The following is a 50,431-nucleotide window of genomic DNA, read 5'->3' as shown; positions in this document are numbered from 1 at the left end:
GCCGTCTGAAATTTCAGACGGCCTTTTTCTACACTTATTTCTTCCAATATGCCGGAGTAAACAAAATTAAAACGGTAAAAATCTCCAAACGTCCCAACAACATCACCGCCGTACACAGCCACTTCTGCACATCGCTCAGCGCGGCATAATTATGCGACGGACCAACTGCGCCCAAACCCGGCCCTGCATTGGTAATACAGGCAATGACTGCCGTGAAGGCGGATAAAAAGTCCAAGCCTGCGGCCATCAGTAAAAAGCTGAATACGATGACCGTCATAAAGTAAATAAAAATGAACGACATAACGGTCAGCGCCATACGATCCGGAATGGAGCGATTGTTGACCTTTACCGTACGAACCGCACGCGGGTGCAGCAAAATCAACATCTCGCGCAAGCTGAATTTAAACAATACCAACGCACGCACGTTTTTAATACCGCCACCCATAGAGCCTGAGCTTGCCAACACGTTAGAGAGGAAAAACATCCACAGCGACACAATCAGCGGCCATTGAGCAAAGTCAGTATTGGAAAAACCGCTGGCCAATCCTATGGACACAAAGTTGAAGCTGACAAAACGCAAAGCTTCGCCAAGGCTTTGGTACACGTCCTGCTGCCACAGATACAATGCCGAAATCAAAATACTGCCCGACAAAACCAGCAGCATGGTGCGGCATTCTTCATCCTTCCAATACACCCGCCAAGAGCGGTTGCCCAGCGCAGTAAAATGGCTGGCAAAATTGATACCGCCCCAGACAGTAAAAAACATCAACGTCCATTCGACTGCCACAGAATCAAAATAGGCAACGCTGTCATCATGTGTCGAAAAACCGCCCAAGGCCACTGCCGACATCGCATGGCACAAGGCATCAAACCAACCCATACCGGCAATATGCAAGGATACAAAAGCCGCAGCAGTTGTCAGCGCATAGGCAAACCATAGCCGTTTGGCCACTTGCGAAATGCGGGGCGCCATCTTACTTTCTTTATCCATACCCGGAATTTCTGCTTTGAAGAGCTGCGTGCCCCCCACGCCCAACATCGGCAAAATCGCCACAGCCAGCACGATAATACCCATACCGCCAAGCCAGTTGAGCATGTGTCGCCAAAAGTTTACAGACGGCGCCAGCGTATCCAAGCCGGAAATCACTGTCGCACCTGTCGTCGTCAGCCCCGACATCGCTTCAAAAAATGCATCGGTAAAACTCATGGACGGCATATAGAAATAAATCGGCATCGCCGCCACGACAGCAAAGGCCAGCCACAGCATCAATACCAGGGTAAATCCATCACGCGGCCGCAATTCACGGTTGAAACGCAAAGTCAGCACCCAAGTTACACACGATACCAGCAATACAGTCAAAGCCGTATAGGCAAACACGAGAAACGCGCTGTCGTGATAAAAATACGACATCAGTGTCGGCACGGCCAACAGTAATGAAAACAACAGTCCCAGCTTGGACAATACATGGACAATCGGCATCACCTTGCTTACCGCACCGCCCAATCTGAAACCCTTATGCAGATACATCATATTCCTATCATCAGAAAACAAAATGTTTCAGACGGCCTCATAAAAAAGGCCGCCTGAAACCGCATATTTTATCAAAATGCCGCAATCCCGTGATAAAGAAAAACAAAAAACACTTGCCTGCTCTTTTTCTAGGAGTATAATGTTATACCATAACATTTACTGGAGAAAAAAATGAAATCCGATATCCACCCGGACAACTATCGTACCGTCCTGTTTTACGACAGCGGCGCAGACCAAGGATGGCTTATCCGTTCATGCGCCAATACCCACGGCAAAACCATGGTTTGGAAAGACGGCATAGAGTATCCCCTCTTTTCGCTTGATACTTCTTCCGCGTCCCACCCCGTATACACAGGCAAACAACGCAATGTCAATATCGAAGGCCGCGCCAGCAAGTTCAACCAACGTTACCAATCCATGATGTCTTCTTTCAGAAAGGATAAATGATGCAAGTCCTCTCATCCCTGAAAACTGCAAAAAAACGACACCGCGACTGCCAAATTGTCCGCCGAAAAGGCAAAGTGTACGTCATTTGCAAGAGCAATCCCCGTTTTAAAGCACGCCAGCGTTAAGCTGTCCCATCCTTCTTTCAATGTAACTCTCTGAATTTTCCGCACTTTCGTTTACCTCTAGCGCAAGTGCGGCTTTTTTTCAAACGGCATTAATCATTCATATCAAAACTACAAAGAATCCTGCCATACTCCCGGAAACAGGAAGGAAAAGTAAATAATGGTTATCCCTATTGTGAAGCCATAAAGATATTTATAACATGCCGCTACATTCTTCCTTCAACACTGACCATAGGAGTCAAAAATGAAAGTAAAAGCCCTGCTTGCAATTGCCGCCGCCATGAGCCTCGCTGCCTGTGCCGCACCCGAAGCCCATCAACATGACCATGGTCACCGTCACGAGCACAATCATGACCACGGCCGTGCACACGATCATGATGCCCGTGTTCAATCATTCAGCTGCGAAAACGGCCTGTCTGTACAAATCCGCAACCTGAGCACCAACCAAGTTGAACTGCGTCTGGATGACAAAGTTGCCACCCTATCTTCTGCCGTTGCAGGTTCAGGCGAACGCTATGTTGCCAACCAAGGCCTGTTCGGCAAAGGCGCTGAATGGCATCAAAAAGGCAACGAAGCATTCTTCGGCTTTACTGACCCATACGGCAACAAAGTAGAAACTTCTTGCTCTGCCCGCTAATTTTTACTTAGCAATAGAATAGCTGAAGGCCGTCTGAAAACTTGTTTTAGACGGCCTTTTATATTGGATAAAACGAAAGTCCGTTTAAAGATAAAATGTAAATATGAGGCTATTTGAAGGTTCAAAACACATCGAATAAGTAATACCCTTTGAAAGGTACCTTCTACGACAATACATTATTTCAAAATCATTAAATATGTATCCAACTTAATTTAAAACTTTTTCCAAGATTTCTTTAAGGTTTTCATCATCTTCATCCAAAATTAATTTTTCTGAAATATTATGAAGACAATGCTCCAAATCAATGGCTAAGGCTACTTGGTTTTGATAGGATAATTTTGGATAGAGTTCAAGTAAAACCCAATAAATGCATATACTATCATTTGAGTAAAAAATATTTGAAACGAATGGAAGTAATATATCTTGTCGTTCTACAAAGATTTCGACAATTTCACTAAAAACAGGAAAGTTCGCATCTCCCAACCATCCTGAGAGCCACTCCCCCATCTCAATTAATTCCTCATCGTTGCAGTCCTTAATTTTTTTGCAAGCCTTGATGTCAAACTTATCTTTAGGGCGCATATGATACCTCATTGTTTTATTAGAGACTTACGAATACAGAATTGTAATGATTGATCTCAATTCTAGACAAATGATTATTCGTAATTCCTGCATCCTCAACAAATTTTCTCTGAAGTAAGAGTTATTTTGTGCAATTAAACTCCTACCCTGCAATAACTTGAAACCCTATCCTGCATTTTACCTAAATCACAAATCCCAATTACCCTTCAGAATCTATTTGCTCCACGAAACAGATTCAATAAACAAAGGCCGTCTGAAAACCTATTACTAAAGTTTTCAGACGGCCTTTATCTTAGACCAAACCATTAAGCGTAATGTCTGTCTTCGCCTTTACCGTCAACGTTGTCGGCACAACGTTTACAGATGGTTTCATGGCCTGCAACTGTGCCCACATCGTGGGTATAGTGCCAGCAGCGTTCGCATTTTTCACCATCACTGGCTTTAGCGGTTACAGTAAGTTCATTACCTACTTTCACTTCAGCTTTAGACACCAGCAAAGCAAAACGCAATTCTTCGCCCAAAGTGTTCAGATAATCGGCAATTTCTTCCGGAGCCGTAATTTCGGTTTCGACTTGCAATGAAGAACCGACGGTTTTATCCGTACGCAAAGGCTCGATGGCGGCAGTTACTGCTTCGCGTGCTTCGCGGATTGCCGTCCATTTTTTCACCAATTCGGCTTCGGCTTTTTCATTGATGGATGGGAACTCATGCCAGGTGTGGAAGAGGACGCTGTCTTCTTCGCCGCCACCAATGATGTCCCATGCTTCCTCTCCGGTAAAGCACAAAATCGGCGCAATCAGCAGAACCAAACTGCGTGTGATGTGATACAGGGCTGTTTGCGCACTGCGGCGTGCATGGCTATCTGCTTTGGTGGTGTAGAGGCGGTCTTTCAGGATATCGAGGTAGAACGCGCCCAAGTCTTCCGAGCAGAAAGAAACAATGTCTTTTACGGCAAAGTGAAAGGCATAACGCGGATAGTAGTCGCCTGCCAGACGCTCTTGTAGCTGACGCGCCAATACCACGGCGTAGCGGTCGATTTCCACCATATCTGCCTGTTGCACGGCATCTTCAATAGGATTGAAGTCGCTGAGGTTGGCAAACAGGAAGCTCAAAGTGTTGCGGATACGACGGTAGCTTTCAGTAACGCGTTTGAGGATTTCTTTGGAAATCGCCAATTCACCGCTGTAATCGGTAGATGCCGCCCACAGACGCAGGATGTCCGCACCGAATTCATTGTAAACTTCTTGCGGTGCGACGACGTTGCCGATGGATTTCGACATTTTACGGCCATTTTGGTCAACCACGAAACCATGGGTCAGCAGCTGTTTGTATGGTGCACGACCCATGGATGAGGCGCAACCGGTCAACATAGAGGATTGGAACCAGCCGCGGTGTTGGTCGCTGCCTTCGAGGTAGAGGTCGGCAGGCCAGTCTAATTCTTCGCGCTGTTTCAAGACGGAATAATGGGTCGAGCCTGAGTCGAACCATACGTCCATGGTATCGGAAAGTTTGTCGTAATTTTCGCAATCTTCCGCGCTCAAGAGTTCGCTCTTATCAAGAGAGAACCATGCTTCGATGCCTTTTTCTTCGATGCGTTGTGCTACTTTCTCCAAAAGCTCAGCAGAGTTCGGATGCAGCTCACCGGTTTCTTTGTGAACAAAGAAGGTCATCGGCGTGCCCCAGTAGCGTTGGCGCGAAACCACCCAGTCAGGACGACCTTCAATCATGGCTTCCAAACGCGCACGACCCCATGACGGGAAGAATTCAGTGTCATCAACGGCTTTGATGGCTTTGTCGCGCAGGGTTTTACCGTCAGCACCTGCTTTGTCCATACCGACAAACCATTGGCCGGTCGCACGGTAAATCAACGGCGTTTTGTGGCGCCAGCAGTGGGCGTAGCTGTGTTCGATTTTACTGCTTGCCAAAAGGCTGCCGGTTTCTCCCAGCCATTGCAGGATGACGGGATTGGCTTCCCAAACGCTCATACCAGCGACACGAGGTGTTTCGCTGATGTATTTGCCTTCGGCGTTGACAGGGTTGTAAAGCTCGATACCGTATTTATTGCAGACAGCGTAGTCTTCCAGACCATGCGCAGGCGCAGTGTGCACCAAGCCGGTACCGGCGTCGGTGGTAACGTGTTCGCCGTTGAGCATGAGGATATCGCGTTCGAGGAACGGATGGTTCATGTGCAGGTTTTCCAGCTTGTCGCCGGTGGTTTCTGCCAATACTTTCAGGTCGTCTGAAGCGAAGCCGTAGCGTTTGAGCGCATCTTCTGCCAAATCTTTGGCCAACACCAATTTGCCTTTAGGCGTATCAATCAATTGATACACCACGTCTGCGCCAGCTGAAACAGCTTGGCTCGCAGGCAAAGTCCAAGGCGTGGTTGTCCAGATAACGGCAAACGCTTTGCCTTCGATGTCGGACAAACCGAATGCGGCGGCAAGCGCGGCATTGTCTTTAAACGGATAGGCAACGTCAATCGCAGGCGATACTTTGTCTTTGTATTCCACTTCTGCTTCCGCCAGTGAAGAGCCGCAGTCCAAGCAGAACTGAACCGGTTTCGCGCCGCGGTAGAGATAGCCGGATTTGTAGATTTCGCCGAGCATACGCACGGTATCGGCTTCGGTTTTGAAATCCATGGTCAGGTAAGGATTGTCCCAATCGCCCAACACACCCAAGCGGATAAAGTCTTTTTTCTGACGGGCAATCTGTTCGGCGGCGTATTCGCGGCACAATTCGCGGAAACGGGCTTTGGGCATGTCTTTGCCGTGCAGCTTCTCTACCATCACTTCGATGGGCAGGCCGTGGCAGTCCCAGCCCGGCACATAAGGCGCATCAAAACCGGCTTGGGTTTTGCTGCGGATAATAATGTCTTTGAGAATTTTATTGACGGCATGACCGATGTGGATGTCGCCGTTGGCATACGGAGGACCGTCGTGCAGAATAAATTTCGGACGGCCTTTGGCGATTTCACGCAGTTTTTGGTAGCGTTTTTGCTCGTACCAGCTTTTCAGCCATGCAGGCTCGCGCTTGGCAAGATTGCCGCGCATTGGAAACGGGCTCTCGAGCAGGTTTACGGTTTTACTGTAATCGGTCATTTTCTAATCTCTATTGTTGCGGTATTTCGGTTTCAGACGGCCTGATTGCTCATTTTAAAAAGAACAGGCCGTCTGAAAGAATTCAAAGGACTTATTGTAGCCCAATTGTCTTGATTTTATAAGCGTATAGAAGCGTTTCTATGGTTTCCAAACCTTTGCATCTTCCATATCTTGCAAAATTTGGGTTTTCAATGCTTCGATACTTTCAAATTTTTTCTCGTCACGCAGTTTGTGCAGGAAGCGGACGAAGATGCGCTGGCCGTACAAATCGCCGTTGAAATCGAACAGGTGGACTTCCAACTTTTGCGAACGGTTGTTGCTGACAGTGGGGTTAAAACCAAAGCTGGCCACGCCCCGGCGCGTACCGAATGCGCCGTCAGCTTCGACGACAAATACGCCGCTTAGCGCATAATGATACGGGGGAAGCTGGACGTTGGCGGTAGGCGAGTTGATGGTGCGGCCGAGTTTTTGCCCGTGCTTGACCTTGCCGCTTAACACGTAATCGTGCCCCAACAGTTTTTTGGCGTATTCCAACTTGCCGTCTGAAAGGGCTTGGCGGACGGCGGTACTGCTGGTGCGGATGTCTTCAACGATAACGGACGGTGTGCACTCGGTTTGCATATCAGGCTGTTGTGCCAAAAGTTCGAAACAGCCTTCCCGACCCGCACCGAAACGGAAATCATCGCCAATCAGCAGATAACGCGTATTGAGCGTTTTTCGCAAAAGCCGGTCGATAAACGTTTGTGCGCTCATCTCGGAGAAAGTTTGGTTAAAGCGCAAAACCCAAATGGCATCCACACAGCCGGTTTCACGCAAAAGGCGCAATTTAGTACGCAGCGGACTGATGCGGTAAGGCAGCTTTTTCCCGGCTTTACGCGCAAAAAACTCTTTGGGCTGAGGCTCAAAAATAACAACGACAACAGGCAGACCGCGCCGGTCTGCCTCTCGTTTGAGTTTTTGCAGGATATGTTTGTGCCCGAGGTGTACGCCGTCGAAGTTGCCAATGGTTACGGCGGCTCCTTGCGGAAATTGGGGCGGATGTCGCTGTCCAAGCCAGATGTTCATGGGTAGTTGGTAGTGTGTTTGAATAGGCGGCTATTGTAAACGTTATTGCCGTTTCAATAAACCTTAGGCCGCCTGAAACCAATAAATATATGCTTTCTGACGGCCCTAAGGTTTGTTAATACCTTACCACCACCAAGGATAACGGCCAAACGGATAACCCCAATCGTCGTAATAGCGATAGTAGCGGGCTTCGCGCAGCTGTTCTTGGGAAATATAGTTTTGCCATGCCATTTTGTAGCAGGCTTGGAACATCGGGTCGGAAACTTTGTCGATATATTTGAGGCGGAAGGCTTTTTGTTCCGCAGTTGCCACACCGGGTTTGCCTTCTTCGTCAAATTTGCGGCGGATCAGTGCGGCTGTTTCCTGATCGCATTGGGCGGCAAGATTGACTTGAAGATCCTGCTCATAGCGTTTCTGCGCTTGGGCGCGTGCGGCTTTTTGCTCGGGCGTGGTGGCGCAGGCGGCCAGCAATGCAACGGCGCCAAACAATAAGGTCAGACGGATAGGATTCATCGGATGTTTCCTTATGTTTATATCTTTCTATTAATGTACGCCCTCATTGTGTAATGGGCAAGTGTGGCAACTTGGGAACACTTTAGATTATTTGTTCTTATCGGCAGACAGTTGCATATAAAATACACCCTGTATGAATGTTTAACTCCAAACCCACTCGATGAACGCTGACAAACCGCCCCACTCCTACCGATTGCGCCACCACAGGCAACACACGCCGCCGTTTTGGCAGGCGGACCGCCCTTATCTGCACGAGCACAATATTTCCGATGCCCGTTTCAGACGGCTGGGCTATATCATGGCCTTTCTTGCCGGTGCGATTAATGCGGGGGGATTTTTTGCTTTTGCGCGCTATATTTCCCACGTAACCGGCTCCATGTCTCTTTTGGCTGATGTGCTGTATCTCCAAGACTGGTGGTCTGCCGCGGTGACTTTCATCAGCGTGTTGTGTTTTGTTGCCGGTGCCGCGCATTCGGGTTGGGTAATTTTATGGACGCAGCAGATGCGTTTCCGTGGCAGCTTTGGGTTTTCCATGTGGCTGGAAGCAGTTTATCTGTTGATATTCGGCTGGTTCGGTATTGCTGCGATGGAGTGGGATTTTGGCGGCTCTGATTTTATTATGCCGTCTTTAGCATTGTTTTTATTATGTTTTATTATGGGTATGCACAATACGGTTATCACGCTTCTTTCCGGCGGCGCCATCCGTTCCACCCACATGACCGGCACGGCGACCGACTTGGGCATTGAAATCTCACGCGCGCTTTATTACTCCAAACAGCATCATCCGCGCCTACCGCACGTCCGAGTTAACAAACCGAAAATGTGGCTTTTAAGCGGATTGATGCTGTCGTTTTTACTGGGCGGCGTGGTTGGCGCATGGGGTTATCATCTGGTCGGCCATCATTTCGCCCTGCCCGTTTCCGCCGTTTTGCTCATACTGGGTGCAGGTTCAGTGGGATACGATGTCAAGGTCAGATTGAAATGGGCATTCGTCAACTGGTATCGCCGCAAGCAGAAAAAACGGAAGAAACTGTAAAAAACTTTGCTTGTTATTTCGCGACAAAACGGCCAAACTGTCGGAGAAATGCAGAAATGCTTCAGAATTATGTTAACTGGCAAATATTTTCGTAATATCGGGTTAAACCCATTCTTTTGCGTTTCGGATATTGAGTATCATAAATCCGTAATGATCCACGCGGTTTTTATTCATTTTTTCAGACGGCCCGGGCCGTCATCTAATAAAGAGGATACGACATGAAATTCTTGAAACCCCTGACCGTTATTGCCACTGCAATTCCTTTGGCGCTCACCGGCTGTGTAACTGATCCTGTTACCGGCCAACAATCCGCCAGCAAAACCGCTATGTACGGTTTGGGCGGTGCGGCTGTTTGCGGCATCGTTGGTGCACTGACCCACGGCGGTAAAGGCGCGCGTAACTCCGCATTGGCTTGCGGTGCAGTAGGTGCGGGTATCGGCGGTTACATGGACTACCAAGAGAAAAAACTGCGTCAAAGCCTGGCCAACACCAACATCGAAGTTGAACGTCAAGGCAACCAAATCAAACTGGTTATGCCTGAAAACGTAACCTTCGCTACCGGCAGCGCCGCCCTGAGCGGCCATGCTCAAAGCGCCCTATCTGCCGCTGCGCAAACTTTGGTTCAATATCCTGACACCACTTTGACCATCAACGGCCACACCGACAACACCGGTAACGACGCCATCAACGAGCCATTGTCTCGCAACCGCGCCGAATCTGTTGCCACTTTCCTGCAATCCCGTGGCGTAAGCAGCACCCGTTTGAGCACTTTCGGTTACGGCTCCCGTCAACCAATCGCCTCCAACGCTACTGTTGAAGGCCGCGCACAAAACCGCCGCGTTGAAATCTTGATCAACCCTGACCAACGCGCCATTGATGCCGCTAAAAAACAAATGTAATCCGACATCTGTCCGATTCCCATACTTAAGGCCGTCTGAAATTTCAGACGGCCTTTTTCTTTGTAGATTTTGTTTGCAATTTCGCCTCCTCAATCCAACCCATCATAAAATTTATTCCTTTATTAACAAGACTTTTCAATTTTTTCTTTAAAAAAACTGTATTAATACTCTAATTTTTACACTAACTTAGAGTATAATTCCTAAAATTTTAAAAACACGCCTCATGCCGTCTGAAAAACGGCGGCGAAAAACACACTTATTTATATACACATCAGCCCGTTATCCAATCCATTTCATAGGATTTCAGACGGCACTATCCAGAATCTATGAAGGAGCATCCATGCAAAACAACTTTGACCCATTGATTATCCGTGGCAAATCACTGATCCCCGTCGTACAAGGCGGTATGGGTGTAGGCGTTTCCGCATCAAAACTCTCTAGCGCGGTTGCGCGCGAAAACGGCGTAGGTACCATCGCCAGCGTCGATTTGCGCCACTTGCACGAAGATTTGCTGGCTGAATCAAAAATCGATTCCAGCGAAGAAAAATACACCCGCCTCAACTGCATCGCGCTTGACCGTGAAATCAAAAAAGCCAAAGCCGATTCAGAAGGCAAAGGCATGATCGCCGTCAACGTCATGAAAGCCGTCAAAGACCATGCCGCCTACGTCCGTCAGGCCTGCGAATCCGGTGCAGACGCGATTGTAATGGGCGCAGGTTTACCTTTGGACTTGCCGGAAATGGCCGAGGGCTATCACAAAGATGTCGCCCTTTTCCCTATTTTGTCCGAATCACGCGGTATCAACATCGTTTTGAAACGTTGGATGAAAAAAGGCATCTTGCCCGATGCCATCGTTATCGAACACCCAGCCCACGCAGCCGGCCACTTGGGTGCGGCAACCGTTGACGGCGTGAACGATGCCAAATTCGAGTTCAAACGCGTTATTGAAGAAACGTTTGAAGTATTCAAAAACTTGGGCTTGGAAAGCGAAAAAATCCCGTTGGTACTCGCCGGCGGCATGGCAAACTTTGAAAAAGTCAAAACAGCCTTGAAAAACTGGGGCGCGTCCGCCGTTCAAATCGGTACCGCGTTTGCCGTGACCGAAGAAGGCGATGCCCACATCAACTTCAAGAAAACGCTGGCCGGTGCGGAAACCGAAAAAGTGGTTGAATTCATGTCTGTTGCCGGTTTGCCTGCACGCGGCGTGCGCACCAAATTCCTCGACAACTACATCAAACGCGAGGCCAAATTGCAAGCCAACGCCAAAAACGATCCGCGCCGTTGCACCCAAGGCCTGAACTGCCTGACCAGCTGCGGCTTGCGCGACGGTTTGGCCAAAGCCGGTCAATTCTGTATCGACATCCAACTTTCCGCCGCATTCCGCGGCGAGGTCGATAAAGGCCTGTTTTTCCGCGGCAAAGACCCATTGCCGTTTGGCAACGCCATCCGTACGGTTCAAGAAACCATTCATTATCTTTTGAACGGTTCCCTGCCCGTCGTCCCTGCCAAATAAACGCATCAATTTGTTTTGTGGATGTGCAGGCTGCTTTTCGTTTCTCAGGAACTCCGTTTTAACTTCGTTGAAGCTGCGCTTTCAGGTAGCCTTTTTAGGTTTCAGGCAGCCTGCATCACTCCGCCGCCGCAAACACCTCCTTCGCTATAAACACCGCATTCAGCACCTTCGGAAAACCCAAATACGGGATACATTGGATAAACGCCTCCACAATTTCATCGCGCGTCAGCCCCACGTTCAGCGAAGCGTGGATATGCACGCGCAACTGGTTTTCACAGCCGCCCTGCGCCGCCAGAGCCGCCAGCGTTACCAGCTCGCGCTGCCGCACATCAAGCTGCGGGCGCTGGTAAATCTCGCCAAACGCGAAACCAATGATGTATTTGCCCAAATCGGGCGAAATATCCGCCAACGCCTGCCTCACCTTGTCGCCCTGCTCGCCGTCGATTTCGTTCAGCTTCGCTAAGCCGCGTGCCATTAAATCCTGATGATTCAACATTTTTCGTCTCCATACTCAAATTTGCAAAATTGCACGGACAGGTTAAACTATCAAGCGCACTTTATAGCAAGGAGATTTGATGCAGACCAAGGAATTTGCCGCGCAAACGAGTTTGTCCGCCGCCACGCTGCGCTACTACGAGCAGGAAGGGCTGCTGCGCCCCGAACGAAACGCCAACGGCTACCGCGAATACGGTGCGCGCGATTTGGAATGGGTGGGTTTCATCCTTCGGCTGAAAGACATGGGCGTGCCGCTGGCGCAAATCAAGGAATACGCGCGGCTGCGGCATTTGGGCGATGAAACCGTCCCCGAACGTTACCGGATTTTGCAGGAACATCAGGCGGCTTTGAAACGCAAACGGCAGGAATTGGACGCTCATTGGGCGTTTTTGGAGCGGAAGCTGGCGTGGTATCGTGAGAAGATGGGCGGGCAGGGATAAGCAGCCTAAAAGCGTGAAAAGCAGCCTGCACATTTGGGAAAGCCCAAGTGCAGGCTGCTTTTGTGTTCCAACTTCGTTAAAGCTCGCGCTTTCAGACGGCCTTATCGGGGCGAGCGTCCCAAAACATAATTATTACAATTCACACGCCATGAATTGCTGAGCGCCCAGTGATAATCGATGATGATGTCTTCCGAATTGGTGAAAAAGGTGCGGTCGCTGTGCTGGCCGTAGCAGACGTTGCTGTAATAGTTGGTGATGACGGGACCGTTTTGACTGCATTCAAAAGGCCGTCTGAAAACATTTAAACCCTGTTTTCAGACGGCCTTTTTGTCCCAATCTATCTAAAAAATGCTAAGATTGTTGCCTTAATTTATCGGCAGAAACATCATGAACCCATTATTGAACCACCTCAAACCCTATCCTTTCGCCCGCCTGCGTGAAGCCATGCAAGGCATTGATGCACCCGAAGGTGTGACGCCCATTCATCTGCAAATCGGCGAGCCGAAACACCCGACGCCCAAAGTCATCACCGACGCGCTGACCACCTCCCTGCACGAACTGGAAAAATATCCGCTGACCGCTGGCCTGCCTGAACTGCGCCAAGCCTGCGCCGAATGGGTGGCCCGCCGTTATGATGGTTTGAGCCTCAATCCCGACAATGAAATCCTGCCCGTATTGGGCAGCCGGGAAGCTTTGTTCTCTTTTATCCAAACCGTTTTAAATCCGGCTTCAGACGGCCCCAAACCGGTCGTTATCAGCCCCAATCCTTTCTATCAAATTTACGAAGGCGCGACTATTTTGGGCGGCGGCGAAATCCATTTTGCCAACTGTCCTGCGCCCAGCTTCAACCCCGATTGGAGCAGCCTGCCTGAAGACGTATGGCAGCGCACCAAAGTCCTGATTGTCTGCTCGCCAAACAACCCGAGCGGCAGCGTCCTGCAATTAGAAGATTGGAAAGAAGTTTTTGATTTGCAAGACAAATACGGCTTCGTTATCGCCTCTGACGAATGCTATTCCGAAATCTATTTTGACGACAACAAACCGATTGGCGGCCTGCAGGCTGCGGCGCAATTAGGACGCGGTACACGCAACATTATTATGTTCACCAGCCTGTCCAAACGCTCCAACGTCCCCGGTTTGCGTTCCGGCTTTGTCGCAGGCGATGCCGAGTTGCTCAAAAACTTCCTGCTCTACCGCACCTACCACGGCAGCGCGATGAGCATTCCCGTCCAACGCGCCAGCATTGCCGCTTGGAACGATGAAGAACACGTCATCGACAACCGCCGCCTCTACCAAGAAAAATTCGACCGCGTCATCCCTATTTTGCAACAGGCATTCGATGTCAAACTGCCTGACGCGTCGTTCTACATTTGGCTGAAAGTTCCCGATGGCGACGACTTGGCATTTACGCGCAACCTGTGGCAGAAAGCCGCTATCCAAGTGTTGCCCGGCCGCTTCCTCGCCCGCGATACCGAACAAGGCAATCCGGGCGAAGGCTACGTCCGCATCGCTCTGGTTGCCGATGTGGAAAGCTGCGTCAAAGCGGCTGAAACCATGGTTGCTTTATACCGCCGATAAAACAAAGGCCGTCTGAAATTTCAGACGGCCTTTTTATTAAATAATCGGGTAATTTATATGGTGAAGTCCAGAAGGTAGAAATCTTCTTTGCCTACGCCGCACTCAGGGCATTTCCAGTCGTCGGGAATGTCTTCGAACTTGGTACCTGCCGGCAGGCCATGTTCGGGGTCGCCGACATCTTCATCGTAAATCCAGCCGCAAGGGCCGCACATATATTGAGCCATTTTGTATTCCTTCTATTTTAAAAAGGCCGTCTGAAACCGTATTTTCAGACGGCCTTTCGTGTGTTTTATTGTTGATATTTTGAATTTATTGAGCTGCTTCCAAAGCGGCGATTTCTTTACGCAGGTGTTTGATGGCCGGTGTTACGATGGCGACAAACATGGCCTCGCGGACGCGGCGTTGCGCCGGACTGCGCATCAGATAGCCTTTCGCGCCTGCATGCAATGCGGCAGATTGAGTGGCGTTCAGTGCCAACACAGCAGCCGCTTCACGCAGTTTCAAGGTTGCCAGCGTGTCAGGTTTATTGTTCCACGCATCATCGGCAAGGCGTTCGGTTTCCGCCCATGCGCCGTCCAACGCAGCTTTCAACTCATCGTAACTGTGGTCGAGGTATGAGTTCACTTCTGCGTTCACCACATTGGCCATGCGGATAATGCCGAGCGCACCGTCAATCACACCGGCGCCGATACCTATTTGCAGCAAGATGAAACCGGCTTTAATGGTCGGGATATAAGACTGGAACTGCTCAGGCGAAGCGATCACATCTTCATCGGGAATAAACACATCTTTAAAATTCAGGCTGTAAGTGCGCGTGCCTTCCAAACCGCAGAACTCAGGGCAATCTTGCAGGGTAACGCCTTCCCATTGACCGCCGGTGATAAACATCACATAGCTGTCGCCGATTTGGGCGGTATTTGCCCAAATGTGGTCTTCTCCGATATTGGATACCCAAGGCAAAGCACCGTTGATTTTGTAGCCGCCTTCGACGCGTTCGGCTTGCAGATTGTGTTTTTCGATACCGGCAAGGTGTTTGACGGTATTGGACATGCCCGTACCGGCCAAGACTTTGCCCTGCAGAATATCGGCCAAATATTTGGCTTTAACCGCTTGGTTGGGGGATTGATGCAGATACCACGCGCAAGCCGCCTGACACCATGCGCTGAACGAAGTGGCGCCGCATTCTTTACCGATTTCGCGCAATACGGCGATTTGCGTTGCCAAACCCAAACCGTTACCGCCCTCTTCAACCGTACCGGTTGCGGCAAAACCGCCGATTTTGCCCAATTCCAGCATAAATTCTTTCGGGTACAGGCCTTTGCGGTCGATGTCGTCCACCAATGGTTTCAGCTTGCTTTTAACGAGTTCGGCAACATTGTTCAGTAAAGCTTCGCGTGTCATGATTTTTTCCTCTGAATAAGGTTTGAAGCGTAGATGGTTCTACTCATGAATTATTCTTGGCAACAAGGATATCCTTGCTTTTTACTAAAAGGCCGTCTGAATTTTCAGACGGCCTTTGATGAGATTAGGCAAATGCCTGCAATTCAGGGTTGATTTCAGTTTTGGCAAGGTTGTTGACGTAGTTGCACAAGGTTGCCAAAGCAACGCCCATAACTACTTCAACGGCTTGCTGTTGGTTGTAACCGGCATCGAAGAATGCTTTCAGCTCGTCGTCGGATACTGCGCCTTTTTTCGCCATAACGGCTTGGGTGAATGTCGCCAAAGCACTCAGTTTGGCATCGTCAAACTCACCCGCAGCCAACGCGCGTGCGGCTTTGATGGATTGTTCGGACAACAGTTTTTTCAGGGTAGCCAGTTTGGTGTGGCCGGCAACGCAGAAACCGCATTCGTTGGTACGGGCGGCGATAATTTGGACAACTTCGACTTCGCCGTCAGTAAGGCTGTTGGCCGCATTCAGCTTGCCAACTTCTTGATAAAACGCCAAAGCTTCAGGCGCATTGGCCAAAACGCCGATCAGGTTAGGAATAAAGCCGTTGTTTTTCAATACGGCTTCAATGCGTGGTTTGGCGGCTTCAGGAGCGGTTTCGACTGTGTGTATGGTCAAGCGGGACATGTGTATAACCTTCTTATCTGGTGAAATGAAGTGCACATCATAAGCCATCCGTCTCCATCAGAAAAAGACTTATTGGTTATTTACCGCGAACCAAAAGTTATAAGGCCGTCTGAACGGATTCAGACGGCCTTATCAAATGATTCAACTCATTATTTCATAAAGTTTTTCAGTAGCATAGAAGCGATGTCGTCCAAGCCGAAGCCATCCGCATCTTGAGCCGTGCCGTTAGGCGTCGCTTTATCGACCAAGTCTGGCAACACTTTTGCCAACAAATCGCCTGCTTGGCCGGCATCCACGCCGAATTTTTGCGCGATTTGGTTCACGGTATCGCTGCCCAAAGCATTTTGCAGATCGCTGCCGGACACAGGCAGGTTGCTGGATTGGTTGGAAACCCAGCTGCTCAGAGCATCGCCCAAACCGCCTTGTTGCAGTTGGTTGATCAGGTTGCCCACGCCGCCTTGCTGTTTCACTAAATCCATCGCCATATCGGTCAGAGAACCTTGTGCGCCGTTTTCGTTGTTGCCACCCAACATTTGAGTAGCCGCATTCAAAAGATTGTCCATGAGTGCCATGACTTTTTCCTTGTATTTGTGTCTAAAAAAAGAAAACGGAGTGTAGCAAAATTTGTGCTGAAAAAATCAGGATTAACCAAACTAAACCTCTTTTATCTCAAAGCCGTAACAAAACAAAGGCCGTCTGAAACCCATTTTCAGACGGCCTTTATAATGAATAATACTATTCTTCGCGGCCATTGAAATACTCAGCCGCGCCACCTTCAAAAAAGCCTTGTAAAATTGCCTGCGCCGCCACTTGGTCAAGTACGGATTTTTGTTTTCGGCCAAATACTTGCGCTTCAGCAAGCAGGCTTTCCGCGTATAGGGAAGACATCCTTTCGTCCACCCAATAAACCGGCAAGTTAAAACGTCCGTGCAAACGGCGGCCAAATTTACGGCTCAAACGGGTCAGCTCATGCTCCGTGCCATCGGTATGCGTCGGCAGTCCGACCACAAAATACTTGGGTTGCCATTCTTTGACTAGCTTGGCAATGGCCTCAAATTTCTCATCATTGCTGTTGCCGGTTATCGTCGCCAGCGGATGGGTCATACCCAACTCAGCATCGCCCTGCGCCACGCCGATACGCGCCTCGCCGAAATCAAAAGCCAAAACCGTGCCTTTTGGTGCATCAGGCATGGCCGACTCCTGAAACCAAGGCGTTCGGATTGATGCCTAATTTTTCAAAAGCGGCGGCATAACGAAGCTCGTAAGGCACATCAAACAGAATATGCTCGTCCGCAGGGACGGTCAGCCAAACATTTTCTGCCAGCTCGCGCTCCAACTGCCCTTTACCCCATTTCGAATAACCAATGCTGATCAAAGCCTTGTCCACTGCACCTTCTTTAGACAAGTTTTCAATCACATCGCGCGAAGAAGTCAGCGCCACATTATCAGTTACCACCATGCTGTTTTGCCAGCGCCCGATCGGCGTATGCACGACATAGCCGCGCTCAATCTGAACCGGCCCGCCCATCATCACGTTTTCATGTTGCAGGCGCAACGGGATATTGCGGTCGGCGGCGGCGAAAATCATGTCCATGGTAATCGGCGAAGGCTTGTTGATGATGATGCCCAGCGCACCTTCTTCATCGTGTTCGCACACATAAATGACCGTATCCGTAAAAAACGGATCGTCCATATGAGGCATGGCAATCAGGAAATGGTTGGCTAAATTCATATTCTTCTTAATATCTATAAGCTGATTTTATTATTTTTGTCCGTCGGTAACCGGCGCATCCACCACGCACGCACCGTAAACTGCGCCGCCTGCCGGTACCGGCGTATCGGTTTTCGCATGGGCAAAACACGATACCGCGCTCAAAGAGTTTTTCGGCGAACCTTGAACGATTTTATCGCTGTACACCAAATAAGCGAAAGACTTACGTTTCGGATCGTAGTAGCGGATAATCTGTTGGCTCTTAAATGCTATGCTGGCACTGCGTTTGAACACTTGTCGCGGTTTCAAAACCGCAGCCTCGTTATAACGGATGACTTCCGCACTTTGCACGCAGGAAACTGATGCGTCGCTGGCATCTTCTTCCAGATTGACCGTTTCTTTCAAACCGCCTTTTTTCGCGTACGAAATATAACAGGCAACCCCCTGCACATCAGGATCGTCAAAACCTTCCACTTCGATACGGTCGTTTTTACCCAGCATATGAAACACCGTACTGGCGCGTCCGATTTTATCGGTATTGTCACCGCAAGCCGCCAAAACCATGGCACCCAACACTACTAATAAATATTTTTTCATAATATCCTGTCGATGCAGACTGTCAGTTTCCAGGCAGACTAAACCCCGTCCGCCCACTCTATCGTTACTATATAAGACCGTTCGTCCATATTGCAACCCGATATTATTTTCAGACGGCCTGACAGACAGTATAATCCGTCCTATTGTTCCTACTTTGATAGCAAGATCGAACCATGCGTTACAAACCCCTCATTCTCGCCCTGTTGCTCAGTTTCTCCCTGCCAACCTATGCTGCCAAAGACGCGCCGAAAGAAAAAGCGGCCACTGTCAAAAAGGCTGCGCCCGTAAAAAAAGAGAAAGAAGCCGCTAAGGCAGATGTAAAAAAAGAAACCTCAAAAAAACAAGCGGTAAAAGAAAAAGAGGAAAACAAAAAAGCGGTTAAAGCCAAAGCTGCCAAAGAGAAGGAAACCGCCGACAAAAACGAACGCGCTTCAGCCAAAAACAAAACGGCTAAAGTCGCCGAAGCCGCTGCCGACAATAAAAAGTCCAGCCGCAAAGCCGAAGAGCCTAAAGAAACGGCAAAAGACAAAAAAGCCACAGCCGCAAAATCCGGCAAGGCCAAAGAACAAGACAAGAAACCTGTTGAAGATAAAAAAGACAGCAAAGCTAAAGAACCCGTAAAAAAAGCAGAACCTAAGGAAATCAAAGCCAAAGAGCCTGCTAAAAAAGCGGTTGAGGATAAAAAAGACGGCAAAAAAACCAAAGAGCCCGGAAAAAAAACAGCCGAAGACAAAAAGGCCGAAGCTAAAGAGCCTGCCCAAAAAGCTGTCGAAGACAAAAAAGACGCTAAAAAAGACACAAAAGCCAAAGAGCAAAACAAAAAAGCCGAGCCTAAAGTTGAGCCTAAAGCCATCTCTTCAGCCGACAACGATTTCAAAGCAGCCGTAACTGCCGCCGCCAACGATATGGAAACCAAGAAATCCTTTGCCAAACGCAACGAGGGTTTCATTATCCATGTCAATGCCACGCTCAAACAGCTGCAACAAACACGCAACAACCTCTCCGGCATCAACCGCAAACAACGCGACGCATGGGAAAAATTCCAAAAACTTAATGCCGATGCCAACCAGTTGAAAGCCGAAGTTTCCAACACGCGCGCCCAAATTTCGCGTTTTGTGTCCGGCAACTATAAAAACAGCCAGCCTAACGCGGTCGCCCTCTTCCTGAAAAACGCCGATGCCGGTCAAAAAACCCGCTTCCTGCGTTACACGCGTTATATCAACAACGCCAACGACCAAGTCATGAGAGACTTGGAAAAACAACAAAAAGAGCTGGCGGCGCAGGAGCAAAAAATCAACAATGAATTGGCTTACCTGAAAAAACTGCAAGCCAATATCCAAGCTTCATTGCGTCAACAAGGCGTAACCAATACCGCCGAACAAGCTGAAAGCCGCCGTCAAAACGCGCAAATGGCCAAAGAAGTGCAAAAGAAAATCAACCACAGAGAAAACGAGCAACGCCTCAACAATCTCTTGAAAGATTTGGAAAAACGCAAAGCCGATCAACGCAAAGCCGAAGCTGAAGCACGTAAAAAAGCCGCCGAAGCCCGCTTGGCCGCCGCTGAAAAAGCCCGCAAAGAGCAGGCTGCCGCCCAACAAAAAGCCGAAGCCGAACGCGCCGCCATGTCCACGCTGACTGACGAAGACATGAAACTACAAGCCCCCAACACCCAAGGCTTTACCGTCAGCAACGCCAACAGCTTCAGCCGTATGCAAGGTCGTCTGAAAAAACCGGTCAACGGCACATTGGCAGGTCTGTTCGGTCAAGACCGCGGCGATGGCGAAGTTTGGAAAGGCGTGTTCTACAATACTGTTCCTGCTCCGGTCAGCAGCATTGCCTCAGGCACAGTTACTTTTGCCGGCGAGCTTGAAGGCTACGGCAAAGTAGTCGTCCTCGACCACGGCGACGGCTATGTCAGCATTTACTCCGGTCTGAGCGAAATCGACATTGCCCAAAACTACGCCGTCAATGCCGGCAGTAAGATTGGCACCAGCGGCACTTTGCCGTCGGGTGAAACCGGCCTTTACCTTGAAGTCCGCTACAACGGACAAGTCATGAATCCGCTTTCATGGATTAACTGATGTTTCAGACGGCCTGAGTGAGCTTTCCCCTTCAGGCCGTCTGAATTTCATCATAAACTACAATAAAACACGATTTTCACGCCTGTTCAGCACATTAAACAACAAACTTTTACCTTAAACTTATTGTTCCAAGCGTTTAAATCACATAAAGTCAACGGGTTCAGAGAAAACAAAAACTACTTTGCTTACCGTACACAAAAAGAAAGTCAAACGAATGTCAACAAAATCCACTTTAAAAAAAGTTGCAATCTACACTCTCGGCGCGTTTAGCGGCATCGCCCTCAGCCTGAGTGTACAAAGTTTTGCCGCCGAAAAAGACAAAAAAGACAACGAGGCCCTGCCCGTGCAAACCATCCGCACCATGGCAGAAGTGTACGGCCAAATCAAAGCCAACTATTACCAAGACAAACCCGACGCCGAGCTCTTTGAAGGCGCAATGAAAGGCATGGTGTCCGATCTCGATCCGCATTCCGAGTATATGGACAAAAAAGGATATGCCGAAATGAAAGAATCCACCAGTGGCGAATTCGGCGGCTTGGGCATGGAAATCGGACAGGAAGACGGCTTCGTCAAAGTCGTTGCCCCGATTGAAGACACTCCGGCAGAACGCGCCGGCGTAAAAAGTGGCGACTTCATCGTCAAAATCGACAATACCTCTACGCGCGGCCTGACCGTCAGCGAAGCCGTCAAAAAAATGCGCGGCAAACCGGGTACCAAAATCACCCTGACCCTTTCACGCAAAAATGCCGACAAACCCATCGTCGTCAACCTGACCCGCGCCATCATCAAAGTCAAAAGCGTGCGCCATCATCTGCTTGAAAAAGACTACGGCTACATCCGCGTCTCCCAATTCCAAGAGCGCACTGTTGCCGCACTCAACGAAGCTGCGCAAGCCCTTGTCAAAGAAAACAAAGGTCCGCTCAAAGGCATCATCCTCGACTTGCGCGACGACCCGGGCGGCCTGCTCAACGGTGCAGTCGGCGTATCCGCAGCCTTCCTGCAACCTGACGTAACCGTTGTCAGCACCAAAGGCCGCAACAAAAAAGAAGGCATGGTACTCAAAGCAACTGCCGAAGACTACATCACCACCAGCGGCAAAGACCCGTTGGCAGGATTGCCTGCCGAGCTGAAAACCATTCCTATGACCGTCCTGATTAACGCAGGCTCGGCCTCCGCTTCCGAAATCGTTGCCGGTGCATTGCAAGACCACAAACGCGCCGTCGTCGTCGGCACACAAAGTTTCGGCAAAGGCTCAGTACAGACCCTGATTCCGCTTTCCGGCGGCAGCGCAGTTAAACTGACCACCGCCCTTTACTACACACCAAACGACCGCTCGATTCAAGCGCAAGGCATTGTTCCTGACGTTGAAGTCAAAGACAAAGACCGCGCTTTTGAAAGCCGCGAAGCCGATTTGGTCGGCCATATCGGCAATCCGTTGGGCGGCCAAGACGTCAACAGCAGCACTGAAACGCCTGCCAACGCAGAAACCAAAGCCGATAAAGACAAGTCCAAAAAAGACAAAGACGAAGACATCTCCAGCCGCCGCATTCCAAATCCGGCCAAAGATGATCAACTCCGCAAAGCCTTGGACTTGGTGAAAAATCCAGCCGAATGGCAAAAATCTTTGGGTTTGGCAGCGAAAAAACCTGCTCCGAAAAAAGATGCGGATAAAGACAGCAAAAAATAAACCCATCTTTATCCGATAAAAGGCCGTCTGAAAACTTTCCATTTTCAGACGGCCTATAAACACCTCCCTACTCCAAGGTAAGAACAAACATGAACATTTCCAGACTCATCCTCCCCGCACTGACCAGCCTATTCCTCCTAAACTCCCCGGTATCATCGGCAGCCAAACCCGAACAAGCCTCTGAGATGTACATTGCCAACAAAATCACCAGTGAAAACCTACACGGCTTCTGGGGAAATGCAGTCGAAAACGAAGAAGGCGCTCTTATCAACACAACCATCTTTAACCCCGACAACACTGGCACAGACATCGCCATAATGAGTTTCAAAGCCACCAACAAAATCTTCACCATCAGACAGGACTTTAATTGGACATTTGACGAGAAAAAACAAGAAATCCACCAAACCGTAACTGACTATAAAACCTCCATCAACGGCAAAGAAGAACAAAACAAACAAAAAATAGGTGAAAAAAGTACCATAAAAGCCAGAATCCTCATCATCAAAGGCCTGCCCGGTATGTTGGAATTGACTGACAAAGCCAGTGGCAACCAAACCAGCTACTTTAAACAAGATCCGGATAAAATACTCAACCATCTTGAAAACAGCAAAAAAACACACCCATAATCTCAAGGCCGTCTGAAAACCTCCCTCACTTTTCAGACGGCCTTCCCACTAAAATACTGCGGAAACAAAACACCATGGCAAAAGCCCCCAAAACCATCTACCAATGTTCCGAATGCGGTGGTACTTCCCCAAAATGGCAGGGTAAATGCCCGCATTGCGGCGAGTGGAACACACTTCAGGAAAGCCTGGCCGCGCCCGAACCGAAAAACGCCCGCTTCCAATCTTGGGCGGCGGACACCTCGACCATCCAATCCCTCTCTGCCGTTACCGCGACCGAAGTGCCGCGTAATCCGACCGGCATGGGCGAGCTTGACCGCGTATTGGGCGGTGGTTTGGTCGATGGAGCGGTCATCCTGCTCGGCGGCGACCCCGGCATCGGCAAATCCACGCTGCTGTTACAAACCATTGCCAAAATGGCGCAAAGTCGCAAAGTGCTGTACATTTCCGGCGAGGAATCCGCCCAACAAGTCGCCCTGCGTGCGCAACGTTTGGAACTGCCCACCGAAGGCGTGAACCTGCTTGCCGAAATCCGCATGGAAGCGATTCAGACGGCCTTGAAACAGCATCAGCCCGCAGTCGTGGTCATTGATTCCATCCAAACTATGTATTCCGACCAAATCACTTCCGCCCCCGGCTCCGTGTCGCAGGTGCGCGAGTGTGCCGCCCAACTGACGCGCATGGCGAAACAAATGGGCATCGCCATGATACTGGTCGGACACGTTACCAAAGACGGCGCGATTGCCGGCCCGCGCGTATTGGAACACATGGTCGATACCGTGCTGTATTTCGAAGGCGACCAACATTCCAACTACCGCATGATACGTGCCATCAAAAACCGCTTCGGCGCGGCAAACGAATTGGGCGTATTCGCCATGACCGAAAACGGTTTGAGAGGCGTATCCAACCCGTCCGCCATCTTCCTTGCCAGCTACCGCGACGACACGCCCGGTTCGTGCGTTTTGGTCACACAGGAAGGCAGCCGCCCGCTTTTGGTCGAAATTCAGGCATTGGTCGATGACGCGCACGGCTTCACCCCCAAACGCCTCACAGTCGGCCTCGAACAAAACCGCCTCTCCATGTTGCTCGCCGTCCTAAACCGCCACGGCGGCATCGCCTGTTTCGACCAAGACGTGTTCCTCAATGCCGTCGGCGGCGTCAAAATCGGCGAACCCGCCGCCGACCTTGCCGTCATCCTCGCCATGCTCTCCAGCTTCCGCAACCGCCCCATGCCCGAAAAAACCGTGGTTTTCGGCGAAATCGGCCTAAGCGGCGAAGTCCGCCCCGTCGCACGCGGACAAGAGCGGCTCAAAGAAGCGGAAAAACTCGGCTTCAAACGCGCCATCGTTCCCAAGGCCAATATGCCGCGCCATGACAAAGAGTTTCCAAACCTGAAAATCTACGGCGTCAGCAGTTTGCAGGAAGCGATTGACGTCTGTCGTGACGGGGACTAAACCGTTTCAATAATCCGACTCAAAAAACAATCAGCTAAAAGGCCGTCTGAAAACTTCCAGACGGCCTCTCTTTAAATTTAAATAATTTTGTTATATTATAACGAACGACTTTGTTCTATCTTTTCTACACATCGAAAATCGGAGAGAAATCATGAAAAAAACCGCTTTGCTTATCGCATCCGCCTTCCTGTTCAGCACTGCCGCACACGCCCATCGCGTTTGGGTTGAAACCGCCCACACACATGGCGGCGAATACCTTGAAGCCGAATTGGGCTATGGCGAATTCCCTGAGCTTGAACCTATCGCCAAAGACCGCCTGCACATTTTCAGCAAACCCATGCAACTGGTGACTGAAAAAGGCAAAGAAAACATGATTCAAAAAGGCACATACAATTACCAATACCGCAGCAAACTGCCGGTCAAAGACGGCAGCTACTTGGTAACCGCCGAATACCAACCGACTTTCTGGTCAAAAAACAGCGCGGGCTGGAAGCAGGCAAGCATCAAAGAAATGCCTGATGCAAGCTATTGCGAACAAACCCGTATGTTCGGCAAAAACATCGTCAATGTCGGCCACGAAAGCGCAGATACCGCCATCATCACCAAACAAGTCGGCCAACATTTGGAAATCGTACCTTTGGACAACCCTGCCAACGTCCACGTCGGCGAACGCTTCAAAGTCCGCGTCCTCTTCAATGGCGAGCCGCTGCCTAACGCCACCGTTACCGCCACATTTGACGGCTTCGACACCAGCGACCGCAGCAAAACCCATAAAACCGAAGCCCAAGCCTTCTCCGATACCACCGATGACAAAGGCGAAGTCAGCATCATTCCATTGCGCCAAGGTTTCTGGAAAGCCAGCGTAGAACACAAAGCCGATTTCCCCGATCAAAGCGTGTGCCAAAAGCAGGCGAACTACACCACTTTGACCTTCCAAATCGGTCATTCACATCATTGATTTTTCCATAACAAAAGGCCGTCTGAATAGTTCAGACGGCCTTTATTCATCCTATTTAAGGACGATGCGGCGCAAACCGCCATTGTCCCAATTCCAAATTCAAATCAAACAGATTCAGACGGCCTATTGCCACGCGGACCAAGCGTAAACACGGAAAGCCTGCTTTCGCAGTCATCCTTCGCACTTGGCGGTTTTTCCCTTCCGAAATTTTAATTTCCACCCAAAAATCAGGCACGGACTTACGCACGCGAATCGGCGGCACGCGCGGCCATAAAACATCCGCTTCACCTTCTTCCAATACCCTGACCTCGGCCGGACGGGTGACAAAATCGCCCAAATCTACGCCACGGCGCAATAAATCCAATTTGGCTTCATCAGGAGAACCCTCCACCTGCGCCCAATAAGTTTTAACCTGCTTGAATTTCGGGTCGGCAATCTGCGCCTGCAAACGGCCATTATTGGTCAGCAGCAGCAAACCCTCGCTGTCCGTATCCAAACGGCCGGCCGGATAAAATCCCGGTTTCTCGACAAAATCCTTAAGGCACTGATGTTTTTCATGTGCAGAAAACTGGCAAATCACGCCATAAGGCTTGTTTAGAATAATCAAATCGTTCATTTCACACTTTCAGACGGCCTTGGATTCCAAGAAATTCCGGATAATAAAAAAGACACCGTATAAACGGTGTCTTTCATATTTGGCGGAGTAAGAGGGATTCGAACCCTCGATGCAGGTTGACCCCACATGCTTCCTTAGCAGGGAAGTGCCTTCAGCCTCTCAGCCATTACTCCTAAGGAAGACCGCAATATACGCTTTCTGCCCTCCTTCGTCAAGCATGACCGCCCCAAACTTTCTTAACACCATGAAATCATTTAAATAAAAATATAATATTTTTTACATCATCCTATTTTTATACTTCTTTCATATATGTTAAAATGATTTTGTTTTCTGTAAACCTTTTTTCACACCCCTTATTACAAAGGAGTTCGTATGTTACGTTTTTCTGCTTTGGTTGCCGTATCCGCCCTGATGCTTGCCGCTTGCTCACAATCCGGCAATTCCCAACCATCTACTTCCTCCTCTCAAACTTCTACTCCAAAAACAACTGCCGCCGGTTCTGCCTGCCGCAGCATGGGTGAAGGCCATAAAGTCAATGGCAAAGGTCAAAACGACATTTATATGTGTAAAGTCGATGTAGCTTTGAACTCTGCCGAAGCCAAATCCGCTTTGGATCCTAGTATCCGCGTTCACTACGGCAGCACATCCGGAGCGACTTTGACTTCCCGTCAAATCTCCAACTCAGTCGGCAAAACCCCTGATGAAACCTGCCAACGCGCATTCCTGAGCGCGGTTAAACGCTTCCAAAGCACTGCACTTCGTAAAAAAGCCAAATCCGTTCATCTGGTTAGCTACTTTGACAAAGTAACCAAAGGCGGTAACGAATACGAATGCCACATCGCTACATTCAACAGCCGTGTGGTTTTGAAAGGCAGCTTCCACTAAGCAATGTCAAAAATGCCAGACTTCAATATGAAGTTTGGCATTTTTCTATTTTATGGATACGACACCCCTTCACTGCCTGCTGGCCGATTCGTCTTTTGCCGCCTGCTACGATCATGCGTCTCTAAATGCAGCCGATTCACAACGTTTGGCTGCCACGCCGCAACTGGCGCAGCGTCAAGACTGGCAAGTCAGCCGAGCATTAAAACAGCAAACCGATTTACCGGCTGTATCGCTGAGCCACAGCCAAGGCTTTGCCGCTTTATTGTGTGCGCTTCATCCCTTAACAGCCGGTGTCGATATCGAATTTATCCGACCGCGCGATTTTAAAGCGCTGTCGGCTTTGATCTGCTCGCAGGAAGAACAAGACTATTTGGAAACGGCAAACTGGCCGTCTGAAACGTTTTACCGATTATGGTGTTTCAAAGAAGCATTGATTAAAGCGGCAAATTTGGATTTTCCGTCAGACATGAAATCGGTCGGCTATGTTTTCGATTCAGGGCAACCCGTCGGTTTACGCGCTGGAAAGCAAACCGATTGGCGCGGCACAAGCGCGATTTTGGCGGATACGATGGCAATTGCCTGCGTTTGGAAGGAAAAAACCGTCGCTCTGCAATGGCAGTTTTTCGGCTCACTCAAGCTCAATGACTTAACCGACCGGCAAACTATCTAACAACTGACAAACTAATAATAATCTGATTTAATTTACTGGACTTTTACTTATTCCACACACCAACAGCAGCATTTGCAAAAGGCCGTCTGAACGATGAATCTTCGCCTCCTAAACCGCCTCTATACTGCCCTTATCCTGTTTCTTACCCTGTTTTTGGTTTATGCCTTTGCTTCACAAACGCGTATCCAAACCGATTTGACCGCGTTATTGCCAAGCGAGCAGCAACCCGATGCCTTACTGACGGCTGCGGATAAAGCTGCAGAAGCGCAGCTCAATTCGCAAGTCATTTTGCTTGCCGGCAGTACCGATGCCGAAACTGCTTTTCAGACGGCCGCACAAATTGCCGATGCATGGCGCAAGAGCGGCGTATTTGAACAAGTCGACAGTAGCATGACGCCGAATTTGGATAAAGTGCGGGCGGATATGCAGAAACTAGGCTTGGCCGTTTTGCCGCAAGACGAAATCCGCCTGCTGTTTGAGCAGCCGAAAGCCTATTTTCAAGCGCGCGCAGAAGCCGTGGCCAATCCTTTTGCCGCTCCCTCCCCTTTGTCTTTAGAACAAGACTGGCTGGGCTTTGGACGCTTTGTTGCCGACAAAGCCAATCCGCAAAGCCGTTTGCAGTGGGACATGGACAACGGCATGCTGTTTGCCGAAGACCAAGGCAAAACTTGGGTATTTTTACGCGGACGGCTCGCCGGCGGCGATCAATTTTCCGGCAACGACGCCCTCTTGCCGCTGATGGCGCAAAGCCGTCAAATCGCTTCGGAAAACGGCGCGGAAACCTTAAGCGCAGGCGGCGCATTGTTCGCCGCTGTATCCAAAGCAGCCGCAGAAAAAGAAAGCCGGCTGATGAGCATGGTCGGACTTGGGCTGACCTTTGCGCTGCTGTTGTGGGTCTTCCGCAGCGGCCGCGTGTTTTTGCTGTCTTTGCCGTTGGCAGCCGGCATGTTGACCGGATTGGCAGTTGCGTTATTAACCTTCGGCGAAGTGCATATCCTGACCATCGTCATCGGCACCAGCCTGGTGGGTATGTTGGTGGATTTCCCGTTGCACTGGCTTGCTCCGTCGGTATTCGGGCCGTCTGAAAAGACCGTTTGGCAGGCTGAATCAGCAATGAAACATGTCTTGCCAAGTTTTGCCGTCAGCCTGACAATTACCGTCTTGGGCTACGCGCTGCTGTGGTTCACCCCTTTGCCTGTACTGCGCCAAACCGCCGTGTTTTCAGGCTTCGCCTTATTTGGCGCGTTTGGTGCCACCGTTTTATGGCTGCCGCCGCTGTTTCGCCACTACCGTGCCAAAACCGTGCCTTTTGCCGCATTAACCGAAAAGCTCTATTCCTTGTCAGGCCGTCTGAAAAACCGCCTGCACAAACGCGGCTGGTTAATCGTGGGCGGAATTTTGCTGGCAGTCGGATTATGGCGCAGCGACTGGCGTGACGACATCCGTCAATGGGTCAATATGCCGACCGCGATGTTGGCCGAGGTACAACAAATCGGCCAGTTGAGCGGCACGGATTTTGGTGGAAAATATTTGGTGGCCGAAGCACAAAGCGAAGATGCCCTATTGAAGAAAACCGCCGAACTCGGTCGTGCCCTGCAGCCCTTAATCGCGCAAGGCAAACTGTCCGGCATCCAATCGCCCGACCAATTCATCCTGCCGACAACGGAACAGCAAAAACTGCAAAACCGCCTGCGCGAATTGACCAAATTGCCTGATAGCTGGAAACCGCTCACAGAAATCGGTATTCCTCGCAAAACCGTGCGCGATGCCCTGCTGCAAGCTGCCGATACGCAACCATTGTCGCTTTCAGACGGCCTGAATACCGATTTGGCAGAGGCTTGGCGTTCCTTGTATTTGGGCGAAGTGGAACCAGGCCATTTTGCTGCCGTCGTGCGTTTGAACGGCATGACCGATGAAGCCGCCGTACGCGCCGTGGCGCAACACGTCTCCGGCGTACATTGGGCTGACAAGCGCGCCCACTTAAACGAGCTTTTCCACCACACGCGCAATCAGGCCGCATGGTTGAAACTGGCTTCCTATGTGTTGGCATGGCTGCTCTTGTGGAAAATGTTTGGTTTCAAACGCGGCAGCAAAATCCTTGCCGTGCCGCTGGCCGCCGCCATCTGCACCGTTGCCGTACTCGGTTTGGCCGGCATTCCCGTCAGCCTGTTTGCCATGTTCGGCCTGCTTTTAGTATCCGCCATCGGCGTGGACTATGCCGTCTATGCCGCTACTGCACATCACAGCGCGCCGGCAAAATTAGGCGGTATGCTGCTTGCCGCCGCTACAACAGCCATTTCCTTTGCCCTGCTCGCCATCAGCAGCACGCCCGCCGTTGCCGCGTTCGGTATGACGGTTACCATCGGTGTGGCATTCAATATTTGGCTGGCAGGCACATTGTTGAAAAATTAGACAAAAGATGAAGGCGATTGAAGTTGAAGCGATATTTTTTTCAACTTCTATCGCCAAGTTGCAAAAGGCCGTCTGAAAAATTTCAGGCGATGGATTAAACATTATTTATCATTAAAATCAAAGGTATTTTCAAATGTCCGTAGAATTTGACGTTGCCGTTATCGGCGCAGGCCCTTCAGGTTCGGTTGCTTCCGCTTTGCTGAACAAACAAGGCTTTAAAGTTTGCGTATTGGAAAAACAACATTTCCCGCGCTTTGTCATCGGCGAAAGCCTGTTGCCGCATTGCATGGAAATGTTGGAAGAAGCCGGTTTTGCCGATGCAGTGCATGCCGAACCCAGCTTTCAATTTAAAGACGGTGCTGCGTTTTCATGGGGCAGCCGTTACACAGATTTCAACTTTACTGAAAAATTTTCAGACGGCCCCGGTACTATTTATCAAGTGCGCCGCGGCATCTTCGACAAAATCCTGATTGATGAAGCGGCAAAACAAGGCGTCGATGTCCGCTTCGGACACGGCGTAACCGCGTTTGACAACAGTGACAATGTGGCACGTTTGAGCGTTGCGACCGATACAGGCGAAAACTATGAACTGACTGCCAAATTCGTTTTGGATGCCAGCGGTTACGGTCGCGTCCTGCCCCGCCTTTTAGATTTGGAAAGTCCGTCCGAGCTGCCTCCGCGCCAAGCCCACTTCACGCATATCGACGACAACATCACCAGCCCGAAATTCGACCGCAATAAAATCCTGATCAACACGCACCCTGAACATCGCGATGTCTGGATTTGGCTGATTCCTTTCGGCGACAACCGTTGCTCCATCGGCGTTGTCGGCACGCCCGACAAACTGGCCGGCGAATCAGAAGCCGTGTTGAAAAAATTTGTGTACGAATGCCCGATGCTGGCGGAAATTTTAGATAAAGCCGTTTGGGAAAACGACTTTCCGTTCCGCTCTATCCAAGGCTATTCCGCCAACGTGAAAACCTTATACGGCAAACATTTTGCTCTTTTGGGCAACGCCGCCGAATTCCTCGACCCAGTCTTCTCCTCCGGAGTAACCATTGCCCTGCACTCTGCCAAACTGGCTGCCGATTTGTTGGGCAAGCAGCTCAAAGGCGAAGCTGCCGATTGGCAAACCGAATTTGCCGACCAACTGATGATCGGCGTGAACGCGTTCCGCACTTATGTAAACGGTTGGTACGATTTCCGCTTCCAAAATGCCATCTACGCGCCCAACCGCAGTCCTGAAATCAGCCGCATGATTTCGTCTATTTTGGCAGGCTACGCTTGGGATACGGATAATCCATTCGTGGAAAAATCCGAGCAACGCTTGTCCACACTTGCCGCATTGGTGGGCGATTTGAAGGTAGAATAAGGACGAATGTATTTCAGACGGCCTAGACTGAAAACAGAACAGGCCGTCTGAAACTTCATCCATACCATTAAATATTTTGACCGATAGATAAAACCTTATGCGATTTATCCCTTTGCTTGCTGCACTGCTGCTCTCCGCATGCGCGACCTCGCTCCCCCATCCGCAAACGCTGCCGCCGCTTTCCAAAGAAGGCCAATGGTTCAAACTTGAACAAACTAATGTGGCGGGGCAAACCGTTCAAACCAATCTCTTGGCAGTCGAGCCTCATTCAGACGGCATCCGCTTTGTCCAAACCGATGCACTGGGTGCGCCGGTATCGCGCCAATCGGTCAGCACCAAAGGCTGGAAAAATGATGGTTTTGTGATGCCCAATGCCAGTTCGCGCCGATTGTTTGCCGCCTTGTTGCCGCTTTTGGCCGCCGAACAAGCCGCCACGCTTTACCCTGAAGCCCGCCAACAAAACGCCACCCATCAAGGCTTCTGCCCTGACGGCAAAGGCGCGGTGTTCAGCTACCGCGAGCGTGATTTGTGGTGTGTCGCCCACCATTCCGAACAATTCCTTATCGGCTTCCCCGACCAAACTTTCTGGACGGTCAGCCCGATTGCAGAAGACTAATTCATGAATACTCCTGTTTATCTCAGCCGTCCGGCACTAACCAGCGCATTGGGTAGCGGCTTGCAAGTTCATGCCGATGCCTTACTCACGCCGTCTGAAAACACGCCCCTGACTTTTTCAGACCAATGGGTAAAAGGCAAAACGCATGCTTTTGGTGCAGTCAAAGAAACCCTGATGCCTCTGCCCGACAGCATTCCCGAAGCGCATCGCAGCCGCAACAACCAGCTTATCCTGCACGCGCTTTCGCAAATAGACGGACTGATTCAGACGGCCATTGCCCGTTACGGCAAAGAAAGGGTCGCTGTCGTGACTGGTACGTCCACCAGTGGCGCAGATGAAAATATCCCTTTGTTCCAACACGTTGTCCAAGGTGGTGAATGGACGGATGTTCCGTTCAAACAGCTGCAACACACCATGGCTTCGCCCTCCGAATTTATCGCCCAAGTTTACGGTTTAGACGGCTTGCGCTATACCGTTTCCACCGCCTGCACTTCCGGCGCACGCGCCCTCATCAGCGCAGCCCGATTGCTTCGTGCCGGATTGTGTGATGTCGTAATTTGCGGCGGCGCGGATACGCTTTCTCCGCTGACGATTAATGGTTTTGCCTCTTTGGAAGTGCTTTCAGACAGCATCGCCAAGCCTTTTTCCTCCAACCGCAACGGCATCAATATCGGCGAAGCGGCCGCATTTTTCGTGATGACGCGCGATGCCGATTTTGACGGCGAAATGCAGTTGCTGGGCTATGGTGCAAGTAGCGATGCCTACCATATGTCTTCTCCCCGCCCCGACGGTTTGGGTGCAGCCCAATCCTTTCAGGCCGCTTTGGATAAAGCCGGTTTGAAAGCAGAAGACATCGGCTGGATCAATCTGCACGGCACCGGCACGCAACACAACGACAGCATGGAAAGCCGAGCCGTTGCCGAAGTATTTGGCAGCCACACCCTTTGCACTTCAACCAAGCCATCTACCGGTCATACTTTGGGTGCAGCCGGTGCGATCGAAGCCGCGTTTGCCTGGTTGATGGCCAACCGCCAATACAATCCGGAAGGCAAACTGCCGCCGCAACAATGGGACAACGTACCCGATTCCGAGCTGCCCAACATCGCTTTGACCGACGAAAACAGCCGCTGGCCGTCTGAAAAACGCATCGCCGCCAGCTCATCATTTGCCTTCGGCGGCAGCAATGCTGTTTTGATTATCGGATAAGTCCTTATATTTAGGCTGTCTTTTCAGACGGCCTTTTTCTTTTCCGCAACTTAAAAAACAATAACATCAAAACAACAACCAAATCCGCCGAAATATGCCATAATAGGCTCAGCACATTTCTTCTCGCGATGTGCCCGAAAAGAAAAACTTAACCTACATAGAGAATAATCCCATGACTAAATCCACCATTATCTATACCTACACCGACGAAGCTCCTGCATTGGCCACTCAATCCCTGTTGCCAATCGTGCAGGCGTTTACCCGCCATGCCGATATTGATGTCAAAACCAGCGACATTTCTCTCTCCGGTCGTATTTTGGCGGCGTTTCCCGAATACCTGACCGAAGCGCAACGCGTACCTGATGCGCTTGCCGAATTGGGCGAACTGGTGAAACAACCCGATGCAAACGTGATCAAACTGCCGAACATCAGCGCATCCGTACCTCAACTGACTGCCGCGATTAAAGAATTGCAGTCTAAAGGCTTTGCCGTTCCCGACTATCCTGCCGATCCTCAAACCGATGAAGAAAAAGCCGTGCGCGAACGTTACGACCGCATCAAAGGCAGCGCGGTAAACCCTGTCCTGCGTGAAGGCAACTCCGACCGTCGCGCGCCTAAGGCAGTGAAAAACTTTGCGAAAAAACATCCGCACAGCATGGGCGCATGGACGAAAGACTCCAAATCCCACGTTGCCACCATGCAAAGCGGCGACTTTTTCCATAACGAACAATCCGTTACCGTACCTGAAGCAACTTCCGTATCCATCGTATTCACCGACAAACAAGGCAACAAAAAAGAGCTGCGCGAGCCTGTTGCCCTGAAAGCCGGCGAAATCATCGACGCGACCGTAATGAGCAAAAAAGCCCTGCTCGTCTTCCTTGCCGAACAAGTGAAAGACGCAAAAGCTAAAGGCGTATTGTTCTCGCTGCACATGAAAGCCACCATGATGAAAGTGTCCGACCCGATTATCTTCGGACACGCCGTCAAAGTATTCTTCGCGCCTGTATTTGAAAAATTCGGTGACAAACTGGCTGCCGCAGGCGTTAATGTCAACAACGGCTTCGGCAACCTGCTTGCCAATCTGGACAAACTGGATGCGGACACCCGCGCCGCCGTTGAAGCTGAAATCGCTGCTGTTTACGCTGCCAACCCTGATTTGGCCATGGTTGATTCCGACAAAGGCATCACCAACCTGCACGTTCCTAGCGATGTCATCGTCGATGCTTCTATGCCTGCGATGATTCGTAATTCCGGCCGTATGTGGGATAAAGACGGCAAAGCGCAAGACACCAAAGCCGTGATTCCTGACAGCAGCTACGCCGGTGTTTACCAAGCAACCATCGACTTCTGCCGCGAACACGGCGCATTTGACCCGACAACCATGGGTACCGTTCCTAACGTCGGTCTGATGGCGCAAGCAGCCGAAGAATACGGTTCGCACAACAAAACTTTTGAAATCGAAGCCGACGGCCAAGTTCAAGTCATTGATGCAGCAGGTAATGTCCTGATGCAACACGACGTTGAAGCCGGCGACATCTGGCGTATGTGCCAAACCAAAGACGCTCCGGTTAAAGACTGGGTACAACTTGCCGTCAACCGCGCCCGTCTGAGCAACACGCCAGCCGTATTCTGGCTCGACGAAAACCGTCCGCACGACAAGAGCCTGCTCGCCAAGGTTAAAGCCTATCTTGCCGAACTGGATACCGACGGCCTCGACATCCGCGTCCTCGCTCCTGAGGAAGCCGCTAAATTCAGCTTGGGCCGTCTGAAAAACGGCGAAGACACCATCTCCGTGACCGGTAACGTCCTGCGCGACTACCTGACCGACTTGTTCCCAATTTTGGAACTGGGTACCAGCGCGAAAATGCTGTCTATCGTTCCATTGATGAATGGCGGCGGTATGTTTGAAACCGGTGCAGGCGGTTCTGCACCGAAACATGTTCAACAATTCCTCGAAGAAAACCACTTGCGTTGGGACTCTTTGGGCGAATTCCTCGCACTCGCCGTATCGTTTGAACATCTGGCGCAAAAAACCGGCAACACCAAAGCCCAAGTCCTCGCCGACACTTTGGATGCAGCCACCGAAAAACTGCTTCTGAACGACAAATCGCCTAAACGCAAAGCTGGCGAACTCGACAACCGCGGCAGCCATTTCTACCTCACCCTCTACTGGGCGCAAGAATTGGCGGCGCAAGACAAAGATGCCGAACTGAAAGCCGCATTTGCGCCGTTGGCAGCCGCTTTGACTGCTGACGAAGCCAAAATCGTTGAAGAACTCTCTGCCGTACAAGGCAAAGCGGTCGACATCGGCGGCTACTACGCAGCCAATCCTGAAAAAGCCGCACAAGCGATGCGTCCAAGCGCAACCTTTAATCAGGCCTTGTCAGCCTTATAATTAAAGCAATAAAAGGCCGTCTGAACTTTCAGACGGCCTCAAACCTTATGGAAACACAATGAAAAAAACCATTCTTTCTCTTACTCTCCTCATCAGCGCTCCGGCTTTATGGGCATTTTCCCCTGCCGAATTGGCACAAACCCTGCAAAAACCGCAAAACGTGCAAGGTAATTTTGTCCAACAACGCCAGCTCAAATCCCTCAGCAAACCCATGACCACCAGCGGCAGCTTTACCCTTGTCCCACAAAAAGGCCTGCTCTGGAAAATGCAAAAACCATTTGAAACCACCCTGCGCGTGCGTTCAGACGGCATCATGCAATGGAACGGCAGTCAATGGGTCAACCCAAATGCCAGCAAACTCAACGGCCAAAGCCGCCAAATCAAACTCTTCCTCGACCTTTTGGGCGGCAATACCCAGGGCTTGGAAAAACAATTTGATTTGAAATTAAACGGCAACGAGAAAAAATGGACGTTGACCCTGACTCCGAAAACCGCCATTACCCGCCAAATCTTCAACCGTATCGAAATCAACGGCGATACGCTGGTGCGTAAAATCGAATTGGACGAAAAGCAAGGCGACAAAACCATCATGCAGTTCAACCAAATCCAAACCGATAAAGCCCTAGACAGCTTTAGCCGTACCGCCCTCTAAATTGTCTATTCCAACAAAAGGCCGTCTGAAAATAGATTTCTGACAGCCTTTTATATTAATCGGCTGAAGGCTGCTGCCCTTTTCTTTCCGCCTTTCTGGCTTCGCGAATGGCTTTGAGTTCGGCCTCTTTCTGTCTGGCTTTTTTCAGCCAAGTTTCCCATTGGTTTGGCGTTTCCAGCGTGATTCTGCCGATTTTTCCTTCACGGAAATCAGTCAGGATATTTTCAGCAGCCTTTTGATAGTTAACCCGTCCGCCGCTCAAAACCGCACCACGTTTTTTAGCAATCCACTCCAACCAAGAAGTATCGTCCCAATGACTACTTGGATCTTTGTCGGCTTGATAGCGCTCTTGCAACAGGGCCAGATAATGGCGGCGAAGGTAATCCAAAAGCTCAAGCGCCACTTCTTCTTCGTCCAGCGCGTTGCGTCCGACTGCACCGCCGGCCGCAAGGTTGTAGCCGCCTTCTTCAACGATAATTTTTGGCCACAACATACCGGGGGTATCGTAAAGCCAGAAATCGTCTGCAAGGAAAAGGCGCTGTTCGGCTTTGGTAATACCGGGTTCGTTGCCGGTTTTGGCAGATTTTTTGCCGATCATACCGTTAATCAAGGTGGATTTGCCGACGTTGGGGATACCGCAAATCAGGACACGCAGCGGCTTCTCGATACCTTGGCGATGCGGAATCATGGCGCGGCAGGCTTGGGTAATTTTGCTATGCGCGCCAGTTTCGGAAGAATCAAGCGCAATGGCGCGGGTATCTTGGCGGCTGTTGTAGTGTTCGAGCCAAACTCTGGTACGCTCGGGATCGGCAAGGTCTTGCTTGTTTAAGATTTTGAGTTTTGGCTTGCCTTTGGACAACTGGGCAAGCAAGGGGTTTTCGCTGGAAGCAGGCATACGCGCGTCCAACATCTCAATCACCATATCAACGCTTTTAATGCGTTCGGCAATGGCTTTTTTTGCCTTATTCATGTGGCCGGGAAACCATTGGATAGCCATGTCTTTTTATTCTTTCTATTCGTATCTGAGGCCGTCTGAACAATTATTTTTTCAGACGGCCTCGGCATTTGGATAATCGGTCAATCGGGATTTAGAGGTTGCCATGCTCGTAGCTGTAATAACCTGCTTCATCCATACATTGCTCAAACGTCTTGGATGTATTTCCATTTTGAACTTGCGATTTGCAGGTATTGATTTGGCGGGAAACTTCAGCTTCGCTCGCGCCGGTGCGGTGCCAACGGTAAGCAGTGACAGGTTCTGTTGCACAGGCGGTCAAGATAAGCAGGGATAATGCGGTCAGACTGATTTTTTTCATGGTTTCTTCCTTTGAGGCCGTCTGAAACGGCAAGTTAGCGTCCTGCCAAGCTTTGTGCCTGACGATGGCGGACAAGGAGTTCGTAACGGCCTTTGAGGCGTTCGGCCAGTTTTTCCACAACATAAACGGAGCGGTGCTGACCGCCGGTACAACCGATGGCAATCGTCACATAACTACGGCTCTCTTGCTGCAGGCGCGGTAACCAGCGGCTAATAAAATGGTCGATGTCATCAACCATTTCTTGAGCCAACGGCTGCTGACCCAAATAATCTTGAATAGGCTTATCCATGCCGGTAAAGGGGCGTAATTCCGGATCGTAATACGGATTGGGTAGGCTGCGCATATCAAACATAAAGTCGGCATTGTTGGGGACGCCGTATTTGAAACCAAAGGATTCAAGAATGACCAGCAAACCGACACGTTCAATATTGAGCCATTGTTGCACAGCATAACGCAGCTGCTGTGCGTTCATTTTGGACGTATCGATGCAATATGCGATGTCTCTAAGCGGGAAGAGCCATTCGCGTTCTTTTTGCAGGCTTTCCAACAAAGTCAGATTATGGCCGGACAAAGGGTGTCCGCGGCGGGTTTCTGAGAAGCGGCGAACCAACACACCCTCTTCCGCTTCAATAAAGAGGACTTCGACTTGATGCCCTTCATGACGCAAATATTGGATTTGCTCTTGCGCTTCCTGAATATTGATACCGGAACGGATATCAACGCTGACACCAAGCTGGGTTTCTTCGCCGCGTTCAATATGGTACAACACCAGCGAAGGCAACATTTCCAAAGGCAGATTATCAACGCAATAAAAGCCTGAATCTTCGAGTTGTTTGAGGGCTACGGATTTTCCTGAGCCGGATAAGCCGCTAATCAGGACGATTTTCATGGTTTTGTTCGTTTTCTTTGAGTTGTGTTTGATGGCGTTCGAGGAATTCTTTGGTGCTGTCTTTACCGCGCAATTGAAGGATGTAATTGCGCACTGCAGCTTCAACCAATACTGCTAAGTTTCGACCGATTGCAACAGGCAGGGTAACGGAACGGATGCTGACGTTGAGGATAGACTCTGTTTCGGTACGGATGCTCAATCGATCGAGTTGTTTCATGTATCCGTCGTCGGCCGGAACCAAATTAATAATCAGCTGGAGGATTTTTTTCGGACGGATGGAGGTTTCGCCAAAAATATGGCGGATATTGAGTATGCCCAAGCCGCGTACTTCGAGGAAATCACGCAGCATAGGCGGGCAACGGCCTTCCAGCATTTCTGGACCGGTACGGAAAAGTTCGACTGCATCATCGGCAATCAGGCTGTGGCCGCGCGAAATCAGCTCCAATGCCAATTCGCTCTTACCCAAGCCGGATTGTCCAGTAATGAGTACGCCCACTTCAAATACATCCAAAAATACGCCATGCTTGATGGTGGAAGTTGCCAATGTCCGTTGCAGATAAATCCGCAAAACGTCCATCAGGTGCGGGCTTTCCTGTTTGGAAGTCAGCAAGGGGATACTGTTGGTATGGCAATAATCGCGTAATTTGGGCGAAACCGGCAAACCGTTGGCGACGATGACCAAAGACATGGGAATGTCGAAAAGCTCGCCGAAATCATAGTTGAGTTCGCCCGATTCCAGACGGCGTAAATATTCGGCTTCGGCTACGCCGACAACTTGAATTTGGTTGGGATGGATAAAGTTTAAATGGCCGACCAAGGCCAAGACGGGTTTATCGGCTTCGACACCGATACGGTTGTCCGCGCCGGAATTGCCGGCAGCCCAAGCAAGTTCGAGTTTGTGCTGATTGTCGGAAAACAGGCGGCGGACAGATATGCTGGGCATGAATTACTCTTCGGTCAGGAGTGTGCGTACTTCTTCGGCAGAAGTCGCGGCCATCAATGCTTCACGGATGGCTTTTTGAGAGAATCTGCCGGCCAGTTTGGACAAGACTTCCAAATGTTCGCCGGTAGCGTTTTCAGGCACAAGCAGGATAAAAATCAGGGAAACGGGTTTGCCGTCGGGCGCATCAAAGGCGACCGGCTCTTTGGTACGGATAAACGCACCGGTGGCTTTTTTCACGCATGCGTGACGGCCGTGAGGAATCGCCACCCCCTGCCCCAAACCGGTCGAACCAAGTTTTTCACGGGCAAACAGGCAGTCGAACACGTTGGTATTCGGTAATTCTGCTTCATTCTCCAGCAGCTGTGCAGCCTCTTCAAACAGACGCTTTTTGCTGCTGACTTCCAAATCCAAAACGATATGGGACAAAGGTAAAATTTCGCCGATCAGGCTCATGTGTATCTCTTTTAAATGTCGCAAAACAATGGGATTGTACCGATTGTCGGTGCAAATCTCAATCCTGAAGGCGTAATTTACACTCGCCCTGCTAACATTTTCCATGTTGTTTTTGATATTTTTTAACGAACTGGAAATAATCCAACCATTTGATTATAATTAATTTAAAGTAAAAATTCCATCATTGGCTAAATCATGGTTTAAATAAAAAGGGGTATGTCCGGCATACCCCTTTTCCCTTCTTTTCAGACGGCCTCAACCTAGTTTTTTAAAACAATTTGGAAACCAAAAACAACCAGAAATAATGGCAGACCAATCCGCAAAACCACGCCAAGCCGATGCGGTTGTTGGCCAAAAATGTTTGGAAGCACAACTGGCGGTCGCGCGTACGGATAGCGGCATACTGCTGATACTGCCAATAAACGGTTATCGGCAATACCAGCCAATAAGGCCAAGTTGCGCCGATTTTAATACCCAGCACCACCATCAATACGGTAAACCAAAAATGGCAAAGCATAGAGGCGGTAATATCGTGATGACCAAATGTGATTGCCGAAGTTTTAATACCGATTTTCAAATCATCTTCTTTGTCCGCCATGGCATAAATCGTGTCGTAAGCCAGCGTCCATAAGGCATTAGCGGTAAACATCAGCCATGCTTCGGGAGGCACTCGGCCTTGCACGGCGGCAAAGGCCATGGGAATACCGAACGAAAATGCCAGCCCCAAATAAAACTGCGGCAATGGAAAAAAGCGTTTGGTGAAAGGATATGTGATGGCCAAAAATAAGGCCGGAAGGCTCATCAGCCAAGTAAAACGGTTGAGCGGCACCAAGCATAAAGCCGCCATCAGACACAGCATGACGGTCAAAAGCAGCGCTTCGGTTTTAGAAACCAAACCTTTGGCAAACGGGCGGTTTTTGGTGCGCTCTACTGCACCGTCAAAATTGCGGTCGGCAAAGTCATTCACGACGCAACCTGCGCTGCGCATTAGAAATGTGCCTGCGGTAAAGGCAATAAAAATATCCGCGTCGGGAACGCCTTTAGACGCAATCCACAATGCCCAATAAGTCGGCCACAGCAAAAGCAGTGTACCAATGGGTTTGTCGACGCGCATCAGCTTGGCGTATATCACCATCCGTCCGACAGCGTAACGCGGTAGAATTTGTAGGAAAAATCGCCTTATGTTCATTGATGTAATGTGTCGTTGTTTATATATCGATTCGGAAGGAAAGGTTTTTTAGAGCCTTAGCTCTTATTATAATTTATTGCCGTCTAAAATTAAACAGATCTTAACAATTTAATTTATTGTATTATAACAGAATTATGACAAACATCGGTAATTGGTTTTATTTTCAGACAGCCTTAGCGGTATAAATCTATTAATTTCAATAAGAAATATTCTGTTAATTCCAATGTTTCGCCGTTCCAATCAAAATAGGAACGGCGCGCGGTAACAGGCCGTCTGAAAGATGGATGGTCGGAATCTTCAAAACGAAGAAACTCAAAATCCGAACGTTTCAACGGCAATGTACCGTCAAACAGGCGCTCGCCCAAAGGCTGCGTTCCGCAATCCAATAATTCTGTCCATAGACGGCTGTCCGGTCGGCACGCGCTTCTGGCTTGTATCACTGTTTCGCCGTCCAGTTTGAGCAAAACATCGCGTACAAAGATTTCGTCTCCGTTTTCCGCACCCTTCGTCAAACCCAAATACACCGGCTCGACTGAAAACTCCTTGCCGGAAGCGCGCAGAGCGGCAGTTAACGAAGAAACGGTCAGCAGATGTTCAGCATCAGACGACAAAAGACTTGAAGCTTCGGCATGTGAACAAAGCGTGCCACGCGGTATATCAAGCTCCATCTGACACCTCTGTTTTGGCCAACTCCTGCCATTTGGCTTCGGGAAACTCATCTTTCAGACGGCCTTTAAGATATTCCAAGGTATCGCCGGCAACGGTTTCATCTTTACTGTCGTGAATATGGTTGAAAATCAGACTATGCAATTGGATGCCGTATTGTTTGAGCGCGGAGAAGCTGAGCAGGGTGTGGTTGATGCTACCGAGCCGTCCGCTGGTAACGAGGATGACGGGATAAGCCTGTTGCTGAATATAATCAATGGTCAACAAATCTTCCGTCAGCGGAACCATCAATCCGCCCGCGCCTTCGACCAAAACGATTTCGTATTGCGTCGCCAACTCTTGAGTGGTGGTACGGATTTTATCCAAATCCAAAGCCCTGCCGTCAAGACGGGCGGCGAGATGGGGCGAGGCTGGATAGCTGAAGATTTCGGGCATGGTCAGCCCTTGTTTGTCGGCTTCCTGCATGGGTATGCCCATGATTTTGCGGTGGACGACGATGTCTTCGGCAATGTCTTGGCAACCGGTTTGCACGGGCTTTTGCGTAATCACGCTTTTACCCTGCTGCAACAATTGTTTTGCCAACACGCCGGTGACGACGGTTTTGCCGATGTCCGTGTCTATGCCACTAACGAAGTAAACGCCTTTCATTTGCTGTGTTCCTTCAAGATTTGTACGGTTTTGTCGGCAAGTTCGGTCAAGAGGTCGTCTGGAATAATGTAAGGCGGCATGAGATACACCAGCCTGCCGAAGGGGCGCACCCAAATTCCTTGCGCCACGCAATCCGCTTGAAAACGCGCCATATCCACGCCTTTTTCCAACTCGATCACCCCGATGGCACCCAAAACGCGTACGTCCTTCACGCCGCGAATGTCCCATGCAGCTTTCAGACGGCCTTTTAAGATGCTTTCGATGCGGCGGATATTTGCCTGCCAGTCTTGAGACAAAAGCAGCTTGACCGAGGCGCAGGCAACGGCACACGCCAGCGGGTTCGCCATAAATGTCGGCCCGTGCATAAATACGCCCGCTTCGCCGCGCGAAATCGTTTCGGTGACTTTTTGCGAAGTGATCGCCGTCGCCAACGTCATATAGCCGCCGCTCAAGCCCTTGCCGATACACATAATATCCGGCACGACATTCGCGTGTTCGCAGGCAAACATCTTGCCCGTGCGTCCGAATCCGGTAGCGATTTCATCAAAAATCAACACGATATCAAATTTGTCGCACAAATCGCGCAATCCGCGAAGATACTGCGGATGATAGAAATACATGCCGCCCGCGCCCTGCACGACCGGCTCTAAAATAAAGGCGGCGATATCCGCATGATGCGCTTCAAACAAGGCGCGGACAGGCTGCAAATCCGCCTCGTCCCATTCATCATCGAAACGGCTTTTCGGATTATCGACAAAATAACGCTGCGGCAACGCGCTGCCGAAAATATGGTGCATCCCCGTTTCCGGATCGCAGACGGACATCGCGTTCCAAGTATCGCCGTGATAACCGCGCCGCACCGTCGCAATATTCTGCTTCGCGGTCAAACCCCGCGCCTGCTGGTATTGCACCGCCATCTTCAGCGCGACTTCCACCGAAACCGAACCTGAATCCGCATAAAAAATACGGTCCAACCCCTGCGGCAAAATCCCGACCAACAACTTGCCCAGCTCTACCGCAGGCTCATGCGTCAAACCGCCAAACATCACATGCGACATTTGCTTAATCTGCGCCTCAACCGCCTGATTCAAAACAGGATGATTGTAGCCGTGTATCGCACACCACCAAGACGACATCCCATCAATCAGCCGCGTACCATCCGCCAATTCGATGTGCACGCCCTCCGCACGGCGCACCGGATAAACAGGCAACGGGTCGGTCATGGACGTATAGGGATGGAGCAGGTGGGTGCGGTCGAAATCGAGCAGGGGGGAATGTTCAGACATGTTGAAAACAATGGTTTGATCAGTTTCATTATTATATAACATATTTTCTATTTCAGACGGCACGTCTTCCGTACTGCATCAACACCAATCCGCCCACCGCTGCCAAACAGCCAGCAACCAAAGAAACATGCAATGCCTCGCCCAAAAACCAAGCGGAACACAAAATACCGAATACCGGCACCAAAGTGATGTACGCCGCCGCGCTGCCTGCGCCCAAAGTCTTCACGCCTTCAAAATACCACGCATAGCTCAAGACCGTTGCGCCGACAGACAGGCCAATTAAAGCAAACCAGCCCCTGCCGTCCATTTCGGCAAGCATGCCAAACGGCAGGCCGTCTGAAATCAACGCAGGCGGCAACAACATCATTGCACCCAGCCAAGCAGTAGCCACGGTGACCGTCAGCGCATCAATCCCCTGCAACACCGCCCTGCCCATCATCGTATAAGTAACCAAGCAGCAAAGGCTGCAAAACACCAGCACTTCGCCCCACCCTATGCCGCCGCCCGACAAAAATGCCGCAATCTCGCCATGCGTGACCGCCCATACCGAGCCTGCCACTGCCAACAACATACCCGACACAATCTTGCCGTTGAGCTTCTCGCCAAATAGCAAAGCCGCAAAAAACATCGTCAATACAGGATTGAACGTGACCAACACCGTCGCCCTTGAAGCAGGAAGCCGCTGCAAACCCAGCATAGACAACACAGTAAAACCAAATACGCCGAATGCCGCCGCCAGTGCCAACCCAAGCCATTGTTTGCGCGACAAAACCGCCAAAGTACGCAACCGATACCGTGCAAACAGCCAGCCCAAAAGCAAGATTGCCGCCGTCAAAAAGCGTAGCATACCGCCCGTTAAAGGCGGCAGCGCCTGTCCCAGCATCCGCCCCATCGGCCAAGATGCGCCCCAAAACGCCGCCATGCCCAATAGTTTTAGATGGATTGCTAAATGTTTCATGGTGATGGATAACTTGAATAATCAGTTTAGAAAGCGTACAAGCGCAGTTTGAAAGGATAAATTTCCTTAACCGCCGAGACTTGATAGAGTTTACGCGGATAAAATACTACGCTGATCATTATGGAAACAAAGGCCGTCTGAAAGACTGAAATCCAGCTTTTTCAGACGGCCTTTGCTGCTCAATCAATAAGACTTACAACTCAATGCCTTTGAGTTTCGCCACGGTATTAATGTCTTTATCGCCACGACCGGAGAGGTTGACCAAAATCACTTGGTCTTTGCTCATTTTCGGCGCGTTTTTCACCGCCCAAGCAACGGCATGGCTGGATTCCAGCGCAGGAATAATACCCTCAAAACGGCAAAGCAAATCAAAGGCTTCGAGTGCTTCGTCGTCTTTGGCAACAGTGTATTCCACGCGGTTGATGTCGTTCAAATGGCTGTGTTCCGGGCCGATGCCTGGGTAGTCCAAGCCTGCGGAAACGGAATGCGTACCCAAAACTTGACCGTTTTCGTCCTGCATCAAATAGCTGCGGAAACCGTGCAATACGCCGATAGGGGCTTTGCTGGTAATCGGTGCGGCGTGGTCGGGGGTATCCACGCCCAAACCGCCTGCTTCTACGCCGACCAAACGTACGTTTTCTTCTTCGATATAGGGATGGAACAAACCGATGGCGTTCGAGCCGCCGCCCACGCAGGCAACGGCAACATCAGGTTGGCGGCCGATGGCTTCCAACATTTGTTCTTTGGCTTCATTGCCGATCACGCATTGGAAATCGCGTACCATTTCCGGATACGGCGTAGGACCTGCGGCAGTACCGATGATGTAGAACGTATCGTCCACGCGCGCCACCCATTCGCGCATGGCTTCGTTCATCGCGTCCTTCAAAGTACGGCTGCCGCTGTCGACGCTGACGACATTCGCGCCAAGCAGCTTCATACGGAACACGTTGGGCATTTGACGTTGGATATCGTCCGCCCCCATGTACACGTCGCAAGTCATGCCGAAACGTGCGGCGACGGTGGCAGAAGCCACACCGTGCTGACCCGCGCCGGTTTCGGCAATCACGCGTTTTTTGCCCATGCGGCGGGCAAGCAATGCCTGACCGATGGTGTTGTTGACTTTGTGCGCGCCGGTGTGGTTCAAATCTTCACGCTTCAGCCAGATTTGTGCGCCGCCCAAATGCTCGGATAATCGCGCGGCATGGTAAACAGGGCTGGGACGGCCGACATAGTGTTTCAAATCATGGCGGAACTCTTCCCAAAATGAAGGATCTTCTTTCGCTGCTTTATAGGCTTCTGCCAATTCTTGCAAAGCAGGAATCAGGGTTTCGGAAACGTACAGGCCGCCGTGTTCGCCGAAAAAGCCGTTCTCGTCGGGAGCGTAATAATTTTTCATGGGATTTTTCCTTATTCGTTTTATGGTTTCAGACGGCCTGATTCAGTACAAGGCCGTATGAAAGTAAAATTGTCAGCAATTATAGCCGTTTTCCATTCATCTTGTCGGCAACTAATTGAATAATAATATCAGCAGACAAAATAGGAACAACAGCGTACAGCTCGATGTTGCAATCAATGCCGTACCCAACGGCGGCGCGATATATTTTTCTTCGTTTTTGTTTCTCAGGCATATTTTTAATGCCAACATCCCCAGCCACAGTGCCAGCAACCAACAACCCAAAAAGTTAAGCACAAGCAAAGCAATAATCAACTCATTGGTATTTATAGTGCTTACGTTCAAAAATATCCAATTAAGGCCGTTAACAGACATAACGACTGCAGATATTTGTATCACATACAAAAGCGTTCCGCCCAACAATACCTTGATATGCCATTGTTTGGCCTTCAGCCACACTGAGACGACATTAAAAAGCCACCACAAAGCCATAAACGTCATTAAAGAGATTTCATAACGGTCCATCGCTCTACTCCTGAAAAACAGTCAATCCAGCCATTTCAAAAAAAGCCCGATACGCCGCTGCTTTTTTCGCCAAACTCAAAGGATAGGCACGCGAAGTCGAAGGCAGGCGCGTCAGGGTCAACTCACGTCCAGCATAGGGGAACGGCACTGTTTCGCCGATCTTCGGCATTTTCATACCGTTGCCTTGAATCTCCAACAAAACTTCGGTTGCCTTGCCGCCGGTGGTACAAAGATGGCGGCACTCGGGCATTTGCGCCAATACTGCCGCCAAATCGACAGTTTCTATTACTTTTAAAAACTTATCCGAAGCATTGCCATGTTCGCGTATGGCCTTCAACACGGTCGGACAGGATGCAATGCCCTTCTCACTTAAAAACGCTTTGATTTTATCGGCATCAAACGCCTTTTCGCCCTGCCTTTGAAAATGCGCCACATCGCCAAAAAACACCAGCCCATACACGCGCCACATATCGTTTTGGAAATTCGGATAATGAAACTGCATCGCGTGTTTTTCTTCTTTAGGCGGAAACGTCCCCATCATCATGATCGTTGCCTGCGGCGGCAACAAGGCTGCGAAGGGGTGGGATTCAACGATTGGCTCTTGCATATATGTATTCCGGTTTCTTTGAATTCAAACAAAATTTCAGACGGCCTTTACTGCTTGAATAAACGCCGCCATTTTCTCCCTGCTCTTAACCCCGCCGGAGATTTCCACGCCACCGGACACATCTACCGCCGCAGCGCCGCTGATTTTTACCGCTTCGGCAACGTTTTCCGCAGTCAATCCGCCGGCAAGTATCCACGGTTTGCCGATATTGCCATGCAACATGGTCCAGTCGAAACTTTGTCCCGTACCGCCGTATTCAGTCGGATGATAGGCATCAAACAGCAAGGCGCGTGCATTCGGAAATTTGGCACAGGCCGTCTGAATATCGGCAGCGGACTGTACGCGCACGGCCTTCAAATACGGGCGGTCAAACCGACGGCAAAAATCATCGTCTTCATCGCCGTGAAACTGAATCACATCTATCGGCACCTGACGCAAAATCTCGCGGATGGTTTGCTCGTTTTCATTCACAAACAAGGCCACCACCGATACAAACGGCGGCAGGTTTTTCACAACCGCCTGCGCCTGCTCAATACTCACTGCCCGTTTACTCTTGGCATAAAACACCAGCCCGATGGCATCCGCGCCCAATTCGGCCGCGGCCAGCGCGTCTTCAGGTCGGGTAATACCACAAATTTTGGTGCGTATGGTGTTCATGGCGATAGCCTTTTTAAACAGTTGGGTCGGATATTATATAAGTTTAAGGCCGTCTGAACATGAAATATCAGGTTCAGACGGCCTTAAACTTTAAAACAACCATCAGCCGATAATATTGGCGGCTGTCAGTTGCGCAGCATCTTCATTATAGAAACGTGCGAACTCTGTGCTGCTTTAGGCTCTGCTTGATATACAGAACATCATACCGATTATTACTAATAACTTTGTAATTATTTTCCTCTTTTCTATTTGCCTATTATTTAATCAAATTTATTTTATCCTTTATTATCAATGAGTAAAATAAACTATCCACAATTGGATTCACACAAAATTTGGATAATGCCCGTCAATAAAAAATATTAAGGCTGTCTGAAAAGTCTTTCAGACGGCCTTTTAGCCTTTTTACTCAAACGGTTTCTTCTGCCAATAAAACTTATCCTTTTTCAGACGGCCTTGAAATATATCGTCCTGTCCCAAAGCAAACACCAACGCGCCAGACAAATCCGTTCTCAATAAAGTAATACCATGCGCGCGGACACGATTTTGTACGGCAACGGTCGGATGTTTGTAGGCATTGGCATAGCCGCTAGATGCCACGGCATATTGTGGCGAAACCGTATGCAAAAAGCTGCCTGACGAAGCCGTGCTGCTGCCGTGATGTCCCAACACCAACACTTGGCTATACAGCGCATTGCCGTATTTCTCAATCAAACCGGCCTCGCCTTTCACGCCCAAATCGCCGGTTATTAACAAGGCTTTTCCGTTTGCCACGACACGCAATACGCAGCTTTGGTCGTTATCTTCCTTGCCTGCATTTTCAGACGGCCTGAGCAACTCGAAATCTACGCCGTCCCATTGCCATTTGTCTTCTTGGCAAAACTCTGCATTCGGATAAAATTCAGGTTGTCCGGCAAGCAATTTATCGGTACCGACAGCCGCCACACTTTGAAAACCGCCGTCATGGTCAATATCATGGTGCGACAAAATCAGGCTGTCCAAACGGCGCACACCCATCGCGTTCAAACTCGGCACTATACCTGTTTGCGCCACTTGCTCCGTTCCCGTATCAAACAAAAGATTGCGGTTACGCGTTTGTATCAACACCGACAAACCTTGTCCTGCATCCATCACCGTAACTCTTGCCACCCCCTCCTCCAGCTTGGCAGGACGGTAAAACACAAAGCCCAATAAAACCAGACATGCCCAAGGTTTTAAGCCCATTCCTTTAGGCAGCAATAACAGTAAAGCCGCCATCATCGCCAACACAAGCAAAGGCACGGGCGCCGCTGCGACGGCAAATTCAGGCGATACCATAGCCAGCCATAGCAAACCGCGTAAAGTATATTCCGCCAAAAATGCCGCTACCAACTGGACAAGTTCAAACGGAAAAACCGAACCCAGCAAAGCCAACGGCGTCAACACCCAAGAAAACCAAGGAATAGCCAGCGCATTAACCAACGGACTGAGCAAAGGTAACGAAGCAAACAAATAGCCCAGCAATACCACCGACAATACAGTCGCTGCCCATTGTCCCCGTACAGCCAACCGCCAGCCCGACTCTTTCAGACGGCCTGATGAAGCCCAAATCAAAGCAGCAACCAAACCGAAAGACAACCAAGTTCCCACGCCCAATACAGCCAACGGATCCAACAACAAAACAACGGCCAAAGCCTGCCACCACGCCGTCCAGCCCGAGCCGCCACTGCCGCGCCACCATGCCCACGCAAACGCAGCCAACATCAACACACTGCGTTGCGTCGGTACGGAAAAACCGGCCAAAAGCGCATAAAACAAAGCACCGGCAACACCGCCTGCCAATATCCACACACGCGGTTTTGCCGGAATCCACGGCAAATAACGGAAAATTCGCTTAATCAGCCAGGCAAACAATACCGCCACCATCGTCACATGCAGGCCCGAAATACTGACCAAGTGTGTCAGCCCCAAAGGGCGGAATGCCTGCCACAAAGGCGGCCTCAACGCCGATTGCTCGCCAATACTCAAAGCACGCATCAGCCCTATGCCGTCTGAAAACTCAGGATATTTGTCCCCTGTTCTCTGCCAACTCCGGCTTACCGCATCACGCATATTAGCCAAACCGAAACCGCCACCTTGCCGCACGAGTTTCCTGTCGCGCCCCAAAGTACCCATGCCATCGATACCATTGGCCAAAGCCCATATTTCACGGTTCAAACCGCGCACATTCACTTCACCGATCACCGGCCTTACCCGCGCCGATACAGACCACCTGCTGCCCACCGCCCAATCGCGCCGCTGATAATCCGACAACATCAAATCAAAAGCCTGCCCCTGTTCATCCCAAGCCCTTGCCGCAAACTGCACGCGCCGACCATCATCACGCGGCATATCCGCCACTTCAACCGTCAAAACTTTAGCCGCCACCTCCCCTGCAGGCCATTGACCGGCCAACACCAGCCCGGTCCGCCACACTCCAAACGCCATACCCACGCAAACAGCCAGCACCAACCAAGCCACAGCAAATTTTCGACACAACGCAAGCGCGCCAATGATTACAGACAACCAAGCCCACCATGGCGGCACAAACGGCAACGCAAACGAAAGCACTACACCCACCACCCAAGCAGGCAACACAAACCGCCACGCCATGAACATTTTCCCTTAAATTATGATTATTAGATATGTAATAATAAATGCTTTTAGTAGATTATGACAAATATTTGATTGCAGTATTTATGACCTGAATCCGTCCGATTTTGTCGTAGATGTAATTGAGTACGCCGCTTCTTTGGTCGGCACTTTGAATCAGGTTGCCGGCTTTGTCATAGGCGTAGGTATGACCCAACGCGTTGGTGCGTTTGAGCGGCAGTCCGTCCACTGCGAGCTCGTAAGCGGTTTTGGCACCAAGTCCGTCGATGTGGGCGGTCAGCCGGTTGAGGCGGTCGTATTCGAAGGTTTCG

General features: G+C 50.2%; 50 protein-coding genes, 1 tRNA gene and 1 pseudogene. 21 read left to right on the top strand and 31 right to left on the bottom strand.

Annotation, left to right across the window (positions count from 1 at the left end):
• Nucleotides 1-34: 34 nt before the first annotated feature.
• Nucleotides 35-1,531: a TrkH family potassium uptake protein gene (locus HMPREF2696_RS07560; RefSeq protein WP_004520109.1), complete on the bottom strand. Its 1,497-nt coding sequence runs from the start codon at nt 1,529-1,531 to the stop codon at nt 35-37.
• A gap of 171 nt (nt 1,532-1,702) precedes the next feature.
• Here HMPREF2696_RS07560 and HMPREF2696_RS07555 point away from each other — a divergent pair, with 171 nt between their 5' ends.
• The 3 genes from HMPREF2696_RS07555 to HMPREF2696_RS07545 all read left to right on the top strand — a co-directional run bounded on the left by HMPREF2696_RS07555 (nt 1,703) and on the right by HMPREF2696_RS07545 (nt 2,737).
• Nucleotides 1,703-1,978, top strand: a complete 276-nt coding sequence (locus HMPREF2696_RS07555) for a type B 50S ribosomal protein L31 (RefSeq protein WP_004520108.1) — start codon at nt 1,703-1,705, stop codon at nt 1,976-1,978.
• Entirely contained in the window at nt 1,978-2,103 is a 126-nt protein-coding gene (gene ykgO, locus HMPREF2696_RS07550; protein WP_003685279.1) for a type B 50S ribosomal protein L36, read from the top strand. Before HMPREF2696_RS07555 ends, ykgO begins: the two co-directional genes overlap by 1 nt.
• Before the next feature lie 241 nt (nt 2,104-2,344).
• Nucleotides 2,345-2,737 (top strand): MliC family protein, encoded by a 393-nt coding sequence (locus HMPREF2696_RS07545; RefSeq protein WP_070588258.1) that lies wholly within the window; start codon nt 2,345-2,347, stop codon nt 2,735-2,737.
• Nucleotides 2,738-2,944: 207 nt separating this feature from the next.
• On the opposite strand, the gene HMPREF2696_RS07540 is transcribed toward HMPREF2696_RS07545, so the two are convergent.
• The 4 genes from HMPREF2696_RS07540 to HMPREF2696_RS07525 all read right to left on the bottom strand — a co-directional run bounded on the left by HMPREF2696_RS07540 (nt 2,945) and on the right by HMPREF2696_RS07525 (nt 7,995).
• Nucleotides 2,945-3,319, bottom strand: coding sequence for a DUF5071 domain-containing protein (locus HMPREF2696_RS07540; protein WP_070588256.1), 375 nt, complete (start codon nt 3,317-3,319; stop codon nt 2,945-2,947).
• Nucleotides 3,320-3,624: 305 nt separating this feature from the next.
• Entirely contained in the window at nt 3,625-6,417 is a 2,793-nt protein-coding gene (ileS, locus tag HMPREF2696_RS07535; RefSeq protein ID WP_070588254.1) for an isoleucine--tRNA ligase, read from the bottom strand.
• Nucleotides 6,418-6,555: 138 nt separating this feature from the next.
• Entirely contained in the window at nt 6,556-7,482 is a 927-nt protein-coding gene (gene ribF / locus HMPREF2696_RS07530; RefSeq protein WP_004520102.1) for a bifunctional riboflavin kinase/FAD synthetase, read from the bottom strand.
• A gap of 123 nt (nt 7,483-7,605) precedes the next feature.
• Complete coding sequence (locus tag HMPREF2696_RS07525) at nt 7,606-7,995, bottom strand: hypothetical protein (protein WP_004520101.1); 390 nt, start codon at nt 7,993-7,995, stop codon at nt 7,606-7,608.
• 160 nt (nt 7,996-8,155) lie between these two features.
• On the opposite strand from HMPREF2696_RS07525, the gene HMPREF2696_RS07520 reads away from it, so the two are divergent.
• The 3 genes from HMPREF2696_RS07520 to HMPREF2696_RS07510 all read left to right on the top strand — a co-directional run bounded on the left by HMPREF2696_RS07520 (nt 8,156) and on the right by HMPREF2696_RS07510 (nt 11,443).
• Nucleotides 8,156-9,031, top strand: a complete 876-nt coding sequence (locus tag HMPREF2696_RS07520) for a YoaK family protein (protein ID WP_003747306.1) — start codon at nt 8,156-8,158, stop codon at nt 9,029-9,031.
• 218 nt (nt 9,032-9,249) lie between these two features.
• Nucleotides 9,250-9,930, top strand: coding sequence for a YiaD family glycine zipper/OmpA-like lipoprotein (locus HMPREF2696_RS07515; RefSeq protein ID WP_004520099.1), 681 nt, complete (start codon nt 9,250-9,252; stop codon nt 9,928-9,930).
• A gap of 340 nt (nt 9,931-10,270) precedes the next feature.
• Nucleotides 10,271-11,443: an NAD(P)H-dependent flavin oxidoreductase gene (locus HMPREF2696_RS07510; RefSeq protein ID WP_004520097.1), complete on the top strand. Its 1,173-nt coding sequence runs from the start codon at nt 10,271-10,273 to the stop codon at nt 11,441-11,443.
• Nucleotides 11,444-11,558: 115 nt separating this feature from the next.
• Here the strand turns inward: HMPREF2696_RS07510 and HMPREF2696_RS07505 are convergent, their stop codons facing one another.
• On the bottom strand, nt 11,559-11,939 hold the full coding sequence (locus tag HMPREF2696_RS07505) for a carboxymuconolactone decarboxylase family protein (protein ID WP_070588253.1): 381 nt from the start codon (nt 11,937-11,939) through the stop codon (nt 11,559-11,561).
• A 79-nt stretch (nt 11,940-12,018) separates the two neighbouring features.
• On the opposite strand from HMPREF2696_RS07505, the gene HMPREF2696_RS07500 reads away from it, so the two are divergent.
• Complete coding sequence (locus HMPREF2696_RS07500) at nt 12,019-12,378, top strand: MerR family transcriptional regulator (RefSeq protein ID WP_070588251.1); 360 nt, start codon at nt 12,019-12,021, stop codon at nt 12,376-12,378.
• A 387-nt stretch (nt 12,379-12,765) separates the two neighbouring features.
• Nucleotides 12,766-13,956, top strand: coding sequence for a succinyldiaminopimelate transaminase (dapC, locus tag HMPREF2696_RS07495; protein WP_004520092.1), 1,191 nt, complete (start codon nt 12,766-12,768; stop codon nt 13,954-13,956).
• Nucleotides 13,957-14,009: 53 nt separating this feature from the next.
• Here dapC and HMPREF2696_RS07490 read toward each other — a convergent pair whose 3' ends face one another.
• The 7 genes from HMPREF2696_RS07490 to HMPREF2696_RS07460 all read right to left on the bottom strand — a co-directional run bounded on the left by HMPREF2696_RS07490 (nt 14,010) and on the right by HMPREF2696_RS07460 (nt 18,338).
• Nucleotides 14,010-14,180 (bottom strand): rubredoxin, encoded by a 171-nt coding sequence (locus tag HMPREF2696_RS07490; protein ID WP_003747315.1) that lies wholly within the window; start codon nt 14,178-14,180, stop codon nt 14,010-14,012.
• A gap of 85 nt (nt 14,181-14,265) precedes the next feature.
• Entirely contained in the window at nt 14,266-15,357 is a 1,092-nt protein-coding gene (locus tag HMPREF2696_RS07485; RefSeq protein ID WP_049336464.1) for an acyl-CoA dehydrogenase family protein, read from the bottom strand.
• Nucleotides 15,358-15,481: 124 nt separating this feature from the next.
• Nucleotides 15,482-16,030, bottom strand: a complete 549-nt coding sequence (locus tag HMPREF2696_RS07480) for a carboxymuconolactone decarboxylase family protein (RefSeq protein WP_039862234.1) — start codon at nt 16,028-16,030, stop codon at nt 15,482-15,484.
• Nucleotides 16,031-16,179: 149 nt separating this feature from the next.
• Nucleotides 16,180-16,602, bottom strand: a complete 423-nt coding sequence (locus HMPREF2696_RS07475; RefSeq protein ID WP_004520088.1) for a YidB family protein — start codon at nt 16,600-16,602, stop codon at nt 16,180-16,182.
• A 163-nt stretch (nt 16,603-16,765) separates the two neighbouring features.
• Nucleotides 16,766-17,221, bottom strand: a complete 456-nt coding sequence (ruvX, locus tag HMPREF2696_RS07470) for a Holliday junction resolvase RuvX (protein ID WP_004520086.1) — start codon at nt 17,219-17,221, stop codon at nt 16,766-16,768.
• On the bottom strand, nt 17,214-17,762 hold the full coding sequence (locus tag HMPREF2696_RS07465; RefSeq protein ID WP_004520085.1) for a YqgE/AlgH family protein: 549 nt from the start codon (nt 17,760-17,762) through the stop codon (nt 17,214-17,216). The genes ruvX and HMPREF2696_RS07465 overlap by 8 nt, the downstream gene beginning before the upstream one ends.
• A 30-nt stretch (nt 17,763-17,792) precedes the next feature.
• Entirely contained in the window at nt 17,793-18,338 is a 546-nt protein-coding gene (locus tag HMPREF2696_RS07460; RefSeq protein ID WP_004520084.1) for a CreA family protein, read from the bottom strand.
• 173 nt (nt 18,339-18,511) lie between these two features.
• Here HMPREF2696_RS07460 and HMPREF2696_RS07455 point away from each other — a divergent pair, with 173 nt between their 5' ends.
• From HMPREF2696_RS07455 to HMPREF2696_RS07435, 5 genes are all read left to right on the top strand, one after another.
• The gene (locus HMPREF2696_RS07455; protein WP_049336459.1) at nt 18,512-20,419 is read left to right on the top strand and encodes a murein hydrolase activator EnvC family protein; all 1,908 of its coding nucleotides are present in this window, start codon (nt 18,512-18,514) and stop codon (nt 20,417-20,419) included.
• A 214-nt stretch (nt 20,420-20,633) separates the two neighbouring features.
• Nucleotides 20,634-22,106, top strand: coding sequence for a S41 family peptidase (locus tag HMPREF2696_RS07450; RefSeq protein ID WP_004520081.1), 1,473 nt, complete (start codon nt 20,634-20,636; stop codon nt 22,104-22,106).
• Nucleotides 22,107-22,195: 89 nt separating this feature from the next.
• Nucleotides 22,196-22,732, top strand: a complete 537-nt coding sequence (locus HMPREF2696_RS07445) for a hypothetical protein (RefSeq protein WP_004520080.1) — start codon at nt 22,196-22,198, stop codon at nt 22,730-22,732.
• 74 nt (nt 22,733-22,806) lie between these two features.
• Complete coding sequence (gene radA / locus HMPREF2696_RS07440) at nt 22,807-24,183, top strand: DNA repair protein RadA (protein ID WP_004520079.1); 1,377 nt, start codon at nt 22,807-22,809, stop codon at nt 24,181-24,183.
• A gap of 151 nt (nt 24,184-24,334) precedes the next feature.
• Nucleotides 24,335-25,141, top strand: coding sequence for a DUF4198 domain-containing protein (locus HMPREF2696_RS07435; protein ID WP_003685136.1), 807 nt, complete (start codon nt 24,335-24,337; stop codon nt 25,139-25,141).
• Nucleotides 25,142-25,196: 55 nt separating this feature from the next.
• On the opposite strand, the gene HMPREF2696_RS07430 is transcribed toward HMPREF2696_RS07435, so the two are convergent.
• The gene (locus HMPREF2696_RS07430; protein WP_004520078.1) at nt 25,197-25,757 is read right to left on the bottom strand and encodes a pseudouridine synthase; all 561 of its coding nucleotides are present in this window, start codon (nt 25,755-25,757) and stop codon (nt 25,197-25,199) included.
• Nucleotides 25,758-25,837: 80 nt separating this feature from the next.
• A tRNA-Ser gene (locus tag HMPREF2696_RS07425) sits at nt 25,838-25,930 on the bottom strand.
• 199 nt (nt 25,931-26,129) lie between these two features.
• Between HMPREF2696_RS07425 and HMPREF2696_RS07420 the strand changes: the two genes are divergently transcribed.
• The 8 genes from HMPREF2696_RS07420 to HMPREF2696_RS07385 all read left to right on the top strand — a co-directional run bounded on the left by HMPREF2696_RS07420 (nt 26,130) and on the right by HMPREF2696_RS07385 (nt 35,965).
• Nucleotides 26,130-26,642, top strand: a complete 513-nt coding sequence (locus HMPREF2696_RS07420; protein ID WP_224783355.1) for a hypothetical protein — start codon at nt 26,130-26,132, stop codon at nt 26,640-26,642.
• A gap of 52 nt (nt 26,643-26,694) precedes the next feature.
• The gene (locus tag HMPREF2696_RS07415; RefSeq protein ID WP_004520076.1) at nt 26,695-27,312 is read left to right on the top strand and encodes a 4'-phosphopantetheinyl transferase family protein; all 618 of its coding nucleotides are present in this window, start codon (nt 26,695-26,697) and stop codon (nt 27,310-27,312) included.
• Nucleotides 27,313-27,405: 93 nt separating this feature from the next.
• On the top strand, nt 27,406-29,724 hold the full coding sequence (locus HMPREF2696_RS07410; protein ID WP_004520075.1) for an MMPL family transporter: 2,319 nt from the start codon (nt 27,406-27,408) through the stop codon (nt 29,722-29,724).
• Between the two features lie 133 nt (nt 29,725-29,857).
• Nucleotides 29,858-31,096 (top strand): NAD(P)/FAD-dependent oxidoreductase, encoded by a 1,239-nt coding sequence (locus HMPREF2696_RS07405; protein ID WP_004520074.1) that lies wholly within the window; start codon nt 29,858-29,860, stop codon nt 31,094-31,096.
• A 97-nt stretch (nt 31,097-31,193) separates the two neighbouring features.
• A complete protein-coding gene (locus HMPREF2696_RS07400) occupies nt 31,194-31,712 on the top strand; it encodes a hypothetical protein (protein ID WP_070588250.1) in 519 nt (172 codons plus the stop codon).
• A 3-nt stretch (nt 31,713-31,715) separates the two neighbouring features.
• The gene (locus HMPREF2696_RS07395; RefSeq protein ID WP_004520072.1) at nt 31,716-32,918 is read left to right on the top strand and encodes a beta-ketoacyl-ACP synthase; all 1,203 of its coding nucleotides are present in this window, start codon (nt 31,716-31,718) and stop codon (nt 32,916-32,918) included.
• A 172-nt stretch (nt 32,919-33,090) separates the two neighbouring features.
• Entirely contained in the window at nt 33,091-35,313 is a 2,223-nt protein-coding gene (locus HMPREF2696_RS07390) for an NADP-dependent isocitrate dehydrogenase (RefSeq protein ID WP_070588248.1), read from the top strand.
• Nucleotides 35,314-35,371: 58 nt separating this feature from the next.
• Nucleotides 35,372-35,965: a LolA family protein gene (locus HMPREF2696_RS07385; RefSeq protein WP_004520070.1), complete on the top strand. Its 594-nt coding sequence runs from the start codon at nt 35,372-35,374 to the stop codon at nt 35,963-35,965.
• A gap of 55 nt (nt 35,966-36,020) precedes the next feature.
• On the opposite strand, the gene ylqF is transcribed toward HMPREF2696_RS07385, so the two are convergent.
• From ylqF to HMPREF2696_RS11835, 16 genes and pseudogenes are all read right to left on the bottom strand, one after another.
• Nucleotides 36,021-36,962, bottom strand: a complete 942-nt coding sequence (gene ylqF / locus HMPREF2696_RS07380) for a ribosome biogenesis GTPase YlqF (RefSeq protein ID WP_004520069.1) — start codon at nt 36,960-36,962, stop codon at nt 36,021-36,023.
• Nucleotides 36,963-37,053: 91 nt separating this feature from the next.
• On the bottom strand, nt 37,054-37,278 hold the full coding sequence (locus tag HMPREF2696_RS07375; protein ID WP_039862229.1) for a protocatechuate 3,4-dioxygenase: 225 nt from the start codon (nt 37,276-37,278) through the stop codon (nt 37,054-37,056).
• 34 nt (nt 37,279-37,312) lie between these two features.
• Nucleotides 37,313-38,167: an RNase adapter RapZ gene (rapZ, locus tag HMPREF2696_RS07370; RefSeq protein WP_004520067.1), complete on the bottom strand. Its 855-nt coding sequence runs from the start codon at nt 38,165-38,167 to the stop codon at nt 37,313-37,315.
• A complete protein-coding gene (hprK, locus tag HMPREF2696_RS07365; RefSeq protein ID WP_004520066.1) occupies nt 38,148-39,110 on the bottom strand; it encodes an HPr(Ser) kinase/phosphatase in 963 nt (320 codons plus the stop codon). The genes rapZ and hprK overlap by 20 nt, the downstream gene beginning before the upstream one ends.
• A gap of 3 nt (nt 39,111-39,113) precedes the next feature.
• On the bottom strand, nt 39,114-39,563 hold the full coding sequence (gene ptsN / locus HMPREF2696_RS07360) for a PTS IIA-like nitrogen regulatory protein PtsN (protein WP_039862228.1): 450 nt from the start codon (nt 39,561-39,563) through the stop codon (nt 39,114-39,116).
• 268 nt (nt 39,564-39,831) lie between these two features.
• Nucleotides 39,832-40,752, bottom strand: a complete 921-nt coding sequence (gene ubiA / locus HMPREF2696_RS07355; RefSeq protein WP_070504760.1) for a 4-hydroxybenzoate octaprenyltransferase — start codon at nt 40,750-40,752, stop codon at nt 39,832-39,834.
• A gap of 173 nt (nt 40,753-40,925) precedes the next feature.
• Nucleotides 40,926-41,420 carry a chorismate--pyruvate lyase family protein gene (locus HMPREF2696_RS07350; protein ID WP_004520063.1) on the bottom strand — a complete coding sequence of 165 codons (495 nt, stop codon included), beginning with the start codon at nt 41,418-41,420 and terminating at the stop codon, nt 40,926-40,928.
• Nucleotides 41,410-42,066, bottom strand: a complete 657-nt coding sequence (gene bioD / locus HMPREF2696_RS07345) for a dethiobiotin synthase (RefSeq protein WP_004520062.1) — start codon at nt 42,064-42,066, stop codon at nt 41,410-41,412. The genes HMPREF2696_RS07350 and bioD overlap by 11 nt, the downstream gene beginning before the upstream one ends.
• Complete coding sequence (bioA, locus tag HMPREF2696_RS07340) at nt 42,063-43,352, bottom strand: adenosylmethionine--8-amino-7-oxononanoate transaminase (protein WP_070588287.1); 1,290 nt, start codon at nt 43,350-43,352, stop codon at nt 42,063-42,065. The genes bioD and bioA overlap by 4 nt, the downstream gene beginning before the upstream one ends.
• Before the next feature lie 52 nt (nt 43,353-43,404).
• On the bottom strand, nt 43,405-44,310 hold the full coding sequence (locus tag HMPREF2696_RS07335) for a DMT family transporter (RefSeq protein ID WP_004520059.1): 906 nt from the start codon (nt 44,308-44,310) through the stop codon (nt 43,405-43,407).
• 193 nt (nt 44,311-44,503) lie between these two features.
• Nucleotides 44,504-45,706, bottom strand: coding sequence for a tryptophan synthase subunit beta (gene trpB / locus HMPREF2696_RS07330; RefSeq protein ID WP_004520058.1), 1,203 nt, complete (start codon nt 45,704-45,706; stop codon nt 44,504-44,506).
• Between the two features lie 111 nt (nt 45,707-45,817).
• Nucleotides 45,818-46,228 (bottom strand): hypothetical protein, encoded by a 411-nt coding sequence (locus HMPREF2696_RS07325; RefSeq protein WP_004520057.1) that lies wholly within the window; start codon nt 46,226-46,228, stop codon nt 45,818-45,820.
• Nucleotides 46,229-46,232: 4 nt separating this feature from the next.
• Nucleotides 46,233-46,835, bottom strand: a complete 603-nt coding sequence (locus tag HMPREF2696_RS07320) for a hypothetical protein (RefSeq protein ID WP_004520056.1) — start codon at nt 46,833-46,835, stop codon at nt 46,233-46,235.
• A 36-nt stretch (nt 46,836-46,871) separates the two neighbouring features.
• Nucleotides 46,872-47,492, bottom strand: coding sequence for a phosphoribosylanthranilate isomerase (locus HMPREF2696_RS07315; RefSeq protein WP_004520055.1), 621 nt, complete (start codon nt 47,490-47,492; stop codon nt 46,872-46,874).
• 402 nt (nt 47,493-47,894) lie between these two features.
• Nucleotides 47,895-50,120 carry a DNA internalization-related competence protein ComEC/Rec2 gene (locus tag HMPREF2696_RS07310; RefSeq protein ID WP_070588247.1) on the bottom strand — a complete coding sequence of 742 codons (2,226 nt, stop codon included), beginning with the start codon at nt 50,118-50,120 and terminating at the stop codon, nt 47,895-47,897.
• A 58-nt stretch (nt 50,121-50,178) separates the two neighbouring features.
• Nucleotides 50,179-50,431 (bottom strand): annotated as a pseudogene (locus HMPREF2696_RS11835) (hypothetical protein); the annotation flags it as partial.

Source organism: Neisseria sp. HMSC058F07 (assembly GCF_001810035.1).
GTDB classification, from domain to species: Bacteria; Pseudomonadota; Gammaproteobacteria; order Burkholderiales; family Neisseriaceae; genus Neisseria; species Neisseria perflava.
Note: the sequence above shows the minus strand (reverse complement) of the source record. Positions and strands in the feature narration are given on the sequence as shown.

Bases quoted from the DNA above. Each gene is read 5' to 3' on its own strand.
- HMPREF2696_RS07560 (WP_004520109.1), bottom strand. From the start codon at position 1,531: ATGATGTATCTGCATAAGGGTTTCAGATTGGGCGGTGCGGTAAGCAAG.
- HMPREF2696_RS07555 (WP_004520108.1), top strand. From the start codon at position 1,703: ATGAAATCCGATATCCACCCGGACAACTATCGTACCGTCCTGTTTTAC.
- ykgO (WP_003685279.1), top strand. From the start codon at position 1,978: ATGCAAGTCCTCTCATCCCTGAAAACTGCAAAAAAACGACACCGCGAC.
- HMPREF2696_RS07545 (WP_070588258.1), top strand. From the start codon at position 2,345: ATGAAAGTAAAAGCCCTGCTTGCAATTGCCGCCGCCATGAGCCTCGCT.
- HMPREF2696_RS07540 (WP_070588256.1), bottom strand. From the start codon at position 3,319: ATGCGCCCTAAAGATAAGTTTGACATCAAGGCTTGCAAAAAAATTAAG.
- ileS (WP_070588254.1), bottom strand. From the start codon at position 6,417: ATGACCGATTACAGTAAAACCGTAAACCTGCTCGAGAGCCCGTTTCCA.
- ribF (WP_004520102.1), bottom strand. From the start codon at position 7,482: ATGAACATCTGGCTTGGACAGCGACATCCGCCCCAATTTCCGCAAGGA.
- HMPREF2696_RS07525 (WP_004520101.1), bottom strand. From the start codon at position 7,995: ATGAATCCTATCCGTCTGACCTTATTGTTTGGCGCCGTTGCATTGCTG.
- HMPREF2696_RS07520 (WP_003747306.1), top strand. From the start codon at position 8,156: ATGAACGCTGACAAACCGCCCCACTCCTACCGATTGCGCCACCACAGG.
- HMPREF2696_RS07515 (WP_004520099.1), top strand. From the start codon at position 9,250: ATGAAATTCTTGAAACCCCTGACCGTTATTGCCACTGCAATTCCTTTG.
- HMPREF2696_RS07510 (WP_004520097.1), top strand. From the start codon at position 10,271: ATGCAAAACAACTTTGACCCATTGATTATCCGTGGCAAATCACTGATC.
- HMPREF2696_RS07505 (WP_070588253.1), bottom strand. From the start codon at position 11,939: ATGTTGAATCATCAGGATTTAATGGCACGCGGCTTAGCGAAGCTGAAC.
- HMPREF2696_RS07500 (WP_070588251.1), top strand. From the start codon at position 12,019: ATGCAGACCAAGGAATTTGCCGCGCAAACGAGTTTGTCCGCCGCCACG.
- dapC (WP_004520092.1), top strand. From the start codon at position 12,766: ATGAACCCATTATTGAACCACCTCAAACCCTATCCTTTCGCCCGCCTG.
- HMPREF2696_RS07490 (WP_003747315.1), bottom strand. From the start codon at position 14,180: ATGGCTCAATATATGTGCGGCCCTTGCGGCTGGATTTACGATGAAGAT.
- HMPREF2696_RS07485 (WP_049336464.1), bottom strand. From the start codon at position 15,357: ATGACACGCGAAGCTTTACTGAACAATGTTGCCGAACTCGTTAAAAGC.
- HMPREF2696_RS07480 (WP_039862234.1), bottom strand. From the start codon at position 16,030: ATGTCCCGCTTGACCATACACACAGTCGAAACCGCTCCTGAAGCCGCC.
- HMPREF2696_RS07475 (WP_004520088.1), bottom strand. From the start codon at position 16,602: ATGGCACTCATGGACAATCTTTTGAATGCGGCTACTCAAATGTTGGGT.
- ruvX (WP_004520086.1), bottom strand. From the start codon at position 17,221: ATGCCTGATGCACCAAAAGGCACGGTTTTGGCTTTTGATTTCGGCGAG.
- HMPREF2696_RS07465 (WP_004520085.1), bottom strand. From the start codon at position 17,762: ATGAATTTAGCCAACCATTTCCTGATTGCCATGCCTCATATGGACGAT.
- HMPREF2696_RS07460 (WP_004520084.1), bottom strand. From the start codon at position 18,338: ATGAAAAAATATTTATTAGTAGTGTTGGGTGCCATGGTTTTGGCGGCT.
- HMPREF2696_RS07455 (WP_049336459.1), top strand. From the start codon at position 18,512: ATGCGTTACAAACCCCTCATTCTCGCCCTGTTGCTCAGTTTCTCCCTG.
- HMPREF2696_RS07450 (WP_004520081.1), top strand. From the start codon at position 20,634: ATGTCAACAAAATCCACTTTAAAAAAAGTTGCAATCTACACTCTCGGC.
- HMPREF2696_RS07445 (WP_004520080.1), top strand. From the start codon at position 22,196: ATGAACATTTCCAGACTCATCCTCCCCGCACTGACCAGCCTATTCCTC.
- radA (WP_004520079.1), top strand. From the start codon at position 22,807: ATGGCAAAAGCCCCCAAAACCATCTACCAATGTTCCGAATGCGGTGGT.
- HMPREF2696_RS07435 (WP_003685136.1), top strand. From the start codon at position 24,335: ATGAAAAAAACCGCTTTGCTTATCGCATCCGCCTTCCTGTTCAGCACT.
- HMPREF2696_RS07430 (WP_004520078.1), bottom strand. From the start codon at position 25,757: ATGAACGATTTGATTATTCTAAACAAGCCTTATGGCGTGATTTGCCAG.
- HMPREF2696_RS07420 (WP_224783355.1), top strand. From the start codon at position 26,130: ATGTTACGTTTTTCTGCTTTGGTTGCCGTATCCGCCCTGATGCTTGCC.
- HMPREF2696_RS07415 (WP_004520076.1), top strand. From the start codon at position 26,695: ATGGATACGACACCCCTTCACTGCCTGCTGGCCGATTCGTCTTTTGCC.
- HMPREF2696_RS07410 (WP_004520075.1), top strand. From the start codon at position 27,406: ATGAATCTTCGCCTCCTAAACCGCCTCTATACTGCCCTTATCCTGTTT.
- HMPREF2696_RS07405 (WP_004520074.1), top strand. From the start codon at position 29,858: ATGTCCGTAGAATTTGACGTTGCCGTTATCGGCGCAGGCCCTTCAGGT.
- HMPREF2696_RS07400 (WP_070588250.1), top strand. From the start codon at position 31,194: ATGCGATTTATCCCTTTGCTTGCTGCACTGCTGCTCTCCGCATGCGCG.
- HMPREF2696_RS07395 (WP_004520072.1), top strand. From the start codon at position 31,716: ATGAATACTCCTGTTTATCTCAGCCGTCCGGCACTAACCAGCGCATTG.
- HMPREF2696_RS07390 (WP_070588248.1), top strand. From the start codon at position 33,091: ATGACTAAATCCACCATTATCTATACCTACACCGACGAAGCTCCTGCA.
- HMPREF2696_RS07385 (WP_004520070.1), top strand. From the start codon at position 35,372: ATGAAAAAAACCATTCTTTCTCTTACTCTCCTCATCAGCGCTCCGGCT.
- ylqF (WP_004520069.1), bottom strand. From the start codon at position 36,962: ATGGCTATCCAATGGTTTCCCGGCCACATGAATAAGGCAAAAAAAGCC.
- HMPREF2696_RS07375 (WP_039862229.1), bottom strand. From the start codon at position 37,278: ATGAAAAAAATCAGTCTGACCGCATTATCCCTGCTTATCTTGACCGCC.
- rapZ (WP_004520067.1), bottom strand. From the start codon at position 38,167: ATGAAAATCGTCCTGATTAGCGGCTTATCCGGCTCAGGAAAATCCGTA.
- hprK (WP_004520066.1), bottom strand. From the start codon at position 39,110: ATGCCCAGCATATCTGTCCGCCGCCTGTTTTCCGACAATCAGCACAAA.
- ptsN (WP_039862228.1), bottom strand. From the start codon at position 39,563: ATGAGCCTGATCGGCGAAATTTTACCTTTGTCCCATATCGTTTTGGAT.
- ubiA (WP_070504760.1), bottom strand. From the start codon at position 40,752: ATGAACATAAGGCGATTTTTCCTACAAATTCTACCGCGTTACGCTGTC.
- HMPREF2696_RS07350 (WP_004520063.1), bottom strand. From the start codon at position 41,420: ATGGAGCTTGATATACCGCGTGGCACGCTTTGTTCACATGCCGAAGCT.
- bioD (WP_004520062.1), bottom strand. From the start codon at position 42,066: ATGAAAGGCGTTTACTTCGTTAGTGGCATAGACACGGACATCGGCAAA.
- bioA (WP_070588287.1), bottom strand. From the start codon at position 43,352: ATGTCTGAACATTCCCCCCTGCTCGATTTCGACCGCACCCACCTGCTC.
- HMPREF2696_RS07335 (WP_004520059.1), bottom strand. From the start codon at position 44,310: ATGAAACATTTAGCAATCCATCTAAAACTATTGGGCATGGCGGCGTTT.
- trpB (WP_004520058.1), bottom strand. From the start codon at position 45,706: ATGAAAAATTATTACGCTCCCGACGAGAACGGCTTTTTCGGCGAACAC.
- HMPREF2696_RS07325 (WP_004520057.1), bottom strand. From the start codon at position 46,228: ATGGACCGTTATGAAATCTCTTTAATGACGTTTATGGCTTTGTGGTGG.
- HMPREF2696_RS07320 (WP_004520056.1), bottom strand. From the start codon at position 46,835: ATGCAAGAGCCAATCGTTGAATCCCACCCCTTCGCAGCCTTGTTGCCG.
- HMPREF2696_RS07315 (WP_004520055.1), bottom strand. From the start codon at position 47,492: ATGAACACCATACGCACCAAAATTTGTGGTATTACCCGACCTGAAGAC.
- HMPREF2696_RS07310 (WP_070588247.1), bottom strand. From the start codon at position 50,120: ATGGCGTGGCGGTTTGTGTTGCCTGCTTGGGTGGTGGGTGTAGTGCTT.